The sequence below is a fragment of the Modestobacter sp. VKM Ac-2986 genome, assembly GCF_026967795.1.
Lineage (GTDB): Bacteria > Actinomycetota > Actinomycetes > Mycobacteriales > Geodermatophilaceae > Modestobacter.
In genome coordinates this window covers 57672-114706 of record NZ_JAPVBH010000005.1, presented here as the reverse complement: position 1 = coordinate 114706, position 57035 = coordinate 57672, and the positions used below count along the sequence as shown (strand labels likewise).

49 protein-coding genes, 2 tRNA genes and 1 other RNA gene (2 of these 52 cut by a window edge) are annotated in these 57035 nt (G+C 74.4%); 21 read left to right on the top strand and 31 right to left on the bottom strand.

All coding sequences use genetic code 11. The features are described from left to right. On the top strand, nt 1–656 hold the final stretch of the coding sequence (locus O2W14_RS13955) for a hemolysin family protein (RefSeq protein WP_269176708.1). 715 nt of this gene lie to the left of the window's left edge; the window shows 656 of its 1371 coding nt (coding positions 716–1371); its start codon lies beyond the left edge, outside the window; its stop codon occupies nt 654–656. Further along, a complete protein-coding gene (locus O2W14_RS13950; protein ID WP_269176707.1) occupies nt 653–1762 on the top strand; it encodes a hemolysin family protein in 1110 nt (369 codons plus the stop codon). The genes O2W14_RS13955 and O2W14_RS13950 overlap by 4 nt, the downstream gene beginning before the upstream one ends. An 18-nt stretch (nt 1763–1780) precedes the next feature. Here O2W14_RS13950 and O2W14_RS13945 read toward each other — a convergent pair whose 3' ends face one another. Beyond that, nucleotides 1781–1948: a hypothetical protein gene (locus O2W14_RS13945; RefSeq protein WP_269176706.1), complete on the bottom strand. Its 168-nt coding sequence runs from the start codon at nt 1946–1948 to the stop codon at nt 1781–1783. 158 nt (nt 1949–2106) lie between these two features. Here O2W14_RS13945 and O2W14_RS13940 point away from each other — a divergent pair, with 158 nt between their 5' ends. Beyond that, a complete protein-coding gene (locus O2W14_RS13940) occupies nt 2107–3912 on the top strand; it encodes a S9 family peptidase (RefSeq protein ID WP_269176705.1) in 1806 nt (601 codons plus the stop codon). A gap of 65 nt (nt 3913–3977) precedes the next feature. Here the strand turns inward: O2W14_RS13940 and O2W14_RS13935 are convergent, their stop codons facing one another. The 3 genes from O2W14_RS13935 to O2W14_RS13925 are packed head-to-tail and all read right to left on the bottom strand — an operon-like array spanning nt 3978 to nt 7650. After that, on the bottom strand, nt 3978–5285 hold the full coding sequence (locus O2W14_RS13935) for a glycosyltransferase family 87 protein (protein WP_269176704.1): 1308 nt from the start codon (nt 5283–5285) through the stop codon (nt 3978–3980). 53 nt (nt 5286–5338) lie between these two features. Continuing rightward, the gene (locus tag O2W14_RS13930) at nt 5339–6391 is read right to left on the bottom strand and encodes an aspartate-semialdehyde dehydrogenase (RefSeq protein ID WP_269176703.1); all 1053 of its coding nucleotides are present in this window, start codon (nt 6389–6391) and stop codon (nt 5339–5341) included. Then, nucleotides 6388–7650 (bottom strand): aspartate kinase, encoded by a 1263-nt coding sequence (locus tag O2W14_RS13925; protein ID WP_269176702.1) that lies wholly within the window; start codon nt 7648–7650, stop codon nt 6388–6390. Before O2W14_RS13925 ends, O2W14_RS13930 begins: the two co-directional genes overlap by 4 nt. Nucleotides 7651–7783: 133 nt before the next feature. On the opposite strand from O2W14_RS13925, the gene O2W14_RS13920 reads away from it, so the two are divergent. The 3 genes from O2W14_RS13920 to leuA all read left to right on the top strand — a co-directional run bounded on the left by O2W14_RS13920 (nt 7784) and on the right by leuA (nt 12283). Continuing rightward, nucleotides 7784–9388, top strand: a complete 1605-nt coding sequence (locus O2W14_RS13920) for a phospholipase D family protein (protein WP_269176701.1) — start codon at nt 7784–7786, stop codon at nt 9386–9388. A 289-nt stretch (nt 9389–9677) separates the two neighbouring features. Then, entirely contained in the window at nt 9678–10301 is a 624-nt protein-coding gene (locus tag O2W14_RS13915) for a helix-turn-helix domain-containing protein (RefSeq protein ID WP_269176700.1), read from the top strand. A 248-nt stretch (nt 10302–10549) separates the two neighbouring features. After that, nucleotides 10550–12283, top strand: coding sequence for a 2-isopropylmalate synthase (leuA, locus tag O2W14_RS13910; protein ID WP_269176699.1), 1734 nt, complete (start codon nt 10550–10552; stop codon nt 12281–12283). 18 nt (nt 12284–12301) lie between these two features. On the opposite strand, the gene O2W14_RS13905 is transcribed toward leuA, so the two are convergent. Further along, nucleotides 12302–13240 (bottom strand): hypothetical protein, encoded by a 939-nt coding sequence (locus O2W14_RS13905; RefSeq protein ID WP_269176698.1) that lies wholly within the window; start codon nt 13238–13240, stop codon nt 12302–12304. 41 nt (nt 13241–13281) lie between these two features. Further along, nucleotides 13282–15135, bottom strand: a complete 1854-nt coding sequence (locus O2W14_RS13900) for an ABC-F family ATP-binding cassette domain-containing protein (RefSeq protein WP_269176697.1) — start codon at nt 15133–15135, stop codon at nt 13282–13284. Nucleotides 15136–15345: 210 nt separating this feature from the next. Between O2W14_RS13900 and O2W14_RS13895 the strand changes: the two genes are divergently transcribed. Next, nucleotides 15346–16770 (top strand): hypothetical protein, encoded by a 1425-nt coding sequence (locus tag O2W14_RS13895; protein ID WP_269176696.1) that lies wholly within the window; start codon nt 15346–15348, stop codon nt 16768–16770. After that, nucleotides 16767–17450: a hypothetical protein gene (locus O2W14_RS13890; RefSeq protein ID WP_269176695.1), complete on the top strand. Its 684-nt coding sequence runs from the start codon at nt 16767–16769 to the stop codon at nt 17448–17450. Before O2W14_RS13895 ends, O2W14_RS13890 begins: the two co-directional genes overlap by 4 nt. 6 nt (nt 17451–17456) lie before the next feature. On the opposite strand, the gene O2W14_RS13885 is transcribed toward O2W14_RS13890, so the two are convergent. The 4 genes from O2W14_RS13885 to O2W14_RS13870 all read right to left on the bottom strand — a co-directional run bounded on the left by O2W14_RS13885 (nt 17457) and on the right by O2W14_RS13870 (nt 22169). Next, a complete protein-coding gene (locus tag O2W14_RS13885) occupies nt 17457–18335 on the bottom strand; it encodes a transglutaminase family protein (RefSeq protein ID WP_269176694.1) in 879 nt (292 codons plus the stop codon). A gap of 104 nt (nt 18336–18439) precedes the next feature. After that, nucleotides 18440–19390 carry an alpha-E domain-containing protein gene (locus O2W14_RS13880; RefSeq protein WP_269176693.1) on the bottom strand — a complete coding sequence of 317 codons (951 nt, stop codon included), beginning with the start codon at nt 19388–19390 and terminating at the stop codon, nt 18440–18442. Then, complete coding sequence (locus O2W14_RS13875) at nt 19384–21024, bottom strand: circularly permuted type 2 ATP-grasp protein (RefSeq protein ID WP_269176692.1); 1641 nt, start codon at nt 21022–21024, stop codon at nt 19384–19386. Before O2W14_RS13875 ends, O2W14_RS13880 begins: the two co-directional genes overlap by 7 nt. A 116-nt stretch (nt 21025–21140) precedes the next feature. Then, nucleotides 21141–22169 carry a LacI family DNA-binding transcriptional regulator gene (locus O2W14_RS13870; RefSeq protein WP_269176691.1) on the bottom strand — a complete coding sequence of 343 codons (1029 nt, stop codon included), beginning with the start codon at nt 22167–22169 and terminating at the stop codon, nt 21141–21143. 200 nt (nt 22170–22369) lie between these two features. Here O2W14_RS13870 and O2W14_RS13865 point away from each other — a divergent pair, with 200 nt between their 5' ends. From O2W14_RS13865 to O2W14_RS13840, 6 genes are all read left to right on the top strand, one after another. After that, nucleotides 22370–23695 (top strand): ABC transporter substrate-binding protein, encoded by a 1326-nt coding sequence (locus tag O2W14_RS13865; protein ID WP_269176690.1) that lies wholly within the window; start codon nt 22370–22372, stop codon nt 23693–23695. Between the two features lie 146 nt (nt 23696–23841). Continuing rightward, complete coding sequence (locus O2W14_RS13860; RefSeq protein ID WP_269176689.1) at nt 23842–24828, top strand: carbohydrate ABC transporter permease; 987 nt, start codon at nt 23842–23844, stop codon at nt 24826–24828. Between the two features lie 9 nt (nt 24829–24837). Further along, complete coding sequence (locus O2W14_RS13855; protein WP_269176688.1) at nt 24838–25740, top strand: carbohydrate ABC transporter permease; 903 nt, start codon at nt 24838–24840, stop codon at nt 25738–25740. 154 nt (nt 25741–25894) lie between these two features. Then, the gene (locus O2W14_RS13850; protein ID WP_269176687.1) at nt 25895–27286 is read left to right on the top strand and encodes a GH1 family beta-glucosidase; all 1392 of its coding nucleotides are present in this window, start codon (nt 25895–25897) and stop codon (nt 27284–27286) included. Beyond that, complete coding sequence (locus tag O2W14_RS13845) at nt 27283–27993, top strand: SDR family NAD(P)-dependent oxidoreductase (protein WP_269176686.1); 711 nt, start codon at nt 27283–27285, stop codon at nt 27991–27993. Before O2W14_RS13850 ends, O2W14_RS13845 begins: the two co-directional genes overlap by 4 nt. Before the next feature lie 2 nt (nt 27994–27995). Next, on the top strand, nt 27996–28991 hold the full coding sequence (locus tag O2W14_RS13840) for a glycoside hydrolase family 88 protein (RefSeq protein ID WP_269176685.1): 996 nt from the start codon (nt 27996–27998) through the stop codon (nt 28989–28991). Between the two features lie 37 nt (nt 28992–29028). On the opposite strand, the gene O2W14_RS13835 is transcribed toward O2W14_RS13840, so the two are convergent. Together O2W14_RS13835 and O2W14_RS13830 are read right to left on the bottom strand one after the other, a co-directional pair. Further along, nucleotides 29029–30378: a glycoside hydrolase family 6 protein gene (locus tag O2W14_RS13835; RefSeq protein ID WP_269176684.1), complete on the bottom strand. Its 1350-nt coding sequence runs from the start codon at nt 30376–30378 to the stop codon at nt 29029–29031. A gap of 240 nt (nt 30379–30618) precedes the next feature. Beyond that, nucleotides 30619–32733 (bottom strand): TPM domain-containing protein, encoded by a 2115-nt coding sequence (locus tag O2W14_RS13830; protein WP_269176683.1) that lies wholly within the window; start codon nt 32731–32733, stop codon nt 30619–30621. 148 nt (nt 32734–32881) lie between these two features. Between O2W14_RS13830 and O2W14_RS13825 the strand changes: the two genes are divergently transcribed. Continuing rightward, nucleotides 32882–33238 (top strand): Rieske (2Fe-2S) protein, encoded by a 357-nt coding sequence (locus O2W14_RS13825; RefSeq protein ID WP_269176682.1) that lies wholly within the window; start codon nt 32882–32884, stop codon nt 33236–33238. 73 nt (nt 33239–33311) lie between these two features. On the opposite strand, the gene O2W14_RS13820 is transcribed toward O2W14_RS13825, so the two are convergent. The 11 genes from O2W14_RS13820 to O2W14_RS13770 all read right to left on the bottom strand — a co-directional run bounded on the left by O2W14_RS13820 (nt 33312) and on the right by O2W14_RS13770 (nt 44232). Beyond that, nucleotides 33312–34457, bottom strand: coding sequence for an ABC transporter ATP-binding protein (locus O2W14_RS13820; protein WP_269176681.1), 1146 nt, complete (start codon nt 34455–34457; stop codon nt 33312–33314). Next, nucleotides 34454–35530: an ABC transporter ATP-binding protein gene (locus O2W14_RS13815; protein WP_269176680.1), complete on the bottom strand. Its 1077-nt coding sequence runs from the start codon at nt 35528–35530 to the stop codon at nt 34454–34456. The genes O2W14_RS13820 and O2W14_RS13815 overlap by 4 nt, the downstream gene beginning before the upstream one ends. 2 nt (nt 35531–35532) lie before the next feature. Continuing rightward, nucleotides 35533–36477, bottom strand: coding sequence for an ABC transporter permease (locus O2W14_RS13810; RefSeq protein ID WP_269176679.1), 945 nt, complete (start codon nt 36475–36477; stop codon nt 35533–35535). Continuing rightward, nucleotides 36474–37478, bottom strand: coding sequence for an ABC transporter permease (locus tag O2W14_RS13805; RefSeq protein WP_269176678.1), 1005 nt, complete (start codon nt 37476–37478; stop codon nt 36474–36476). The genes O2W14_RS13810 and O2W14_RS13805 overlap by 4 nt, the downstream gene beginning before the upstream one ends. Before the next feature lie 86 nt (nt 37479–37564). After that, the gene (locus O2W14_RS13800) at nt 37565–39280 is read right to left on the bottom strand and encodes an ABC transporter substrate-binding protein (protein ID WP_269176677.1); all 1716 of its coding nucleotides are present in this window, start codon (nt 39278–39280) and stop codon (nt 37565–37567) included. Between the two features lie 296 nt (nt 39281–39576). Further along, nucleotides 39577–40176: a recombination mediator RecR gene (recR, locus tag O2W14_RS13795; RefSeq protein ID WP_269176676.1), complete on the bottom strand. Its 600-nt coding sequence runs from the start codon at nt 40174–40176 to the stop codon at nt 39577–39579. A gap of 61 nt (nt 40177–40237) precedes the next feature. Next, on the bottom strand, nt 40238–40573 hold the full coding sequence (locus O2W14_RS13790; RefSeq protein ID WP_269176675.1) for a YbaB/EbfC family nucleoid-associated protein: 336 nt from the start codon (nt 40571–40573) through the stop codon (nt 40238–40240). Nucleotides 40574–40820: 247 nt separating this feature from the next. Then, nucleotides 40821–43100: a DNA polymerase III subunit gamma and tau gene (locus tag O2W14_RS13785; protein WP_269176674.1), complete on the bottom strand. Its 2280-nt coding sequence runs from the start codon at nt 43098–43100 to the stop codon at nt 40821–40823. Between the two features lie 91 nt (nt 43101–43191). Continuing rightward, nucleotides 43192–43914, bottom strand: a complete 723-nt coding sequence (locus tag O2W14_RS13780) for a YceI family protein (RefSeq protein WP_269176673.1) — start codon at nt 43912–43914, stop codon at nt 43192–43194. A gap of 70 nt (nt 43915–43984) precedes the next feature. Then, an RNA gene (gene ffs / locus O2W14_RS13775) (signal recognition particle sRNA small type) lies at nt 43985–44080 on the bottom strand. Between the two features lie 67 nt (nt 44081–44147). Further along, nucleotides 44148–44232: transfer RNA gene (locus O2W14_RS13770), tRNA-Ser, on the bottom strand. Nucleotides 44233–44375: 143 nt separating this feature from the next. Here O2W14_RS13770 and O2W14_RS13765 point away from each other — a divergent pair. Further along, nucleotides 44376–44723 (top strand): hypothetical protein, encoded by a 348-nt coding sequence (locus O2W14_RS13765; protein ID WP_269176672.1) that lies wholly within the window; start codon nt 44376–44378, stop codon nt 44721–44723. Between the two features lie 34 nt (nt 44724–44757). Beyond that, nucleotides 44758–46482, top strand: coding sequence for a serine/threonine-protein kinase (locus tag O2W14_RS13760; protein WP_269176671.1), 1725 nt, complete (start codon nt 44758–44760; stop codon nt 46480–46482). 72 nt (nt 46483–46554) lie between these two features. Here O2W14_RS13760 and O2W14_RS13755 read toward each other — a convergent pair. From O2W14_RS13755 to O2W14_RS13745, 3 genes are all read right to left on the bottom strand, one after another. Next, nucleotides 46555–46640: transfer RNA gene (locus O2W14_RS13755), tRNA-Ser, on the bottom strand. A 10-nt stretch (nt 46641–46650) separates the two neighbouring features. Further along, the gene (locus tag O2W14_RS13750) at nt 46651–47109 is read right to left on the bottom strand and encodes a nucleoside deaminase (protein ID WP_269176670.1); all 459 of its coding nucleotides are present in this window, start codon (nt 47107–47109) and stop codon (nt 46651–46653) included. 69 nt (nt 47110–47178) lie between these two features. Then, nucleotides 47179–47703, bottom strand: a complete 525-nt coding sequence (locus tag O2W14_RS13745) for a tRNA adenosine deaminase-associated protein (protein WP_269176669.1) — start codon at nt 47701–47703, stop codon at nt 47179–47181. A 12-nt stretch (nt 47704–47715) separates the two neighbouring features. On the opposite strand from O2W14_RS13745, the gene O2W14_RS13740 reads away from it, so the two are divergent. The 4 genes from O2W14_RS13740 (at nt 47716) to O2W14_RS13725 (ending at nt 51963) form a co-directional block, all read left to right on the top strand. Further along, nucleotides 47716–48687: a prephenate dehydrogenase gene (locus O2W14_RS13740; protein WP_269176668.1), complete on the top strand. Its 972-nt coding sequence runs from the start codon at nt 47716–47718 to the stop codon at nt 48685–48687. Between the two features lie 29 nt (nt 48688–48716). Next, nucleotides 48717–48959 carry a DUF2630 family protein gene (locus tag O2W14_RS13735; RefSeq protein WP_269176667.1) on the top strand — a complete coding sequence of 81 codons (243 nt, stop codon included), beginning with the start codon at nt 48717–48719 and terminating at the stop codon, nt 48957–48959. 168 nt (nt 48960–49127) lie between these two features. Continuing rightward, nucleotides 49128–50117, top strand: a complete 990-nt coding sequence (locus tag O2W14_RS13730; RefSeq protein WP_269176666.1) for a UDP-glucuronic acid decarboxylase family protein — start codon at nt 49128–49130, stop codon at nt 50115–50117. Nucleotides 50118–50289: 172 nt separating this feature from the next. After that, nucleotides 50290–51963 (top strand): VWA domain-containing protein, encoded by a 1674-nt coding sequence (locus O2W14_RS13725; RefSeq protein ID WP_269176665.1) that lies wholly within the window; start codon nt 50290–50292, stop codon nt 51961–51963. A 46-nt stretch (nt 51964–52009) separates the two neighbouring features. Here the strand turns inward: O2W14_RS13725 and O2W14_RS13720 are convergent, their stop codons facing one another. The 5 genes from O2W14_RS13720 to O2W14_RS13700 form a co-directional block, all read right to left on the bottom strand. Further along, entirely contained in the window at nt 52010–52909 is a 900-nt protein-coding gene (locus O2W14_RS13720) for a glycosyltransferase family 9 protein (RefSeq protein WP_269176664.1), read from the bottom strand. Between the two features lie 68 nt (nt 52910–52977). Next, nucleotides 52978–54384 carry a D-glycero-beta-D-manno-heptose 1-phosphate adenylyltransferase gene (gene rfaE2, locus O2W14_RS13715; RefSeq protein ID WP_269176663.1) on the bottom strand — a complete coding sequence of 469 codons (1407 nt, stop codon included), beginning with the start codon at nt 54382–54384 and terminating at the stop codon, nt 52978–52980. Beyond that, a complete protein-coding gene (locus tag O2W14_RS13710) occupies nt 54381–55049 on the bottom strand; it encodes a D-sedoheptulose-7-phosphate isomerase (RefSeq protein WP_269176662.1) in 669 nt (222 codons plus the stop codon). The genes rfaE2 and O2W14_RS13710 overlap by 4 nt, the downstream gene beginning before the upstream one ends. After that, complete coding sequence (locus tag O2W14_RS13705; RefSeq protein WP_269176661.1) at nt 55046–56284, bottom strand: glycosyltransferase; 1239 nt, start codon at nt 56282–56284, stop codon at nt 55046–55048. Before O2W14_RS13705 ends, O2W14_RS13710 begins: the two co-directional genes overlap by 4 nt. Further along, a protein-coding gene (locus O2W14_RS13700) for a glycosyltransferase (RefSeq protein WP_269176660.1) crosses the window boundary here: on the bottom strand, nt 56281–57035 show its 3' portion. It continues 211 nt past the right edge of the window; only the last 755 of its 966 coding nucleotides appear in the window; its start codon lies off the right edge, out of view; its stop codon occupies nt 56281–56283. Before O2W14_RS13700 ends, O2W14_RS13705 begins: the two co-directional genes overlap by 4 nt.

Genomic DNA, 57035 nt, shown 5'->3' with positions numbered 1-57035 from the left:
TCATCGACGCCGCGATCCGCTCGGGCAACTCCCGGTTCCCCGTCTACGGCGCCGACCTCGACGAGGTCACCGGCGTCGTGCACGTGAAGAACGCCGTCGCCGTCCCCGAGGAGGAGCGGCTGCAGCGCACCGCCGGGGAGCTGGCGGCACCGGTGCTGGCCGTCCCGTCGTCGCTGCGGCTGGACCCGCTGCTGGACCTGCTGCGCGAGCAGGGCCTGCAACTGGCCCTCGTCGTCGACGAGTGGGGCGCCACCCACGGCATCGTGACGCTGGAGGACATCGTCGAGGAGCTGGTCGGTGAGATCACCGACGAGACCGACCGCCCGCTGCGCCAGCTGCGCCGGGACGGCGAGGACTGGGTGCTGTCGGGCCTGCTGCGACCCGACGAGGTGCGCGACCGCACCGGCATCACCGTCCCCGAGGGCCGCTACGAGACCGTCGCCGGGTTCGTGGTGGAGCGGTTGCGCCGACTGCCCGAGGTGGGTGAGCAGGTGGCGATCGAGGGCTGGATGCTGACCGTCGCCGAGGTCGACGGGCGCCGGCTGTCCCGGCTGCGCGCCACCCCGGTGCCGGTCGAGGAGGACCCCGACCTCACCGACGAGTCGCGCCACTCCGGCGCGACCGCCAGCCGTGAGCGGGAGGTGGCGCAGGCATGAGCGACATCGTGAGCCTCCTGATCCTGGTGGCGCTGCTGCTGGGCAACGCGTTCTTCGTCGCCGCGGAGTTCGCCCTGGTGTCGGCGCGGGCCGACCAGATCGAGCCGCGCGCCGAGGCCGGGTCCGTCCGGGCCCAGAAGACGCTGGCCGCGATGCGCAACGTGTCGCAGATGATGGCCGGCGCCCAGCTGGGCATCACGCTGTGCTCGCTGGGGCTGGGCGCGATCGGCGAGCCGGCCGTCGCGCACCTGATCGAACCGGTGCTGCACGCCGTCCACGTGCCCGACGCCCTGCTGCACCCCATCGCGCTGGTGATCGCGCTGTCGCTGGTCACCGTGCTGCACATGGTGCTCGGCGAGATGGTGCCCAAGAACATCACCATCGCCGGCCCGACCAACGCCGCGATCGTGCTGGGCCCGCCCCTGGCGTTCATGGTGCGGCTGCTCAAGCCGTTCATCTGGTTCTTCAACACGGTGGCCAACGCGTTCGTGCGGCTGTTCGGCGTCACGCCGACCGACGAGGTGGCGGCCAGCTTCGACCGGACGGAGATCCAGTCGATGATCACCCAGTCCCGGAAGGAGGGGCTGCTGGGCACCGAGGTCAGCGAGCTGGCCGCGGGTGCCCTCACGTTCGAGCAGCACGACGTCGGGTCGGTGCTCATGCGCGTCGAGTCGCTGGTCACCGTGCCCCGCGACTCCACGCCCCGGCAGCTGGAGGCCGTCGTCGCCGAGCACGGCTACAGCCGCTACCCGGTGCGCGGCGCGGACGGCGAGCTGACCGGCTACGTGCACGTCAAGGACATCCTGGGCTCCGGGCCGAGCATGCGGGACCACGTGGTGCCCGACCAGTCCGTGAAGGCCTTCGTCGAGCTCACCCCGGCCGAGCCGCTGCCCGAGGTGCTGCAGGAGATGCGCCGCTCCGGCTCGCACCTGGGCCGGGTCGTCGAGGACGGCCGCACCATCGGCCTGGTGGCCCTGGAGGACGTGCTCGAGCAGCTGATCGGCGACGTCCGCAGCGCCGACGTCGTCCCGCCGAAGCCGACGCCGAGGCCGAAGGCCCGCGGGCGGACGTCGGCTCCGGCCGGGGCGGGTGCCGGCGGGAGGTGACCTCCCGCCGGCCCCGGCTCACCGGCGGGCGAGCCGGGGCGGGAGCACCATCCGCCGGACGTCGACCAGGGCGAGCGCGGCCAGCCCCAGGACCGGCAGCAGGGTGACCTGCAGCAGCCCGGCGCCGGCCCAGTCGAAGGCGGTCTTCCCCGGCTCGGTCGTCCGAGGGGTGGTGGCAGAGGACATGGGGCACTCCTGACGGCGTCGACACTGACGTTGTCCGCGAGACGGACGAGTGTCCGTTGACCTAAGATGGTGAGGCAGGTCACCGTCCCCGGTCAAGACGTGCCGTCGTGCCGGGGCACCGCGAGCCGGCGCACGGGGCCGAGGGGGAGGATGCAGCGGTGACCGCCGAGCCGACCGTGCCCACCCCTGCCCCGGCCCTGCCCGCCGACGTCACCGCGCGCTGGCAGGCCCGCTTCCGCGCCCCGCGGGTCAGCCTCCCGGACTGGGCGGAGGACGCCCCTCACCGCAACGTCTACTCCTCCGACGTCAGCGGCGTGGTCGAGCAGTACGTCTGGGACCGCGACACCGACGTCCACCGGCAGGTCACCGACCGCGCCAACGGGACGCTGTCGGCCACCCTGAGCCCGGACGGCGAGACCATCTGGTGGTTCGCCGACACCGACGGCGACGAGTTCGGTGTCTGGATGACCCAGCCCTTCACCGGTGGCCCGGACACCGTCGCGCTGCCCGAGGTGGGCCCCGCCTACCCGGCCGGGCTGGAGCTGGGGCGCCGGTACCTGGCCGTGGGGCGCTCCACCGACGACGGCAGCGAGCTGTGGCTCGGCCCGGTGGGCGGCAGCCCCGCGGTCTTCTACACGACCCCCGACACCGCCGGTGTCGACGCGCTGTCGCGCGACGACGAGCTGCTGGTCTTCTCCCACTCCGAGCACGGCGACCCCCGCTACCCCGCACTCCGGGTCCTGCGCACCGAGGACCTGTCGCTGGTGGCCGACAAGTGGGACGGCGAGGGCCGCGGCCTGCACGCGCTGAGCTTCTCCCCCGTCCCCGGCGACCAGCGGCTGCTCGTGGGCCACGAGCGCCGCGGCCGCGAGGAGCTGCTGATCTGGGACGTCGTCAGCGGCGAGGAGACCGAGCTGGTGCTCGACCTGCCCGGGGACGTGACCGCCGGCTGGTACCCCGACGGCTCCGCGCTGCTGGTCGGCCACGACCACGCCGCCCGCAGCGAGCTGTACCGCTACGACCTCACCGCCGGGACCCTGGAGCAGCTGGAAACCCCGCGCGGCGTGGTCCGGGGCGCCACCGCCCGCCCCGACGGCAGCGTCGAGCTGGCCTGGTCGAACGCCCAGGAACCGCCGGTGATCCGTCGCGCCGACGGCCCGGTGGTGCTGGCCGCCCCCGGCGAGGAGCCGCCGGCGGCCTACCCGGTCGAGGACCGCTGGGTCCCCGGCCCGGGCGGTGACGTGCACGCGCTGCTGGTGCGCCCGGCCGGTGAGGGCCCGCACGCGACGGCCTTCCTGGTGCACGGCGGCCCCGAGTCCCAGGACGACGACTCCTACCGCGCCCGGCGCGCGGCCTACGTCGACGCCGGCTACGCGGTGGTGCACGTGAACTACCGCGGCTCGACCGGCTACGGCAGCGAGTGGCGCGACGCGCTCACCGGCCGGCCCGGGCTCACCGAGCTCGAGGACGTCGCCGCGGTGTACGACGCGCTGGTCGCCGAGGGCGTGGTCGACCCGCAGCGCACCATCCTCACCGGCGGCTCGTGGGGCGGCTTCCTCACCCTGCTCGGCCTGGGCACCCAGCCGGACCGCTGGACGGCGGGCATCGCCGAGGTCCCGGTGGCCGACTACCTGGCCGCCTACGAGGACGAGATGGAGGGGCTGCGGGCCTACGACCGGGCGCTGTTCGGCGGCTCACCGGACGAGGTGCGCGACGTCTACGTGCGCAGCTCACCGCTGACCTACGTCGACGCCGTGGCCGCGCCGGTGCTCGTGGTGGCCGGCGCGAACGACCCGCGGTGCCCGATCCGGCAGATCGACAACTACCTGGCCGCGCTCGAGCAGCGGGGCAAGGCGCACGAGGTGTACCGCTTCGACGCCGGCCACGGCTCGCTGGTGATCGAGGAGACGATCCGCCAGGTCGAGGTGGCGCTCTCCTTCGCCCTCCGCCACGTCACCCCCTGACCGGGGCGCCCCGGAGGGCCGTGTTCGCGGACATGGCCCTCCCGGGGCGTCGGCGCCCCCGGTGGTCAGTGGACGGCGAGGACGTCCGCTGAGGCGGGGGGCGCGGCCGGCGTGCGGACGGCCGCCCGCACCGGCAGGCAGACCAGCAGGACGAGCATGAACAGCACGTAGGTCTCCTCGCCCAGCCCGCCGAGCAGACCCGGCTGGTGCGGCTGGTCCTTGCCCGGGTCGCCGTAGTACCAGAGCGTCCCGACGCAGAGCGAGGCCGTGACCACCGCGGCGGTCGCACCGGCCAGCCGGGCCACGACCCGCGGCCGGCCGCCCAGCGGGGACCCGACCACCGGCGCCCCGGCGGCCACGTCGACCAGGACCGCGACGGCGGGCACCAGCCAGTAGAGGTGGTGGGTCCACGACACCGGGCTGACCAGGCAGCTCACCAGCCCGACCAGGGTGACCGCGGTCAGCAGGTCACCGGCGTGGTGCGCCCGCACGGCCCGGCGCATGCCGACGACCCCCACGACCAGCACCAGCACCGCCCACAGCAGCCGACCGGGGTCGGCCGGGTGCGCCAGCCGGGCCACGGCACCCATCAGCGACTGGTTGGAGATCTGGTCCAGCTCGCCGACCCGGCCGGTCTCCCACAGCGTCGTCCCCCAGAACTGCACCGACAGCTGCGGGGAGACCAGGAAAGCCAGCAGGGCGGTGAGGACGGCGGTGCCGGCGGCCACCCCGGCCGCCCGCCACTGCCGGGTGAGCGCCAGGTACAGCACGAACACCGCGGGGGTCAGCTTGACCGCGATCGCCAGCCCGGTGCCCACGCCGGCCCACCGCCAGCCGCGCCGCAGGGCCAGCACGTCGGCGGCGACCAGCCCGCCGAGCAGCAGGTTCACCTGACCGAAGCCGATCGTCTCCCGCACCGGCTCCATGAGCAGCACCACCGGGACGGCCAGGGCGACGGCGAACCACGGCGCCCACCCCCGCCGGCGGGCCAGCGGCACGACGAACCAGGCGGTGAGCAGCACGACCAGCGCGACGTTGACCGTCGTGTAGACCGCCGCTGCCTGGGCGTACGTCAGCGCCGCCAGCGGGGTCATCAGCAGGGCGGCGAACGGCGGGTAGGTGAAGCCGTAGCCGGTGCCGTCCAGGTCGAAGGCGTAGAGCGGCTGCCCGTCGAGCCACCAGGTGACCGCGCCCTGGTAGACCCGCAGGTCGAACCAGTCCTTGTAGGACGGGTAGGGGACCTGGTGGGACACCACCCAGACCGCGAGGCCGACCGTGGCGGCCAGCGCCAGCCGGACGACGGTGTCCCGCGGTCGGGCCGGCGGGCCCAGGAGCTCCCGCACCGCCCTCCCCACCTGCCCTCCCCCGCGCACGCGGAGGAGGGTAGCGGTGGGACGGCGGCCGGCCCGGCCGCCGGGCGGACCGGTCAGCGTCGGGCGAGCAGCAGTTCGGCGATCTGCACGGTGTTGAGCGCCGCGCCCTTGCGCAGGTTGTCGTTGCTGACGAACAGCGCCAGGCCGCGCCCACCGTCGACGCCCTCGTCCTGCCGGATCCGGCCGACGAAGCTCGGGTCGGCACCGGCCGCCTGCAGCGGGGTGGGCACGCCGGTGAGCTGGACGCCGGGCGCCTGCTCGAGCAGCTCGGTCGCCCGCTCAGGCGACAGCGGCCGGGCGAACTCGACGTTCAGCGACAGCGAGTGCCCGGTGAAGACCGGCACGCGGACGCAGGTGCCGGACACCCGCAGCTCCGGGATGCCGAGGATCTTGCGGCTCTCGTTGCGGAGCTTCTGCTCCTCGTCGGTCTCGAAGCTGCCGTCGTCGACGATCGACCCGGCCAGCGGGATCACGTTGTAGGCGATCGGGCGGACGAACTTCACCGGCTCGGGGCCGGTGACCGCCGACCCGTCGTGGGTGTACTCCGCGGCCTTGTCGACCACGGCCTTGACCTGGCCGTCCAGCTCCTCGACGCCGGCCAGCCCGGCACCGGAGACGGCCTGGTAGGTGCTGGCGACGATGCGGACCAGGCCGGCCTCGTCGTGCAGCGGGCGCAGCACCGGCATCGCGGCCATGGTGGTGCAGTTCGGGTTGGCGATGATGCCCTTGGGGACCGAGTCCAGCGCGTGCGGGTTGACCTCGCTGACCACCAACGGGACGTCGGGGTCGCGGCGCCAGGCCGAGCTGTTGTCGATGACGGTGACCCCGGCGGCGGCGAACCGCGGCGCCTGCTCCTTGGAGGTCGCGCCACCGGCGGAGAAGATCGCGATGTCCAGCCCGGTGGGGTCGGCGGTGGCGGCGTCCTCAACGGTGATCTCGCCACCGGCCCACGGCAGCGTGCTGCCGGCGGACCGGGCCGAGGCGAAGAAGCGCAGCTCGGCGAGGGGGAAGTCACGCTCGGCGAGCAGCCGGCGCACCACGGCGCCGACCTGACCGGTGGCGCCGACCACGCCGACCCGCAGGCCGTCGGTGGAGAAGGCGGTCATCGTCCGGTACCCCCGTAGACCACGGCCTCGACGTCCGAGCCGAGGTCGAACGCGTCGTGCACCGCGCGGACGGCGACGTCCACCTCAGTGTCCCGGCAGACCACCGAGATGCGGATCTCGGAGGTGCTGATCAGCTCCAGGTTGACCCCGGCGTCGGCGAGCGCGCCGAAGAACTTGGCCGAGACGCCCGGGTGGGAGCGCATCCCCGCACCGACCAGCGACACCTTGCCGATGTGCTGGTCGAAGCCGACCCCGGTGTAGCCGACCGTGTGCTTGACCCGCTCGAGTGCGGCGATGGCCGCCGGGCCGTCGCTCTTGGGCAGGGTGAAGGAGATGTCGGTCAGCTTCGCCTCGGTGGAGACGTTCTGCACGATCATGTCGATGTTGATCTCGGCGTCGGCCAGCACGCGGAAGATCTGGGCCGCCTCGCCCGGCCGGTCGGGGACGCCGGAGACGGTGATCTTGCCCTCACTCCGGTCGTGCGCAACGCCGGTGATGATCGCCTGTTCCACGGTGAGGTCCTCCATCGAGCCGGCCACGATCGTGCCGGGGAGCTGTGAGTAGGAGCTGCGGACGTGCACCGGGATGCCGTACCGGCGGGCGTACTCGACGCAGCGGAGCATGAGGACCTTGGCGCCCGAGGCCGCCATCTCCAGCATCTCCTCGTAGGTGATGGTGTCCAGCCGCCGCGCGTTGGGGACGATCCGCGGGTCGGCGGTGAAGACGCCGTCCACGTCGGTGTAGATCTCGCAGACGTCGGCGTGCAGCGCCGCGGCCACCGCGACGGCGGTGGTGTCCGAGCCGCCGCGGCCGAGGGTGGTGACGTCCTTGGTGTCCTGGCTGACGCCCTGGAAGCCGGCGACGATGACGATCGAGCCCTCGTCCAGCGCGCTGCGCAGCCGGCCGGGCGTGACGTCGATGATCCGCGCCTTGCCGTGGCTGGACGTGGTGATCACGCCCGCCTGCGAGCCGGTGAAGGACCGCGCCTCGTAGCCGTGGGTCGAGATCGCGATGGCCAGCAGCGCCATCGAGATCCGCTCGCCCGCGGTGAGCAGCATGTCCAGCTCGCGGCCCGGCGGGTCGGCGGTGATCTGGCTGGCCTGGTCGAGGAGCTCGTCGGTGGTGTCGCCCATGGCGGAGACGACGACGACCACGTCGTCGCCGTTCTTCTTCGCCTCGACGATCCGCTCCGCCACGCGCTTGACACGCTCGGGGTTGGCGACGGAGGAACCGCCGTACTTCTGCACGACCAGGGCCACGGCCCCAGGCTACCGGCGCGGACCGACCGGTCCCACCAGCGCCGTTCCCGCGCTCACCTGGTGGGACGCCGTCCGGGGCCCGTGCGGGTGAGGGGACGTTCCCCTGCGGGCCCGGACGCGGTTGGATCACCGCGTGACCGACCCCGAGGACTGGCTGCTGACCGGCGCCGAGCGCGACAACCCGGACACCGCCATCCCCGCGTGGACGGCGGGGAACCTCGCCGAGCCGCTGGTGCACGGCGTGGCCTACTTCGACCGCCTGGTCACCGCGGTGCAGGGCCTCGAGCCCGGCGACCACCTGTTCTTCACCGACTGGCGGGGCGACCCCGACGAGCGGCTGCGCGACGACGGCCCGACCGTGGGCGAGCTCTTCGCCGACGCCGCCCGGCGCGGGGTGGTCGTGCGCGGGCTCATCTGGCGGTCGCACTGGGACGCGCTCAGCTTCAGCAAGGCGGAGAACGCCTCGTTGGACGCGGCCATCGAGGAGGCCGGCGGCGTCGTGGTGCTCGACCAGCGCGTGCGCCGGATGGGCAGCCACCACCAGAAGTTCGTCGTCCTGCGGCACGTCGGCCGGCCCGAGCGCGACGTCGCCTTCGCCGGCGGCATCGACCTGGGCCACTCCCGCCGGGACGACGGCGACCACCTCGGCGACCCGCAGCCGCAGTCGATGTCCTCGGCCTACGGGGAGCGGCCGCCGTGGCACGACGTCCAGCTGCAACTGCGCGGGCCGGTCGTGGGCGTGCTGGACACCGTGTTCCGCGAGCGCTGGGACGACCCCACCAGCCCGGACTCGGAGAACCCGGTCGCCTGGGTGCACGACAAGCTGCTCGCCCTGCGCGGGAAGTCGCACATGGACCCCACCCCGCTGCCCGACCAGCCCCCGCCCCCGCCGGAGTGCGGGCCGCACGCGGTACAGACGCTGCGCACCTACCCCAAGGTCTGGCCGGCCTTCGACTTCGCCAAGCAGGGCGAGCGGTCGGTGGCCCGGGGGTACTCGAAGGCGATCCGCCGGGCCCGCCGGCTGGTCTACCTGGAAGACCAGTACCTGTGGTCCAAGGAGGTCGCCGAGCTGTTCGCCACCGCGCTGCAGGACAACCCGGCCCTGCACCTGGTGGTCGTGGTGCCCCGGGTGCCCGACCAGGAGGGCGCGGTCTCCGAGCGGCCGCAGTACGTGGGCCGGCAGCAGGCCCTGGACACCGTGCTCCGCGCCGGGCCGGGGCGGGTGCACGTGTTCGACCCGGAGAACCGCGAGGGCACCCCGGTCTACGTCCACGCCAAGGTCTGCGTGGTCGACGACGTGTGGGTCAGCGTGGGCAGCGACAACTTCAACCGGCGCTCCTGGACCCACGACAGCGAGCTGTCCAGCGGCGTCCTGGACACCACGCTCGACGAGCGGGAGCCCCGCGACCCGGCCGGGCAGGGCGACGGCGCCCGGGTGCTGGCCCGCGACCTGCGGCTGGAGCTGGCCCGCGAGCACCTGGACCGGGCCCCCGACGGGTCCCAGGACGCCGACCTGCTCGACCCCGACGACTTCGTCGCCGCCGTCGAGGCCTCGGCCGCCGCGCTGCAGGCCTGGTACGACGGCGGGCAGGTGGGCCCCCGGCCGCCTGGCCGGCTGCTGCCACACCGCAACGCGGAGCTCTCCTTCGCCACCAAGCTCTGGGCCACCCCGCTGTACCGGCTGGTCGACGACCCCGACGGCCGCCCGATCCGCCTCCGCCGTTCCGGCGAGTTCTGACCCCGCACGTCGACCACCCACCCGGTCGGTCCGGCGCGGACCGGCGCCCGGGAGGTGTCTCGCTGACAGTCGAGCCCTGCCCCCGATCGGGGGCAGGGCTCGACCGTGCCGCGACCACCCTCGGCCGGGCCCAGCCCGGCCCGGGACCGAGGGTCGGGCAGCCGGAGCCGGACCGACGGACCTGCACGACCGGGAGCCGGATCGACGGTCCGGGACCGCAGCCGGGTGGGTCGTCCACAGATCGTCCTGCCGGTCACTCCGCGGGTGCTCCCCACCCGAAGGTGGGCGGGTGGAGACCTCCTCACTCCCCGGCCTGCTGAGGCGCATCCGCCGGGTCGCCGACTGCTCGCAGCGTGAGCTGGCCGAACGCATCGGCGTCTCGAAGACGGCGGTGGCCGCGGCCGAGAGCGGCACGCGTGACCTCGCCGTCTCGGTCCTGGCCAGGGCCGCGGCGGTCGCGGGGTGTCGGCTGGCGGTCCTCGACGCGTCGGGCGCCGAGCTGACCCCGATGAGCGAGGACACCGTCCGGGACGGTGCCGGGCGCTCGATGCCGGCCCACCTGGACACCCGGCACGGTGACGAGGACTGGTGGGGCGGGGAGCACCGCCCGCGGCTGCGCACCCCCCGGTACACCTTCGACCTGGACCGCCGGGCACGCGACAGCCGGCGAGCCGTCAGGGAGACGCCGCCGGACCACCACCGACCCGAGGCAGGCGACTCCCTCGCCGAGCGCGCCTCCGCACGGCGCTCGGCTCACGCCACGGAACTTCGGCGCCGCTCCCTCGAGTCCGGCCGACCAGCCTCCCCGCCCGACCCGTCGTGCACCTGTCCTGCCGGCTGTGACGACCTGCTGGACACCGCGCTGCGGGTACCGCACGTCGAGCAGTGCGGCTGCCGGTGCGACGTCGGCTGAGCGCACCGACCCGACGCCGGGAGAGCACCTGTGGTCCGGACGCACCGCACCGGTGCCACCGACGGCCTGCCGGGGAGCCACCCCGCTGCTACGGTGACCGTGTGCGCGGCCTCCTCCTGCTTACCCGCCGCGGCGAGGCCCTCTCCTAGGTCGGCTCCCTCGTCGCGGGGTTCGCGCGTCCCCTGCGCCCGCTGACCGCTTCCCGGAGCCGTGCGCACCACGGCGACCGCAGCACCTGGAGCCCCCTCATGAACGAGTCCCACCCGCACGCCCGCAACCCCCAGCGCGCCTCGGCGATGCCGATCGGCAAGTACGCGCCGTTCACCCCGGTGCCGCTGCCCGACCGCACCTGGCCGGAGAAGACCACCACCGTGGCCCCGCGCTGGTGCGCCGTCGACCTGCGCGACGGCAACCAGGCGCTGATCGACCCGATGACCCCCGACCGCAAGCGCCGCATGTTCGAGCTGCTGGTGCGGATGGGCTACAAGGAGATCGAGGTCGGCTTCCCCGCCGCCAGCCAGACCGACTTCGACTTCATCCGGTTGCTGATCGACGAGGACCTGATCCCCGACGACGTCACCGTGCAGGTGCTGACCCAGGCCCGCGACGAGCTGATCGAGCGCACCTTCGAGTCCCTGCGGGGCGCGAAGCAGGCGATCGTCCACCTGTACAACTCGACGTCCACGCTGCAGCGCCGCGTCGTCTTCGGCCAGGACCGCGCCGGCATCACCGACATCGCCGTCCACGGTGCCCGGCTGGTGCGCAAGCTGGCCGAGCAGATGGGCGACACCGAGATCCGCTACGAGTACTCCCCCGAGTCCTTCACCGGCACGGAGCTCGAGTACGCCGTCGAGGTCTGCAACGCCGTCACCGACGTGTGGGAGCCGACGCCGGAGAAGCCGGTCATCCTGAACCTGCCGGCGACGGTGGAGATGGCCGAGCCGACCGTCTACGCCGACCAGATCGAGTACATGCACCGCCACCTGGGCCGCCGGGACTCCGTCGTGCTGTCCCTGCACCCGCACAACGACCGCGGCACCGCCGTCGCCGCGGCCGAGCTGGGCTACCGCGCGGGTGCCGACCGCATCGAGGGCTGCCTGTTCGGCAACGGCGAGCGCACCGGCAACGTCGACCTGGTGACGCTGGGCCTGAACCTGTTCAGCCAGGGCATCGACCCGCAGATCGACTTCTCCGACATCGACGAGATCCGCCGCACCGTCGAGCACTGCAACCAGCTGGGCGTGCACGAGCGGCACCCCTACGGCGGCGACCTGGTCTACACCGCGTTCTCCGGCAGCCACCAGGACGCGATCAACAAGGGCTTCGCGGCCATGAAGGCCGACGCCGCGGCCGCCGGGGTCGGGGTGGACGACATCCCGTGGGCCGTGCCGTACCTGCCGATCGACCCCAAGGACGTCGGCCGCAGCTACGAGGCCGTGATCCGGGTGAACAGCCAGTCCGGCAAGGGCGGCGTCGCCTACATCATGAAGACCGAGAACTCCCTGGACCTCCCGCGCCGGCTGCAGATCGAGTTCAGCGCCGTCGTGCAGCGGCACACGGAGAACGAGGGCGGCGAGGTGACCGCGGCCCAGATGTGGGCGGCGTTCTCCTCCGAGTACCTGCCCGACCCCGCCGCCCCGTGGGGCCGGTTCGCCCTGGCCGGGCACGAGCACACCGCCTCGGGCAACGGCCCGGACCAGATCAGCGTCGAGCTGGTCGACCGCGGGGTGCCGGTGACCGTGGCCGGCCGAGGCAACGGGCCGATCGCGGCCTTCGTCGACGCGCTGCGCAGCGTCGACGTCGACGTCCGGGTCCTCGACTACGCCGAGCACGCCCTCGCCGCCGGTGGTGACGCCCGCGCGGCGTCCTACGTGGAGTGCGCCGTGGGCGAGCGGGTGCTGTGGGGCGTCGGGATCGACGAGAACATCCTCACCGCCTCGCTGCGCGCCATCATCTCGGCGGTCAACCGCGCCGAGCGCTGATCGTCGGCCGGCACGGCCTCAGGCCGTGCCGGCCACCAGCGCCGCGGCGGTCTCGTCGACCGACCGGGTCAGCACCGACCAGGACGTCCAGGCCGGTGCCTCGGCCACGACGACGACCACCCGCCCGTCGGGCAGGACGCCCACCGAGTGCAGGTGGCGCAGGTCGTCGACGCAGCACATCCAGCCCTGCTTGACCGCCGCCCCCGGCGCCACCCCGTCGGCGAGCAGCCCGAAGCGCTGGTCGAAGCCGTCGTCGGCGACCGGCTCCGCTGCGCGCATCCAGCCGAGGAGCGCCTCGGCGCCGGGGACCTGCCGGTCCCGGGAGAGCGTGCCGAGGAAGCGGGCCAGGTCGGTCGCCGAGGTCGTCGACTCGCCCCACTGCCCGGTGGACGACGCCCCGGAGCCGTCCAGCTCGAACTGCGTCACTGCGAGCGAGACCAGCGCGTCCCCCGAGTAGCGGTCCCACAGGATGCTCATCGCCTCGTCGTCGGACACGGTGATCGCGCGCTCCATCCGGAGACGGTCCCCGGGGTCGAAGGCGGACGGCCCGGCGGCCTCGCGGACCAGCAGCTGCTGGACCAGGAACAGCTTCACCAGGGAGGCCGTGTAGACCTCACGGTCCGCCGTCGGCGTCTCCAGCAGGGTCCGCCCGGCGGCGTCGACCACCACGGCGTTCACGGTGGCCCCCGCCTCTGCGGCTGCGGCGCCGACCTCGGCCAGCAGGGCGGGGACGTCGACGTCCACCGGCGGGGTCCACGAGCCCAGCGACTCCCGCAGCTCACGCGGGACCGGGGCCGGGACGGTGGCCGAGGCCGCCATGGCCGGGGCGCTCGAGCGCCCCCAGCAGACGGCCGGACCGACGAGCAACGTCGCCACCAGCAGGCTGCAGGCCGCCACACCCGCCGGGCGCAGCCACCGCCTCCCGCGCCGACGGTCCGCGGCGCGCGACCCGGTCATGCCCCTCATGGTCCGCCGGTCACGGGGCTGCCGCCACGCGCTCACCCCTCGGCGACCTCCGTCGCGGCCAGCCAGTCGTTCTCGACCTGCTCCTTCTCCGCCTGCACCGCGCGCAGCTGGGCGTCCAGCTCCGCGGCCCGGGCGAAGTCGGTGGCCGCATCGGCCAGCTGCTGGTGCAACTTCTTCTCGTCGCCGTCCAGCTTGAGCATCCGTCGCTCCAGCCGGGACACCTCCTTGCGCGCCGCCCGCGCGTCGGCGGCGCTGACCGCCGGCGCCGACGAGCTGCCGACCGCCGCGGTGGAGGCACCGGGCAGCGTCGCCTCGCCGGCCGCGCGACGCCGCAGGTACTCCTCGACGCCACCGGGCAGCGCGGCCAGCGCGCCGTTGCCCATCAGCGCCACGACCGAGTCGCACACCCGGTCGACGAAGTACCGGTCGTGGCTGACCACGAGCACCGTGCCGGGGAACCCGTCGAGCAGGTCCTCCAGCGCGGTGAGGGTGTCGATGTCCAGGTCGTTGGTCGGCTCGTCGAGGATCAGCACGTTCGGCTCGCCCATCAGCAGCCGGAGCAGCTGCAGGCGCCGCCGCTCGCCGCCGGAGAGGTCGCCGACCGGCGTCCACTGGCGGTTGGCGGCGAAGCCGAAGCGCTCGGCCAGCGTCGAGGCCGAGATCTCCTGGTTGCCGATCCGCGCGATCCGGGCGACGTCCTGCACGGCCTCGAGCACCCGCTGCTTCGGGTTCAACTCGGTGACGTGCTGGGAAAGGTAGGCCACCGACACCGTCTGGCCGACGACGATCTCGCCGGAGTCCGGCTTCGTCTCCCCGACCAGCATCTTCAGCAGCGAGGTCTTGCCCGCGCCGTTGACGCCGACGATGCCGATCCGGTCGCCCGGGCCCACGTGCCAGGTCAGGTCGCGGAACAGCGTGCGCTCGGCGGGGGCGTCGGCCTGGGCGGGACCGGCCGGGTCGTCGGCGTCGTCCACCGCGCCGCGGCCGCGGACGGTGAAGGTGACGCCCTCGACGTCGTAGACGGTCTTGCCCAGCCGCTTGGCCGCGAAGTTGGCCAGCGACATCTTGTCCCGGGCCGGCGGCTCGTCGGCGATCAGCGCCTGCGCGGCCTCGATGCGGAACTTCGGCTTGCTCGTGCGGGCCGGCGGGCCACGGCGCAGCCAGGCCAGCTCCTTGCGGACGAGGTTCATCCGACGGTCCTCGGTGACCGAGGCGATCCGGGACCGCTCGGCGCGGGCCAGCGTGTAGGCGGAGTAGCCGCCCTCGTAGGCGTGCACCTGGCCGTCGGCGACCTCCCACGTGGTGGTGGAGACCTCGTCGAGGAACCACCGGTCGTGGGTGACGACCACCAGCCCACCGGCCCGGGCGCGCACGTAGCCGGCCAGCCACGCGACGCCCTCGACGTCGAGGTGGTTGGTGGGCTCGTCGAGCACCAGCAGGTCCAGCGGGCGGATCAGCTGCGCGGCCAGCGCCACGCGGCGCCGCTCGCCACCGGACATCGGGGCCACGGGTGAGTCCAGGCCCATCCGGTCCAGCTCGAGGCCGGTGAGCACCGACCGGACGGCGGGGTCGGCGGCCCACTCGTGCTCGTGGGCGAACCGGGACGTGGGGAGGACGACGTCACGCACCGTGGTGCCGGCGGGCAGGGTGCCGGTCTGGTCCAGCACGCCCATCGCCAGGTCGCCGCGGCGGGTGACCCGGCCGGAGTCGGGCTCCTGGGTGCCGGTGAGCACCCCCAGCAGCGTGGACTTCCCGCCACCGTTGCGACCGACCACACCGATCCGCTCACCGGCGGCGATGCCCAGGGAGACGTCGTCGAGGATGACGGTCGTGCCGTGTGCCTTGTGCACCCGCTCGATGTTGACCAGGTTCAGCGGAGCGCTCATCGCCCTCCATCCTCCCTCATGGTGCGGGCGCCCGGCACGGCGACCCGTGGGCCCCGCCCGTCTCGCACGCACCACCCGGCCCACCGGTCGCGTACTTCTTCGTTCCGCGGTGCGACGCGCCCGGGAACCACGGTCGGACCAGCGAGTCCGGGAGCAACATCTCGCCTCGATCCCGCCGACCGACGGCGGAAGACGACATGAGGTGTCGCCATGCCCCGCTCTTCGTTGGCTGATCTCACCAAGCCGACCGTCTCCCGGACCACAGCCCTGACCATGGGGCTGCTGACGCTGTCCGCCGGGTTCGCGCCCGCCGCCCTGGCCGAGGAGACGCTCGCCCCCGAGTCCCCCGCCGCGCCCGCCAGCACCACGCCCGCCGAGGCCACCGTGGTCGCGCCGGAGGTCCTCCCCCCGGTCCCGCCGACCACCGCCGCAGCTGCCGAGGGTCCGCACTACGGGTACGGGAAGCTGCACGTGGCGCTCACCGCGAGTGACGACCGGGGGCCGTCCTACGTCGACCCGATCGGCGCCCGGATCCGTGTCGAGCTGCCGGCCACCGGATCTGCTCCCGCGGAGGACTTCACCTGCGTGCTGGACCACTGGCAGGGCTGCTACCCCGACGAGACCGCCCAGGACCTGTCCGGCTACGTGGACCTGGACCCCGACAGGCCGTTCACGGTCTCACTCGTGTCCCCGCCCCTCAGCGGGGACGTGGTCATGCCCGACGTGATCCCCAGTGTCTCCGGCCGCACGGGCCCGATCGCCGGAGACTCGTACGGGGTCGACGTCGAGCTGAGCGCCCCCGGCGGCCACCGCACGCTCGGCGTCGCCCTCACCGGCAGCGGCTCCCTGGAGGGGGCGACCTTCGAACTGCACGGCCAGCCCGAGCCGGAGCTCCCGACCGGTCCGCTCCTCGCCGACCTCGAGGACCCGGACGCGGAGCCAGTGGTGCCGGACGAGCTCCTGGCGACCTCCTCGGCCACCGACGCCCGGGGCATCGCGACCTTCCCGGGCCACTTCGCGGCCGGTGACTACCGCGTCGTGCAGACCGGCGGCCCGGGTGGCACGGACTTCGACCCGACGCCCGTCGACCTCGAGGTCCCGATCGTGACGACCCTCGCCGAGCGGGACACCCCCGTCCTCGCCGAGGTGGACGGCGCGGTGGGCCCGGCCCTGCCGACGCAGACCACGCCCGCCCCCGCCCCGGCGCCCGCGCCGACCACCAGCGCGCCGGCCAGCACCCCGGCGCCGGTCACCCGGGTCGTGGAGAAGGCGACCCTGGCCCAGGGCGCCACGCAGACCATCTCCCTCGGTGGCTTCCAGCCGTTCGAGATGGTGCACGGCGTCCTGTACTCGACCCCCGTCGACCTGGGCACCGTCCAGGCGGACGCCGCCGGCGTCGCCACCTTCACCTTCGCCGTGCCGGCGGGGCTGGAGACCGGTGAGCACTCGGTGACCATGACCGGCCTGACCAGTGGGTTCGAGGCCGAGGCCACCTTCACGGTGACGGTCGCGGCGGCCGGCTCGGGCCTGGCCTACACCGGCACCGAGGTCCTGCCGCTGGCCGCGACCGGCGGGGCGCTGCTCCTGGCCGGCGCCGCCGCGCTCGGGCTGGTCCGCCGGCGTCGCACCGCATGACCGGCTCCGGCGCCGGGGCAGCCCGGGCGGCGATCTGGTTCGCCCGGTACCCGGCGCCGGACGGCGGTGCCGTGCTCGTGGGCACCGTCGGCCCCGACTTCCCCGACGGGACGGTGGTCGAGCTCCCCGGCCCGGCCACCCGCCCGGCGGGCTGGCAGCTGGAGGCGCACAGCCCCGTGCCCGGCCGGCTGCCGTCCCGGGTGCTGGTGTCGCCGGCCGCCGCGCCGGGCGCACCGCACCTGTGGGCGGTCGTCCTCCCCGCCGGGGAAGGCGACCAGGTCGACCTGGTCGCCTTCTCCAGCACCGCCTTCCCCGACGGCGCCGTCGTCGACCGCACCATGCTGGACCCGGCCACCACCGGCTGGGGCGACCAGGTGGGGGCCCTGCGCTGGACGCAGCGCAGCGGCGTGATCGGGCAGGTCTACGTCCACCCCGCGCACCGGCGCCGCCGCGTGGCCACCAAGGTCGCGGTGATGGCGCTGGGCGTGCAGACCGCACTGGGCTGGCCGGCACTGCACAGCGACGGCCGGCTCACCGACCTCGGCGACGCGTGGCTGCAGCGGTCGGCCGGCTGGTGGCACGAACGCCTGACCGACCGCACCGAGCACCTGCCGGCGATGACCCCCTCCGCCGACACCTCCGGCGTCCCCCGCCGCAACCTCGAGCCGGACGCCCCGTAGGACCCGCTAGGCCAGCCGGGTGACCTCGACGGTGACCTTCGACCCCTCGCTCTTCGGGCCGGAGAAGATGCCCTTGAGGGGCGGGACGTCGGAGTAGTCGCGGCCGCGGGCCAGCGTGACGTGCCGCGGGCCGATCTCCACGGAGTTCGTCGGGTCGTAACCGGACCACCCGCCGTCCCACCACTCCACCCAGGCGTGGCTCTCCCCGGTGACCGCCTGCCCGATCGCCGCGTCCCGCCGCGGGTGCAGGTAGCCGGAGACGTACCGGGCCGGCAGACCGAGGGCCCGCAGCAGCCCGACCGACACGTGCGAGATGTCCTGGCAGACGCCGGCACCGGTCGTCCAGGCCTGCATGGCGGTGGACTTCACGTTCGTCGCGCCGGTCAGGTACTCCAGGTGGTCGTGCACGAACGCGCACACCCGGTGGGCGGCCTCCCGCGGCCCGGCGTCCCCGAGGACCTCGCGGACGGCCTGCACGACGGGGGCGTCCATCGCGGTCAGCGGCGTCGGGCGCAGGAACTCGCCGTAGGAGTCCAGCACGTCCGGGACGGCGAGCCCGGCCCAGTCGAGCGGGTCGGGCACGTGCGCCTCGGGACCGGCCTCGACCACCGACGTCGCCTGCACCACCAGCTCGGTGTGCGGCCCGTGGGTGTCGAAGGCGGTGACCGTGGAGCCCCAGTAGTCGCGGTAGGCGTGCACGCTGGCCGTCGGCTCGATCTCCACCCGCGAGCGCAGCGTCGTCTGCCGGGCGCTGTTCTCCGGCGTCATACGCGCCTCGTTGTAGGACGAGCGCACCGGCCCGCCGTAGCGGAAGGCGCTGCGGTGCACGATCTGCAGCCGCCAGCGGTCCCCCGGCGCGCGCACCGGGGATGCCTGCGACTGCATGTGGGACTGGACGGTGCGGGTCTGGGACTGGCCCTGCCCGGACTGGCCCAACGACCGGCCCTGCGACTGGCCCTGCCCGGACTGGCCTGGCGACTGGTGCACGGTCACACCGCGCCTTCCGGCACCCAGATCTGGGGCGCCTGCTCGGTGAAGAAGCGGTTGGTGACCGCCTCGCTGGCCGCCGAGCAGGTGCGCTGCAGCTCGTCGAGGCGGGTGGGCAGGCCGGCGAGGATCTCGTCGGTCTGCATGAACTCCAGCATCGTGCGGGCCCGGCCCACGATCCGGTGCGCCTCGCCGGCCACCCCGATCCGGTGGCCCTCGCGGACGTTGGCCCGCTCGAGCTCGGCCAGGCAGCCCTCGGCCTGCTCCAGGGCGGCGAACACCGACCGCGGGAAGAGCCGGTCCAGCAGCAGGAACTCCGCGGCGCGGCTGGAGTTCACCGCCCCGCGGTAGGTGCGCAGGTAGGGCTCGTAGGCGCCGGTCGAGCGCAGCACCAGCGTCCAGGACGGCGCGGCGTCCCCGGCCAGCACCCGGGTGGACAGCATCCGGGAGGTCATGTCGACCCGCTCCAGCGAGCGGCCCAGGATGAGGAACAGCCAGCTCTCGTCGCGGCTCATCGTGGCGTCGGCCAGCCCGAAGACCATCGCCGAGCGCTCGCGCACGAACCGGAACAGCGAGTGCGGCCCGTAGCGGCGGGCCATGGTGCGCTGCTGCGGCAGCGCGTTGTGGGTGACGTTCAGCGACTCCCAGATCTCGGCCGACAGCACCTCGCGGGCACCGCGGGCGTTCTCCCGGGCCGCCGACAGCGCGCCGGTGATCGAGCTGGGGCTGGTCCGGTCGAAGGCCAGGGTGGCCAGCACCCGCTCGGTGTCGGCCTCGGCGGGCTCGCACGGCGCGCCCATCAGCGCGAGCAGGTTGGCGCACGCCCGCTGCTCGTCGATCCACGGGTCCTCGACCAGCCGCTGGGTGTGCACGTCGAGGATGCGCGCGGTGTCGTCGGCCCGCTCCACGTAGCGGCCGATCCAGAACAGCGACTCGGCGATCCGGCTCAGCACTGGGAGGACCCCCTGCCCCCCGCCACTCGCCGGCTCGCGGCGGGCCCCTGCAGGGGGCCGGCTTGCTGCTGCTGCTGGGACTGCGCGAGGGCGTTGTCGTTGGGCGGGCCGGGGTCCTGCGCGGGGGGCTCGGCGGGCAGGTCGGCGGTGGTGAACTCGATCCGGGTCACGTCGTGCTCGGGGACGGGCTCGAGGGACGGCCGCGGCGGGGAGATGACCCAGGTGTCCTTGGAGCCACCGCCCTGGCTGGAGTTGACCACCAGCTCCCCCTCCGGCAGCGCCACCCGGGTCAGGCCGCCGGGCAGCACCCACACGTCGGTGCCGTCGTTGACCGCGAAGGGCCGCAGGTCGACGTGCCGCGGGGCGATCCGGCCGTTGATCAGCGTCGGGGACGTCGACAGCCCGATCGGCTTCTGGGCGATCCAGTCCCGCGGCGAGGCCCGGACCTTCACCGCGAGCTCCTCCAGGGTGCGCTGGTCGGCGCGCGGGCCGATCACGATGCCCTTGCCGCCGGACCCGTCGACCGGCTTGAGGACCAGCTGGTCGAGGGAGGCCAGCACCCACTCGACGGTGTCGGGCTCGTCGAGCCGGTAGGTGTCGGCGTTCTTCAAGATGGGCTCCTCACCCAGGTGGTAGCGGATGAGGTCGGGCACCCAGGTGTAGAGCAGCTTGTCGTCGGCGACGCCGTTGCCCACGGCGTTGGCGATGGTGACCCGGCCGGCGCGGGCGGCGTTGACCACCCCGGCACAGCCGATCACCGAGTCCGACCGGAAGTGCACCGGGTCGAGGAACTCGTCGTCGATGCGGCGGTAGATGACGTCGACGCGCTGCTGGCCGTCCGTCGTCCGCATGCTGACCTGGCCACCGGAGCAGACCAGGTCGCGCCCCTCGACCAGCTCCACGCCCATCTGCCGCGCGAGCAGGGCGTGCTCGAAGTAGGCGGAGTTGTAGACGCCCGGGGTGAGCAGGACGACGGTCGGGTCGACGACGCCCGTGGGCGCGGAGGCCTTCAGCGCGGCCAGCAGCCGGCCCGGGTACTCCGCGACCGGCTGCACCCGGTGGTCGCCGAACAGCTCCGGGAGCACCGAGCTCATCGCCGCGCGGTTGGTGATGACGTAGCTGACGCCCGACGGTGAGCGGAGGTTGTCCTCCAGCACCCGGAAGTCGCCGGCCTCGTCGCGCACCAGGTCGATGCCCGAGACGTGCACCCGGACGCCGTTGGGCGGCACCAGCCCGTGCGCGGCCCGGTGGAAGTGCGCACTGGTGGTGACGACGCTGCGCGGCACGACCCGGTCGGCGAACACCTCGCCCGCGCCGTAGACGTCGGCCAGGAACGCCTCGAGCGCCCGCACCCGCTGGGCGACGCCGCGCTCGATGACCGCCCACTCCTCGTGGCCGATCACCCGCGGCACGATGTCCAGCGGGAAGGGCTGCTCCTCCCCCGCGTGGGCGAAGGTGACCCCGGCGTCGCGGTAGGTCTGGGACAGCACGTCGGCGCGAGCGGCCAGCTCCTCACCCGACATCGGCTGCAGTGAGCTGAACAGCCCGGTGTACGGCGACCGCGGCTGCCCGGGGGCCGAGAACATCTCGTCCCACTGCTGCCCCAACGAGTAGCCGTCGAAGAGGTCCGCCATGCGACGAACCTAGACAGGACGTGTGTCCCCCGCGTTTCGGCGACACGGCCGCGCCCGGCCCCCTCGCAGGGGCCCGCCGCGAGCTTGCTCGTGGTGGGGGGCGAGGGGGTCCTTCCTCAGGCGGAGGCGCGCCGGACCAGCCGGGTCGGGCAGACCCGGGTCTGGACGCCGTCGGCCGTCCGGTCGACCTGGGCGAGCAGCAGCTCGATCATGACCTGGGTCATCTCCTCGAGCGGCTGGGTCACCGTGGTCAGCGGCGGGTCGCTGCGCAGGGCCACCGGCGCGTCGTCGAAGCCGACCACCGCCACGTCGCCGGGGACGCTGCGGCCGGCCGCGTGCAGCACCCGCAGCGCGCCGACGGCCATCGGGTCGGAGGCGACGAAGACCGCGTCGAGCTCGGGCGCCCGGTCCAGCAGCTCCTCCATCGCCCGCGCGCCGCCGCCCTCGGTGAAGTCGCCCTCCACGACCAGTCGCGGGTCGGCCTCGTGCCCGGCGTCGGACAGCGCGGCCCGGTACCCGGCGAGCCGGTCCAGACCGGCGACCATGTCGCGCGGGCCGGAGATGCTGGCGATCGTCCGGCGGCCGTCGGCCAGCAGGTGCTCGGTGGCCAGCCGGGCTCCACCGCAGTTGTCGGCGTCGACCCAGGCGACCGGGCGGTCGTCCAGCGGGCGCCCGCACAGCACCAGCGGCATGCCGGCCGCGATGAGCTCGTCGGGCAGCACGTCGTGGCTGTGCAGCGACATCAGGATGACGCCGTCCACGTGCCCCTGGCGCACGAACCGGCCGGCCTTCTCCTGCTCCCGCTCGTCGCGCGCGGTGAGCAGCACCAGGTTGATGTCCGTGCTGGCCAGGGCGCCGTTGAGACCGCGCACGATGCTGGCGAAGAAGGGGTCGGAGAAGATCCGCGCGTCGGGTTCGGAGAGCACCAGCGCGATCGTGTCGGTGCGCCGGGTGACCAGGCTGCGGGCCATCCGGTTGGGGACGTAGCTCAGCGCCGCGACCGCCGCCCGGACCGCCTCGCGCGCCTCGGGGCTCACTCGTGGGGAGTCGTTGACGACCCGGGAGACCGTCGCGCGGGACACGCCGGCGAGCACGGCGACCTCGTCCAGGGTCGGCGAGGAGACGCGGGTGCTGGTTCCGGTCACGGGACTCCTGGGTCGGGCGGTGGCGCCTCATTGTGAGCACACGACCCGCCCGGCACCAGGTACCGGCACGTTGCCGAACTGTTACTTGACACCCGGTTGTGGCACAGACCACTCTCTCCGTCACGGCCGTGAGAGCGTTCTCACGCCCCCGGCGGACGGTGCATCGGAGCGTCGTCCCGGGGCCATTCAGGAGGTCACTGTTGATCCACTCCACGAAGGGCAGGGCGACGCTGGGAGCGGCCCTCGCCGCTGTCCTGCTCACCGCCGGCTGCGGCGGCTCGGACGGCGACGCCGCCGCCGACGCGGCTCCCTACGACCCGAACGCCCCCGTCACGCTGACGGTCGGCACCTTCGGGACGATGGACCTCGACAACGCGGGGCTCTACGACGAGTACATGAAGCTCCACCCGAACGTCACGATCAAGCAGAACAACATCACCGAGTCGGCCGAGTACTACAAGTCGCTGCAGACCCGCCTCGCCGCCGGTTCCGGCCTCGACGACATCCAGGGCCTGGAGATCGGCTTCATCGCCGACGTCGTACGCAACCACGGTGACGCCTTCGTCGACTTCGCCGCCGAGGAGAACGCCGAGGAGCTCAAGGGCAACTTCTACGACTGGAAGTGGGGCCAGGCCTCCACCGAGGACGGCAAGACCATCGGCCTCGGCACCGACACCGGCCCGCAGGCCATGTGCTACCGCAAGGACCTCTTCCAGCAGGCCGGCCTGCCCACCGAGCGCGACCAGGTCAGCGAGCTGTGGCCGACGTGGGAGGCCTACCTCGACGTCGCCCGCCAGTACCAGGGCAAGTCCAGCAACAAGTTCCTCGACAGCCCGGCCAGCATCTTCTCCTCCTCCGTCTACCAGGGCGAGACCGCCTACAACGACGCCGAGGGCAACCCCATCCCGGAGGAGAGCGAGGGCGTCAAGACCGCCTGGGGCTACGCCAGCACGGCTGCCTCCGAGGGGCTGACCGCCAACCTGGAGCAGTTCGGCAAGGAGTGGAACGCGGCGTTCAGCAACGGCGCGTTCGCCACGATCGCCTGCCCCGCCTGGATGCTGGGCTACATCAAGTCCCAGCTGGGTGACGCCGGCACGGGCCTGTGGGACGTCGCGTCGCTGCCGGGCACCGAGAGCTCGGGCGCCAGCAACTGGGGCGGTTCCTTCCTCGGGGTTCCCAAGGACGGCAAGAACGTCGAGGCCGCCAAGGACCTCGCCGAGTGGCTGACCGCCCCCGAGCAGCAGGTGAAGACCTTCACCGAGGCGGCGCACTTCCCCTCGAGCCCGCAGGCCGCCGCTGACCCGGCCGTCGTCGACGCCACCAACGAGTACTTCAACAACGCCCCGACCGGCAAGATCTTCGGCGAGTCCGCCGAGGCCATCAAGCGGACGCCGATCGGCCCGTACGACACGCAGATCCAGGAGGCGTTCACCACCGCGCTGACGGACGTCGCCTCGAACGGGACGGCGCCGGACGCCGGGTTCGCCAACGCGGTCAAGGCCGCACAGCAGGCCATCGGCGGCTGACAGAGCCGACTGAGCACCAGGACAGCGGTGCCCGGGAGCCCCTGCGCTCCCGGGCACCGCGCCGGTTCCCACTCCAGCCGCCCCCGGCCGCCCCGGCCCCGGGCCGGCCCCAGGTCCGCCCGTCACCGACGACCCCGAGGTCCTGCATGACCATCGCCAGCCAGGCTCCAGCTGAGCTCCACGGAGCCTCCGCCGCCTCCACGACGACCGCCCCCGGCTCCGCGCCGCGCAGACGCCGGAAGAGCCTCACCGAGAACCGCTGGGGCTACGCCTACGTCGCCCCGTTCTTCCTGGTCTTCGCGGCCTTCAGCCTCTACCCGTTCATGTACACCGCGTGGGTGTCCCTGCACCGGACCAGCCTGTCCAACATCGACGGCGGCACCTGGGTCGGCCTGGACAACTACCGGAACCTGCTGCAGAGCGAGTTCTTCTGGAACGCCCTCCGGAACACCTTCACGATCGGCATCCTGGCCACCGTCCCGCAGCTGTGCATGGCCATCGGCCTGGCGCACCTGCTGAACTACAAGCTCCGCGGCCGCACCTTCTTCCGCACCGTGATGCTGATGCCCTACGCGACCAGCATCGCCGCCGCCACCCTCGTCTTCTCCCAGCTGTTCGGCCGGGACTACGGCCTGATCAACACGATGCTCGAGGCCGTCGGACTCGAGCGGATCGACTGGCAGAGCGGCACCGTCAGCAGCCAGGTCGCCATCGCGGTGATCGTCACCTGGCGCTGGACCGGTTACAACGCGCTGATCTACCTGGCCGCGATGCAGGCGATCCCCGGCGAGCTGTACGAGGCCGCCGAGATCGACGGCGCGAACAAGTGGAAGCAGTTCCTGCACGTGACCGTGCCGTCGCTGCGACCCACGATCCTGTTCACCGTCGTCGTGTCCACCATCGGCGCCGTCCAGCTGTTCGGTGAGCCGCTGCTGTTCGGGGCCACCAACTCGACCTCCGGTGGCTCCTCGGGGCAGTACCAGACGCTGGGCCTGCTGATGTACCAGCAGGGCTGGAGCAACTTCCACATCGGCCAGGCGGCCACCACCGCCTGGATGATGTTCATGATCATCCTGCTCATCGTGGGGATCAACGCGGCCATCAGCCGTCTCCGCAACCGGGCCGAGCGGTAGGAGCCGGACATGACCATCGCCCTCCCTGGCACCCAGACGACCTCCGTCCAGCCGGTCGACCGGCCGGTCACCCGCAAGGGCGGCAGGGGCGCCCGCTCCGGCAAGCCCGGACCGGTGGCCTACACGCTGCTGACCCTGGTCGCGCTCATCTCGATCTTCCCGCTCTACTGGACGCTGGTGGCCGGCTCGCACACCAACGCCGACATCGCGGCCACCCCGCCGCCGTTCCTGCCCAACGCCAGCCTGTTCGAGAACTTCAGGGCAGCGCTGGACCAGGCGCCCATCGGCAAGGCGATCCTGAACTCGGTCATCGTGTCCTCGTCGATCACCATCGGCACCGTGCTGTTCTGCACGCTGGCCGGGTTCGCCTTCGCCAAGCTGAAGTTCAAGGGCCAGGGCGTGCTGCTGGCGTTGGTGATCGGCACGATGATGGTGCCCACCCAGCTGTCGGTGATCCCGCTGTTCATGATGGTCGCGGACCTGCAGTGGGTGAACCAGCTGCAGGCGGTCATCTTCCCGACCCTGGTCAGCGCGTTCGGCGTCTTCTTCATGCGCCAGTACCTGATCTCCTCGCTGCCCAACGAGCTGCTGGAGGCCGGCAAGGTCGACGGCGCCTCGACCTTCCGGATCTTCTGGTCGATCGTCATCCCGATCGCCCGTCCGGCCATGGCCGTGCTGGCGATGCTCACGTTCCTCACCGCCTGGAACGAGTTCTTCTGGCCGCTGATCGCCCTGACCACCGCCAACCCGACCGTGCAGGTCGCGCTGGCCGGACTCGGCTCGGGCTACATCCCGCAGCAGTCGGTGATCATGGCCGGCACGCTGCTGGGCACCCTCCCGGTGCTCATCGTCTTCACGATCCTGGGCAAGCAGATCGTCGGCGGCATCATGCAGGGCGCGGTCAAGGGCTGACCGCGCCCTGCGCCAGGAACTGCTGATCGACGTTCGACAGGGCAATCTGCAGGGGTCGGCCCGCGCGCCGACCCCTGCCCCCGCCCCCCACGACTCCGGCACGGCCACCCACGGCGTGCCGCTCCACCGACCCACCAGCGAGGAGCTCCACCACATGACCTCCACCGACGTGCGCTCCGCGCCCTCCGGCCTCGTCCTCCCGCCCGGCTTCGCCTTCGGCGCGGCCACCGCGGCGTACCAGATCGAGGGCGCCCACGACGTCGACGGCCGCGGCCCGTCGATCTGGGACACCTACAGCCACACCCCCGGCAAGACCTTCAACGGCGACACCGGTGACGTCGCCGTCGAGCACTACACGCGCTACCCCCAGGACGTCGCCCTGATGAAGGACCTGGGCCTGGACGCCTACCGGTTCTCCGTCTCCTGGCCGCGCGTCCTCCCCGCCGGCAAGGGCGCGATCGAGCAGCGCGGGCTGGACTTCTACCGGCGGCTGGTCGACGAGGTGCTGGAGGCCGGGATCGCGCCGTGGCTGACGCTGTACCACTGGGACCTGCCGCAGGCCCTGGAGGACGAGGGCGGCTGGACCAACCGCGACACCGCGCACCGCTTCGCCGACTACGCGGGGATCGTCTACGACGCCCTCGGTGACCGGGTGCCGCACTGGTCGACGCTGAACGAGCCGATGTGCAGCTCGCTGCTGGGCTACCAGGCCGGCGCGCACGCCCCCGGCCACACGAACTCCGCCGAGGCCGCCAAGGCCGTGCACCACCTGCTGCTCGGCCACGGCCTGGCCACCCAGGTGATGCGCGACAAGGGCGCCGACCACCTGGGCATCACGCTGAACTTCACGCCGATGTCCCCGGCCAGCGACTCCGCCGTCGACGTCGACGCCGCCCGCCGCCAGGACGGGCAGCAGAACCGCATGTTCATCACCCCGATCGTCACCGGCGAGTACCCGGCCGACGTCGTCGAGGACCTGGTTGCAGCCGGCGCCCCCCTCCCCGTCCAGGACGGCGACCTCGAGATCATCTCCACCCCGGTCGACTGGCTGGGCGTGAACTACTACTACGCCGCCGTCGTCAGCGGTGGCCACGAGCCGAAGAGCCCCTCGACGTTCATCGGCTGCGAGGACGTGCGGGAGGAGAAGCAGGACGGCCCGACCACGACCATGGGCTGGAGCGTCAACCCCGACAGCTTCACCGAGCTGCTCAACCGACTGAGCGCGATCGCGCCGGGACTGCCCATGTTCATCACCGAGAACGGCTCGGCGTGGCCGGACGAGGTCGCCGAGGACGGTCAGGTCCACGACCAGCAGCGGGTCGACTACCTGCACGACCACCTGGCGGCCATGGCCACCGCGATCGAGGCCGGCGCCGACGTCCGCGGCTACTTCGCCTGGTCGCTGCTGGACAACTACGAGTGGGCCCGCGGCTACGCGCAGCGCTTCGGCATCGTGCACGTGGACTACGAGACCCAGGTCCGCACCCCCAAGGACAGCGCCCACGCCTACGCCGAGGTCATCCGGCAGCACAAGGCCGGCGCGTGACGGAGGCCGACCTGACCGGCCGCCGGGTCCTGCTCACCGGCGCCTCCCGGGGCGTCGGTCGGGCGGTGGCCCGGCGGCTGGTCGCCGCCGGCGCCGACGTCCTGGGCACCGCCCGGGACGCCGCACTGCTGGACGAGGTGGCCGCCGAGGTCAGCGGCCGGGGCACCTTCGTCCCGGTGGTGGCCGACCTGACCGACCCGGGCACCCCGGCGCGGCTGGCGGCCGAGGTGGCGCAGCGGTGGGGCGCCCTCGACGTCCTGTTCAGCAACGCCGGGGTGATGCTGTCCCACGCCGACCGGTTCGAGGACGAGCCGGCCGGCACGCTCGAGGCCACGCTCGAGGTCAACCTGCTGGCACCGCACCGGCTGGTGATCGCCCTGCTGCCCGCGCTGCGGGCGGGCAGCGAGCCGCGGGTCGTGCACGTGGGCTCCGGCGCCGGCACGATCGACGGGGCGTCCGAGCCGGGCATCGCCAGCTACCGGGTGAGCAAGTACGCGCTCAACGGGCTGATCCTCGTGCAGGCCGCGCAGCTGCGCGGCGAGGTCGCCGTCAACGGGCTCGACCCGGGCTGGGTGAAGACCGACCTGGGCGGCGACGAGGCGCCGGGCACGGTCGAGGAGAGCGCGGACGGCGCGATGGCGCTGCTGGCCGAGCCCGCCTCGGTGACCGGCCGGTTCTTCAAGGACGGCGCCGAGATCCCGTTCTGAGCATGTCCCGAGGCACACCGCACCTGCTGCTGGACGACCACGTCCGGCAGCGGGTGCTGTCCTGTCTGCTGCTGGTGCAGCGGCACTCCTGGGACCAGGGGGTGACCGCCGCCGCGCTCGAGGACGCCGGCGCGGCCGACCAGCTGCGCGTGCTGGCCGACGACGCCGTGGCCCGGCAGCTGCCCGACGGGCGGCTGGCCGAGCTGGACCCGGCGTGCGCGGTGAACAGCGGTGCCGTCGGCGAGCTGGTCGCGGTGCTCGCCGGGCGCACCGGCGACGCCGGCCTGACCGCCGCCAGCGGACGCCAGCGCGACTGGCTGCTCACCGGGGCGCCGCGCGCCGCCGACGGCACGCTGTTCCACCTGACCGTCTCCCGCCAGGTGTGGGCCGACAGCGTCTACATGGTGGTGCCCTTCCTGGCCGCGGTCGGCGAGCCGGCCGCTGCGCTGGCCCAGTTCCGCGGACACCGGTCCCGGCTCCGCGACCCGGCCACCGGGCTGTGGGCCGCACGCTGGGACGAGGACGCCGGCGCCCTCGCCGACCCGCGCGCCTGGGGCACCGGCAACGGCTGGGTGGCGGCGGGCGCGGCCCGGGCGGTGCGTCACCTGCCGGGTGCGCCCGGCGCCGAGCTGGCCGCCGAGGTGCGGGCGCTGCTGGCAGCCTGCCGCCCGCTGCGCCGTCCCGACGGGCTGTTCGGGGACGTGCTCGACGACGCCGGTGGCCCGGCGGACACGAACGTGGCCGCGATGCTCGGTTACGCCGCGCTCACCGGCGCCGCCGACGGGTGGCTGCCCCCGGCGGACGGCGCGCTCGGCGAGTCGCTGCTGGGCTCCGTGGTCGACCGCCTCGACGAGCTCGGTCGGGTGCAGGGCGCCAGCGCGGCCCCGCACTTCGACCGCCCCGGGCACTCCCCCGAGGCCCAGGCCTTCCTCCTGCTGGCGCACTCCGCCGCGCTCCGGTGGCGGGCCTCGACGCACCGGGGCGCCGCGTCGTCGTGACGCGGCGCCCCGGGCCGTTCGATGGTGGTGCCGGCGGTCAGCGCAGGGCAGGCACCGCCAGCCGGGCCAGCTCGAGGGCCTGCTGGGGGAACCAGGCACCGGCGGCGGGGTCGGTGATGCCGCCCCACTCCGGGTCGGTGGTGCTGCCGGCGATCCCGCGGTTGCACTCACCGTCGGACTGCCCCGGGGTCTTCACCCAGAGGTAGGCGTCCAGCAGCGGGGCGTCGGCGTCGGGCTGGGCCTGCGGGGTGGCACCCAGGCCGCGGCCGGGCGGGTTGCACCAGGTCTGCGGGTCCGGGTAGGTCACGCCCTCGGCCGGGACCCACGGGCCCTGACCGTTGCGGCTGGTGTCGATCACGAAGTGCTCGGTCGGCACGGTGTCACCCAGCAGGGCGTCGAACCGCTGGTTGATGCCCAGGGTGTTGGCCGCCGGGTCGGTGGCGGTGTCGCTCCACTCCAGCATCGGGTCGAGTGCCACGCCCCTGTAGCCGTTGGCCGGGCCGCCGTTCCAGTACTGGTTGGGGCAGGGGTCGGTGTCCACCCCGTGCGTGTAGTCGTCGGGCAGGATCGCGAGGCACTGGGAGATCCAGGTGCCGTACTGGGTCAGGTTGGCCGTGTACTGGTAGTTCGAGGTGTTGAGCGAGAAGCCCTGGAACTGCTCGACGCCGGCGTCCTGCAGCCGGTCGGAGATGCTGGCGACGTTGTGCCAGCCGGTGTGCCCGGCGTCCAGGTAGACCAGCGCGGCGGGGTTCGCCCGCTCGATGGCCTCCCCGATGTACCTGATGTCCGCCAGGCGGCCCTCGTCGGTCGGCACGAACTGCCCGTCGTAGGTGCCGTCCGGGCAGTCGCCGGGCATGAGCGGCAGCCCGTCCGGCTCGATGATCACGGTGACGGTGCCGGCCTTCGTCAGCCCGGCGGCGAAGCCGTCGGCCCAGGCGCGGTAGGCCGCATCGTCTGCAGCTCCACCCGAGGAGTACTGCGAGCAGTCCCGGCCGGGGACGTTGTAGGCGACCAGCGTGGGCACGGTCTTGTGCGCCCGCGCCTGGGTCACCGTGCGGTGCACCTCCTTCTGGACCTCCTTGGGGGTCCCGCTGGTGAACCAGACCGCCTGCGGGGTGTCGATCACCCCCTGGATCAGGGCGGCGTCAGCGGTCCGGCCCTGGCGCTCGAGGTCGGCGATCTGCTGCTCCGCACCCGGGTCGGGCCGCGGGGTGTAGAAGCGCGTGTCGGCCGGGAGGACGGCCGCCTCCGGTGCGGTGAGCGAGGGCGCCGGGACCGGGGCCGGCTTGGCCGAGGCCGGCGAGCTCATCGCCAGCTGGCCGACCGCCACGGCGGCCGAGACGGCCAGGACCGCAGCGCGCCTGCGCGGAAGGGGGTTCGAGAACATCGTCGTCCTGTCGTCAGGGGACCCACAGAGCCGCGTTGCCCTGTGGGAGCGCTCCCACGCCGCTGCGCGACAACCCAGCGAAGAAGAAGTGTGGGAGCCGTCACAGCTTCTCCCGAGAGCTCGCCGATGGCAAGACCCCGTTCCGGAACTCTCCGGTCACGACCGCCCCCGGACGGCGGCCGGCACGAGCCCGACCGGCGCGAGCCCGACCCGGCCGTCCCGCGACGGGCGCCGTCCGGGTCAGAAGCCCCCGCCGGCGCCACGCCGGCCGCGGCTGCCCGAGCCACCGAAGCTGCCGCTGGAACCCCGGCGCCCGCCACCGCCGCCGAAGCCGCCGCCACCGAAGCCACCGCCCAAGCCACCACCACCGAAGCCACCACCCAGGCCGCCACCGCCGAAGCCGCCGCCGCGCCGGGAGCCCCCGCCCCCGAGCAGGATGCCGCCGAGCACCAGGCTGCCCAGGTCGACGCCGGGACGACCGCCGTAACCGGGCTGCACCGGACCCGGGCCGTACCCCGGCCCACCGCCGTAGCCGCCGCCGGCCCACTGGTCGACGTCGGCACGGGCCAGGTCGAGGGCGTGCTGGGCGAGGCTCGCCGCCTGCTGGGCCTCCGCGAGCGCGGCGACCGGGTCGGCCGGGCCCGTGCTGACGGCGGCGTCCAGCCGACGCTGCGCCTCGGCGAGCCGGGTGCGCGCCTCCGGCCCGACGGCACCCCGCCGGGTGCTGATGAAGTCACCGGCAGCGGCGACCGCCGACCGGGCGGTGAGCAGCGTCTGGTCCAGGGCGGAGGCGGCCCGGCGGAACCGGGTGGCTGCGTCCCGGGCGGCGCCGAGCGACCGGTCCAGGGCGATGTCGGCCTCCTCCAGCTGCCGGAGCGTGGCCAGCGGGTCGGGGCGCTGGCCGGTCGTCGCCCCGTCGGCCGCGGCCAGGGCCGCCTCGGCGCGGGCGACGAGTCCGGGGAGATCGCCGCTCCCCGCACCGCTCCCGGACAGCAGGCTGCGCGCCTCGGCGAGGTCCTGCTGGACCTCCGCCCGCACCTGGGCCAGCCGGCCGGGCGCCGCGTCGAGGTCGGCGGCCAGTCGGCCGATGGCGTCGAGCAGCGTGCGGGTCTGCGCGACCGCGTCCTCGGCGGTGCGCACCGAGGCCACCGCCTTGCCGGCCGTGCCGGCGGCGAGCAGGTCGCGGGCGTCGGCGATCTCGGCACCGGCAGCGGCCAGCAGCGCCCGCGCCTGGGCGGGGTTGCCGGCCACCGGTGCCACGGCGCTGTCGGCGTACCGGCCGCGCAGGTCGGCCAGCCGCCGCTCCTCGGCGGGGAGCCGCTGCTCCAGCTCGGCGATCTGCGGGGTGAGCCGCTCCAGCGCCTGCGGTGCGTTCCGCTCCAGGTCGCGCAGCCGGTCGAACGCCTCGGCCTGGGCGTCCAGCCGCTCGTCGGCCGCGCCGGTCAGCCGGAGGATCTCGGCCAGCATGCGGCGCTTCGTCGGCTCGTCCTCGGGGACCTCGTCGTCCAGCTGCTGGCGCAGCGTGAACGCCTGCTGCAGCTCCGTCTGCGACCGGGCCAGCGCCTCGGCGAACCCGGCCACCGACTCGTCGCCGTACTGGGCGCGGGCGAAGTCCAGCTCCAAGGAGGACGTGCGGGCCGCCTCGTCCAGCTCCAGCAGCGCGCCGCTGGCCCGGAAGGTGAGCTGCTCGGTCGTCTCGTCCGGGAAGGGGTCGGCTGCCCGGGCGGCCGCCACCTCCTGCTCCTGCACCTGACTGCGGCGGCGCCGGTTGCGGACGAGGAGGTAGCCACCGCCACCGACCACCGCGACGCCCGCGACCACGGCCAGAGCGCCTCCCCCGCCGCCACCGCCACTGCTGCTGCCTGCCGACCCGGTGCCCGCGGCGGAGCCGTCACCGGCCAGCCCGTCGGCCAGCGCGACCACGGCGCCGGACCAGTCGCTGGCCGACAACGCCGGCTGGACGTCGGAGCTGAGCACGTCGCGCAGCCGGGCATCGGAGACCGGGGAGCGCTGGTCGACCGACACCGCGTAGGACCGGACCGAGGGGTCGACGGCCACCGCGAACACGATGCCGTCGGCGCCCAGGCCGGAGCGCTCGGCGGTGCTGTCGGCCCAGTCCTGCCGGTCGAGGCCGTCGAAGGTGTCGACGAACACGGCGTAGAGCCGGATGCCCTCCTGGGTGCGCAGCCGCTCGATGGCGTCCTCCGCCGCGGCGGCGCCGTCACCCAGGACCCCGGCGGTGTCGGTCACCGGCTGGGCGAGCCGTCCGGGCTGCTCGGCGTGGGCGGTACCGGTCATCACCAGGGTGGCGGCCAGCGCGAGCAGGACGGCGAGCAGTCGGGCGAGGCGGGGCATGGGTCCATCGTCGCCGATCCGGCGTCCGCGGGCGCGATCATGCCGGTCAGGCCGGCATCGGGGCCATCTTGTTGTCCACCACCGATCTGCGTCTGACCGCGTCCCGGCGGGGGTAGGCCCGGGTCCCCACCCCGACCTGGAGGCACCCGTGCCGAAGTCCCACCGCGTCCCCGCCGCCGACCTGCCGCCCGGCGCCGTCCGTCAGGCCGGCCCGTGGGCCGTCACCAACGCCGACGGCCGGCTGTCCGCCGTGTCCCGCCGCTGCCGGCACCAGCTCGCCGACCTGTCCCAGGGCAGCCTGGACGCCGACGGCTGCCTCGTCTGCCCCTGGCACCAGGCCCGCTACGACCTGCACACCGGCGAGATGGTGTCCGGGCCGCGCGGGTTCCTCGGCTACCACGGCCCGACGCCGGGCTACACCGGCCTGGTCAAGCGCCTGGGTCAGGTGGTGCGCCTGCGCGTGCGCCGCGCCCACCGCCAGGGCACCGACGTCGTCGTCGACTAGCGGACCCCTCTGCTCCCACCACTCGCGAGCTCGCGGCGGGACCCCGCAGAGGGCCGGGCGGAGGGGTCCTCCGTCAGCGGAACTCGACGGGCTCGTCGACGCCGCCGATCATGCTGTCCACGGGCTGGTCGGCGCCGGTCGGGCCGACCGACACCCCCTGGATGGCGGCGACCTCGTCGGCCGACTTCGGCAGCAGCCGGCCGTCGCGGATGTCCTCGGCCCAGTGGCAGCTGACCAGGTGCAACGGCGCGAGCTCGCGCAGCACCGGCACCTCGTCGTCGCAGCGGGTCTCCTGCCGCCAGGGGCAGCGGGTGTGGAACCGGCAGCCCGACGGCGGGTTGGCCGGCGAGGGCAGGTCGCCCGACAGCAGGATCCGCTCGCGGGAGTCCTCGAGCACCGGGTCCGGTACCGGGACGGCGCTCATCAGGGCCCGCGTGTACGGGTGCAGCGGCGCCTCGTAGAGCGCGTCGGCAGGTGCCTGCTCCACCAGCGAGCCGAGGTACATGACCCCGACGACGTCGCTGATGTGCCGGACGACGGCCAGGTCGTGGGCGATGACCAGGTAGGTGAGCCCGAGCCGCTCCTGCAGCTCCTCGAGCAGGTTGAGCACCTGCGCCTGCACCGAGACGTCGAGGGCCGACACCGGCTCGTCGGCGATGAGCAGGTCGGGCTCGACGGTGATCGCCCGGGCGATGCCGATGCGCTGCCGCTGGCCACCGGAGAACTCGTGCGGGTAGCGGCGCAGCGCGGCCTCGGGCAGGCCCACGGCGTCCAGCAGCTCGCGCAGCCGCCGGGCGATGGCGGGCTTGTCGCCGCCCAGGCCGTGGGCGTGCAGCGGCTCGGCCAGCAGCGACTCGACGTCCTGGCGGGGGTCGAGGGAGCCCAGCGGGTCCTGGAAGACCATCTGCATGCGGCGGCGCATGTGCCGCATCGGCTCGGGCTTGAGCGAGGCGACGTCGGTGCCGTCGAAGAGCACCTTGCCCGCGGTGGGCTCGGTGAGCCGCAGGATGGCCCGGCCCAGCGTGGACTTGCCGCAGCCGGACTCCCCGACCAGGCCGTACGTCGTCCCGCGGTCGATGGACAGGTCGACGCCGTCGACGGCACGCACGTGCCCGACGGTGCGGTCGACGAACAGGCCGCGGCGGATCGGGAAGTGCACCTGCAGGCCCTGGACCTGCAGCAGCGGTCCGGACGCGGGGCTCGTGGGCTCGGTGGTCATCGGTCGGCTCCCGGGGTGGTCGGCGACCCGGCGACGGGCGGGACGGTCAGCGGGTGGCGGCAGCGCAGCTCGCGGCCGGCGCCGTCGGACTCCAGCGGCACGGTGCTGCCGGCCACCTCGGTGAGGCAGTCGTCGCGGCCGGAGTCGCAGCGCGGGGCGAAGGCGCAGCCCTGGGCCCACGGGATGGCGTCGCGGGCGGACCCGCGGATCGGGGTCAGCGGGGTGCCCCGGGTGGTGTCCAGCCGCGGTACCGAAGCCAGCAGGCCGCCGGTGTAGGGGTGCCGCGGGCGGGCGAACAGGTCGCCACGGTCGGCGGTCTCGATGATCCGGCCGGCGTACATGACGTGGACGCGGTCGCAGAGCCCGGCGACGACGCCCAGGTCGTGGGTGATCATCACCAGCGCCGTCCCGGAGCCCTGCACGAGCTCGCGCAGCAGCTCCAGGATCTGCGCCTGGATGGTGACGTCGAGGGCGGTGGTGGGCTCGTCGGCGATGAGCAGCCGCGGCGAGCAGGCCAGCGCCATGGCGATGAGCGCGCGCTGGCGCATGCCGCCGGAGAGCTGGTGCGGGTACTCCCCCAGCCGCCGGCGCGGGTCGGGGATGCCTACCCGGTCCAGCAGGTCGGCGGCCTCCTCGGTGGCCTCCTTGCCGCTCATCCCGCGGTGCTCCTTGAGCACCTCGGTCACCTGGACGCCGATGGTGACCGTCGGGTTCAGCGAGGACAGCGGGTCCTGGAAGACCATCGCCATGTCGGCGCCGCGGAGCTTGCGCAGCGCGCGGTCACCGGCACCGAGCAGCTCCTGGCCGTCGAGCCGCACCGAGCCGGCGACCTGCACGCCGCGCTTGGGCAGCAGGCCCATCACCGCCAGCGAGGTCACCGACTTGCCACAGCCGGACTCCCCGACCAGGCCGATGGTCTCCCCGGGGGCGACGGAGAAGCTGACCCCGTCGACGGCCTGGGTGCCGGCCTCGCCGCGGCGGGTGAAGCGGACCGAGAGGTCCTCGACCTCGAGGACCGGGGTCGTGGAGGCGGCGTGCCGAGGCGCCGCCGAGAACGCGGTCGAGCCGTTCATGGTCACCTCCGGAACTTCGGGTCGAGGGCCTCGCGCAGCGACTCCCCGAGCAGGGTGAAGCCGAGCGCGACCACGATGATGCACAGCGCCGGGTAGACGGCCAGCATGGGTGCGAAGGACAGCACGGCCTGGGCACTGGAGAGCATCGCGCCCCACTCCGGCCGGCTGATGTCGGGGTCGCCGAGACCCAGGAAGCTCAGCGCCGCGGCCTCGATGATCGCCGTGGCCAGCGAGAGGGTGGCCTGGACGATCACCGGCGACAGCGAGTTGGGCAGCACGTGCCCGAGCACGATCCTGCTGCGCTTGACCCCCAGCGCCTTCGCGGCGAGGGCGTAGTCGCTGTCCCGCTGGGACAGCATCGACCCGCGCAGCAGCCGGGCGAAGACCGGCACCTGGGTGACCGCGATGGCGATCATCAGCGCGTACTGGTTCTGGCCCAGCAGCACCGAGATGCTGATGGCCATCAGCAGGCCGGGGATGGACAGCAGGATGTCCACGAAGCGCATCACCACGGTGTCGACCCAGCCGCCGAACGCGCCGGCGAGCACGCCCAGCGCCATGCCGGCCACGGCGCCGAGGACGGTGGAGACCACCCCGATCAGCAGCGACTGGCGCGAGCCGTAGATCAGCCGGGACAGCACGTCCCGGCCCAGCTGGTCGACCCCGAGCGGGAAGCCCTCCCGGGAGCCGGGGATGGAGCCCTGCCGGACCTCCGACAGCAGCGCCTGCTCCAGCGGGTCCCGCGGGGCCAGCCACGGCGCCAGCGCGGCGACGAGGAGGAAGGCGACGACGATGACCGCGCCGATGATCGCCACCGGGTCGCGGCGCAGCCGGCGGAAGGCGCTGCGGGCCAGCGAGACCCCGCCCCCGCCCGCGGGCACCTGACCGGCGCGGGCGGCCAGCTCGTCGATCTTGTCGCGGCGGGTCGAGCCCAGGGCGGCGGTCATCGGACGCGCACCCGGGGGTCGAGCAGCCCGTAGGAGATGTCCACCAACAGGTTCACGAGCACGTAGACCACCGCCAGGATGAGGATGAAGCCCTGCAGCAGTGCGTAGTCCCGGTTCGCGATGGCGTCGCGCAGCGCGGAGCCGACACCGCCGAAGGCGAACACGGTCTCGGTCAGCACCGCGCCGGACAGCAGCAGACCGGTCTGCAGGCCGATCGTGGTGGACACCGGGAGCAGGGCGTTGCGGATGATGTGCCGTCGCCGCACGGTCGCGGTGGCCAGGCCCTTGGCGTTCGCCGTCCGGACGTAGTCCTCGTTCACCACGTCCAGGACCGAGGCGCGGGTGATCCGCACGATGATGGCCAGCGGGATCGTGCCGAGCGCGATGCCGGGCAGCACCAGGTGCAGGACGGCGTCCCAGGCGGCGTCGAACTCCCGGGTCATCAGCCCGTCGAGGACGAAGAAGTTGGTGATGTGCGTGGCGTCGATGCGCACGTCCTGCCGGCCCGAGCCGGGCAGCCAGCCGAGCTGGACGGCGAACAGCAGCCGCAGCAGGTAGGCCAGGAAGAAGACCGGGATGGCCACGCCCAGCAGTGAGCCGATGACCGAGCTGGAGTCGATCCAGCTGCCGTGCCGGCGGGCGGCGAGGTAGCCGAGCGGGATGCCGATGCCGATGGCGAACACCATCGCGAAGATCGTCAGCTCGAGGGTGCCGGGGAAGCGCTCGAGGAACTCGGTCGTGACCGCCTGGCCGGTGCGGGACGAGGTCCCGAAGTCCAGCTGGAGGGCACGGCCGAGGAACTTGCCGTACTGGACGAGCACCGGCTGGTCGAGACCGAACGTCTCGTTGTACCGGGCGATGTCCTCGGGGGTGGCGCGCTCACCGAGCGCAGCCTGGGCCGGTCCGCCGGGCAAGGCACGCAGCCAGGCGAACAGCAGGACCGAGAGGCCCAGGAGGATCGGGATCAGCTGCAGGAGCCGTCGGACGATGAAGCGGAGCACGCTGGCTGGTCAGCCTTCCTGGATCGACGACCGGGGGTGGACACACCACCGGGGCGACCCGTCAGGGCCGCCCCGGTGGTGTGTGTTCACTCGCTGATCGTGACCGTGGAGAAGTCCTCGGCCGACAGCGGGCTCGGGACCAGGCCCGAGACGTTCTCGGCGACGACGATCGCGTTCGGGGCGTGGGAGATCGGGACCGCCGGGAGGAAGTCCATGATCGCCTTGTTGGCCGCCTCGTAGAGCGGACCGCGGGCCTCGACGTCGGGCTCGCTGTCACCGGCGGCCAGGGAGGAGAAGACCTCCGGGGCGCTCCAGCCACCGAACTCGGCCTTCATCTTGCCGCCACCGGCGTCGGCGAAGAACGTGCCGATGAAGTTGTAGGCGTCGTTGTAGTCACCGGTCCAGCCGAGCAGGTGGACGTCGGCCTGGCCGGCCTGCACGGCGTCGAGGTAGTCCGGGTTCCACGGGAGGGAGGTCGGCTCGACGGTGAACCCGGCGTCGGTCAGGTTCTTGCTGATGACCTCGTACATGGCGGCCGGGTCCGGCAGGTAGGGCCGGCTGACGTCCGTCGGGTAGTAGAAGCGCAGCGTCGTGCCGGTCGCGCCGGCCTCGGCCAGCAGCGACTTGGACCGCTCCGGGTCGTAGGCGTACTGCGTGACGTCCTGGGTCCAGCCGTCGACGGCCGGGGGCACGAACTCGATCGCGGCCTCGGCGCCCTCGGGGAGCAGCGAGCGCACGATGGTGTCGCGGTCGATGGCGTGGGCGATGGCCTGGCGGACGCGGACGTCCTGCAGGGCCGGGTTCGCGCTGGTGCCCTCGATGCCGCCGCCGTTCATGCCCAGGTAGAGGACGTTGAACGGGTCGCGGGGCAGGACCTGGAAGCCGCCCTGCTCCAGCGCCTGGTAGTCGGCCGGGGCGACGAGGTCGTAGCCGTCGATGGAGCCGGCCTGCAGCTCCTGGCGGCGGGTGTTGCCGTCGGCGATGGAGCGGAAGACGATCTCGTCGACGCCGGCGGCCTCGCCCCAGTAGTCGGCGTTCTTGACGATGCTGACCGTCTTGTTGCCCCGGTCCCAGCTGCCGAACTTGAAGGGGCCGGTGCCGGTCGGGTGCGCGGTGGCGTACTCGGAGTAGGTCAGCGCGTCGCCGTTGCCGCCCAGCTCGTCGGCCTTGTACTGCTCCAGCGCGGCCGGGCTCTGGATGGCGAAGCTCGGCAGGGCCAGCACGGCCGGGAAGCGGCTGGTGGTCTCGGTGAGGGTGATGACGGCGGTCGCGGCGTCGGTGGCCTCGCACCCGGCGTACAGGCTGGGGACGTCCGGGGTGCTGGCGAACCCGCCGAAGTTGTTCTGCCAGTACTCGGAGGCCGCGGGGCTGGCGGCCAGGCCGGTGAAGTTGTACTGACGGTCGAAGTTGAAGCAGACGGCCTCGGCGTTGAAGTCGGTGCCGTCGTGGAACTTGACGCCCTCGCGCAGCGCGAAGGTGTAGGTCAGGCCGTCCTCGGAGACGTCGTAGCTCTCCGCGAGCGCCGGCTCCAGGTCCGCGGTGCCGGGCGCGTTGGTCAGCAGGCCCTCGTAGATCTGGCGGGTGACGCGGAAGGACTCACCGTCGGTGGCCAGGGCCGGGTCGAACATGGTCGGGTCGCCGGCGGCACCGAAGACGAACGTGCCGCCTCCGCCACCGCTGGCGCTGCTCTCGCCTGCGGCGGTCCCGGACTCGTCCCGGTCGCTGGAGGCACAACCGGCCAGCGCGAGGGCGGACAGCGCGGCCGCGGAGGCGGCCAGTGCGCGGGTGGGGCGACGATGCATCGCGGAGGACCTGCCTTCTCGGCCGTACACGGCCGGATGATCTGGAGCCTGACCGCCCGCAGACCGGAAGGTCTGGGGCACGGCCAGGGACATTAAGTGCGCTTTGTGACGCACATGTGTCTGTCCACCTCATCGTCACCGGATCGAGACCTCCCGTGCACCGGCTCCTCACCCGGCCGCGCCGACACCTCACGCACCGTCCCCGGCCGCGCCGGCGGCCGGCTCACGGGACCCCCGGCCCCGTCGCAGGGTCCCGCCCTGAGCCTGCGACGGGCGGGGGCGACGGGGGCCTTCGTCTAGGCGTCGATGCGGCGGCGGCCCTCGAAGGCACGGCCCAGGGTGACCTCGTCGGCGTACTCGAGGTCACCGCCGACGGGCAGACCGCTGGCCAGCCGGGACACCGCGAGCCCGAGCGGGCCGACCAGCCGCGCCAGGTAGGCGGCGGTGGCCTCGCCCTCCAGGTTGGGGTCGGTGGCGATGATCAGCTCGGTGACCTGGCCGTCCATCAGCCGGGTCATCAGCTCCTTGACCCGCAGGTCGTCCGGGCCGATGCCCTCGATCGGGCTGATCGCCCCGCCGAGCACGTGGTAGCGGCCCTTGAACTCGCGGGTGCGCTCGATCGCCACGACGTCCTTGGGCTCCTCGACGACGCAGATGACGTCGAGGGTGCGGCGGGGGTCGCGGCAGATGCGGCACTGCTCGCCCTCGGCGACGTTGAAGCAGGTCACGCAGAAGCGGACCTCGGCCTGCACCCGCTGCAGTGCCGCGACCAACCGGACGACGTCGGCGGACTCGGCGGCCAGCAGGTGGAAGGCGATGCGCTGCGCGCTCTTGGGACCGACCCCGGGCAGCCGCCCGAGCTCGTCGATCAGGTCCTGGACAGCGCCTTCGTACACGGTTCTCCTCGTCTGGGTGGGGTGCGCGGGCAGCGGTGCCGCGCCGGCGCACCCCGGTGGGTCAGAAGCCGGGCAGACCCAGGCCGCCGCCAAGACCGCCGGTCAGCGGGCCCATCGTGCTGGCGGCGAGCTCGTTGACGGCGCGCTGCGCGTCGCGGACGGCGGCGATCACCAGGTCCTGCAGCGTCTCGACGTCGTCGGGGTCGACGGCCGCCGGGGCGATGGTCAGCGCGGTGATGTCGCCGTCGCCGGTCATGGTGACCGTGACCAGCTCACCACCGGCCGAGCCGGTCACCTCCGTGGCGGCCAGCTCCTGCTGCGCGGCGGCGAGCGCCTGCTGCATCTGCTGCGCCTGCGCGAGCAGGGCCGACATGTCGGGCTGTCCTCCGGGTCCCATGGCACCGAGAGTAGGTGCTGCCACCGACACCGCGCGGCGACCCGGCGCGCAGGTCGTCCTGGACCCCCGCGGTACGTGAGACCCGGCCCCGTCGCAGGGTCCCGCCGCGCGCGGGACGTCCCGTGGCGCGGGTCAGGCCCCCTCGCAGGGTCCCACCGCGCGCGGAACGTCCCGTGGCGAGGGTCAGGCCCCGTCGCAGGGGCCCGCCGCGCGCGGAGCGTGCGGTGGGGGGCGGGGGGGTCCTTCCTCAGTCCTCGATCGGGCGGGCGCCGAGCTGGGTGCGCAGCAGGAGCAGGGCCGCGGCGTGCGGGTCCTGCTCGGGGGTGTCCGCGCTGCCGGGGGCGGGCTCGGCGGCCCGCTCGGCCATCAGCTCGTCGGCCTCGGCGGTCTCGGCCGCCTGCACGGCGGCCCGGACGTCCTCGGGGGTGGCCGCCGGGCCGGCCGGGGCCTGCCCGGGGACGTCGACGATCGTCTGGACCTTCCAGCGGACGCCCAGCAGCTCCTCGACCGACTGCCGCAGGACCTCCCGGTTGAGGTCCTCGCCCATCATCTTGGCCAGCGCCGGCGAGGTGAAGGACAGCGTGAGCGTGCCGTTGGCCAGGTCGTGCACCTGCGCGCTCTTCATCAGGCCCTCGGTGGTGCGCTTGTGCCGCTTCACCACCGCCTGCAGCTCGGGCCAGATCCGCCGGACGTCGACGGTGGTCAGCTCGGTGTCGCCGCCGGCCGGCTCGGGCGGGAGGGCCGAGACCAGCGGCGTGGGCTCCCCACCACGCGGTGAGGGTGCGGACTCCGCGGCGGCCCGTGGCGCCGGGGCCGTGGTGACGGCCGGACGGGCGGGCTCGCTGCTGGCCGGGGCGGACTGCGTCGCGGGGGCGGACGGCGCGGGCGCGGTGACCCGCGCAGGCTGCGGCCAGTCCTCGTCGTCGGTGGGCTCCGGCGGCAGCGGAACATCGGGCTCGGAGTCCGCCACCGCCGGGCGGGGACGCGGCTCGGGCGCGGCCGGCGGGGTCGGCGGGGCAGCCGGCGGCGGGGTGGGCGCGGACGCCGCCATCGCCCCGGGGCGCGCGGTGACCGGCCAGCCGTCGTCCCCCTCGGGCGCGGGTGCCGACGGGCCGGCCGCCGGTGCGGCCGGGGCCTGCGCGGCTCGGGCCTGCGACGGCCGGACGTAGGCCGGCCGGGCGGGCGCTGCTGCAGCGGCCGGAGCCGGCGCGGCGGGCGCCGGTGCGGCTGGCGCCGGCTCGGCGACGCGGGCGGCCACCGGTGCCGGCCGGGCCGCTTCACGAACGGGCTCACGAACGGGCTCACGGGCGGGCTCGCGGACCGGGGCGGCGGCGGCCGGCTCGGGGCGGCCGGCGTGCTCACCGGCGATCGACATCCGACGCTCGAGCCGCTCCAGGCGCTGCAGGGTCGCCGCACCCGAGCCGTCGGTGGCCGGCAGCAGCATGCGGGCGCAGACGAGCTCCAGCAGCAGCCGGGGCGCCGTCGTCCCGCGCATCTCCGACAGGCCCTCGTGCACCGTGTCGGCCAGCCGGGACAGCGTCGCCGCACCCAGCGCCTGGGCCTGGCGGCTCATCAGGTCCAGCCGGTCGGGCGGGCAGTCCAGCAGGCCGTTGCCGCCGGCCTCGGGCACGGCCTCGAGCACGATCAGGTCGCGCAGCCGGTCGAGCAGGTCGGTGGCGAAACGGCGCGGGTCGTGGCCGGCCTCGACCACCCGTTCGACGGCCTGGAAGACACCGGGCGCGTCGGAGGCGGCGAGCGCGTCGACGGCCTCGTCGAGCAGCGCCTCGTCGGTGACGCCGAGCAGGCCGACCGCCGAGCGGTAGGTGACGCCCTCGGGCCCGGCGCCGGCCAGCAGCTGGTCCAGGATCGACAGCGAGTCGCGCACCGAGCCGCCACCGGCGCGCACCACCAACGGGAACACGGTCGGCTCGACCGTGACGCCCTCGGCGGTGCAGGTGCGCTCCAGCAGGCCGCGCAGCGTGCTGGGCGGCACCAGCCGGAACGGGTAGTGGTGGGTGCGCGAGCGGATGGTCGGGAGGACCTTCTCCGGCTCGGTGGTGGCGAAGACGAAGACGAGGAACTCCGGCGGCTCCTCGACCACCTTCAGCAGGGCGTTGAAGCCCTGCGAGGAGACCATGTGCGCCTCGTCGACGATGTAGATCTTGTACCGGCTGTGCACGGGGGCGAAGAACGCCTTCTCGCGCAGGTCGCGGGCGTCGTCGACACCGCCGTGGCTGGCCGCGTCGATCTCCATCACGTCGATCGACCCGGGGCCGTCGGGGGCCAGCGCGACGCACGAGCCGCAGACGCCGCACGGAGTCGACGTCGGGCCCTGCTCGCAGTTCAGCGAGCGGGCCAGGATCCGCGCCGACGACGTCTTGCCGCAGCCGCGTGGGCCGCTGAACAGGTAGGCGTGGTTGATCCGGCCGTTGTCGATGGCGTTCATCAGCGGCGCGGTGACGTGATCCTGACCGACCACCTCGGCGAAGGTCGCCGGGCGGTACTTGCGGTAGAGCGCCAGAGCCACGACCCGAATCTACGTGGCCGCACCGACGGTCCGGGCGCACCTCGCCCGTCGGTGCCCGTGCGTCACCGCCCCGGCACGGACGGGCGCAGCGCTACTTCGTCAGGTTGAGGAAGAACTCGACCTGGCCCCGGTCCTCGACCCGCACGAACCCCAGGTCGGGCGGGTCGATGCCGTAGTCGCTGAAGACGACCGGCACCGCGCCGGAGACGTCGACCCCGTCGGCGGTGCGCACGACGGAGATCTCGGTCTGCACCGGCTGCGTCACGCCGGCCACGGTCAGCTCGCCCGTCACCGGCACGGTCACCGGGGTGCCGGTGAGCTCGGGCAGGTCGGCGGTCTCGGTCACCGAGAAGGTGGCCGTCGGGTGGGTCGCCACGTCCATCACGTTGTCGCGGAAGTAGCCGTCCCGCCGGGAGGAGTCGGTTGTGATCGAGGCGACGTCGACGGTCACGTCGGCGTCGGCGAGGTCGCCGCCGGCGATGACCACGGAGCCGGTGACCTGGTCGGTCGTGCCGGCGACGGTGACGTCGGCGCCGTTGAGCACCTCGTCCACGCGGTAGCCCGCCGAGGAGTCGGCCGCGATCGCCCACGTCCCGTCGAGGGCCGCCGTGTCGGGCGGAGGCGCGACGGAGCTGGTGGGTGCCCCGGAGGGTGCGCTGCTGGTGGCCGCTGCGACGTCCGGCTGGGCCTGGACGGTCCGCGCGGGGGCGGCGTCCTCCTCGAGTGCGGCGTAGACGAGCGGGCCACCGATCGCCCCGGCGGCGACGACGGCCACCACCCCACCCGTGATCCACCAGACGCGACGACCGGCCATGTCCACTCCCGAGGTTGACGGTTCATGGATCGAACCGCACGAACCTGGGAGGAGCCTGTGGGTCAGGAGACGAAGGGACCCCTCGCACACCCGTCAGAGCCCGCTTATCCTTGCTGCCTTCCGGCCCTGGGGAGGTTCACAGGGTGACGCCGCACGAGGGGTCGACGACCACTGTAGAGGACGCCCGGCCCGCACGGGGAGCCAGGGGGCGGCCGCCGCGAGGCGGCCTGTTGCGGAGGATGGGAGATTCGAACTCCCGAGGGCTTGCACCCAACCCGCTTTCCAAGCGAGCGCCATAGGCCACTAGGCGAATCCTCCAACTGCGTGGGCAACTGTACCGGTCAGCTCTCCGGCCGTGCGCCACTCCCCCTCGTCCGGAGCGCCCGCGACCCTCGGGGGTGGTTGAGTGATCGCCGACAGCCGGCGACCGCCGCGCAGCGCGACAACCGGAGGGACTGGACATGAGCAGTACCGAGCAGGTGCGGCCCGAGGTGGTCGCCGCCATCGTCACCGCACTCCAGAACACCGACCCCAGCGACCTCCCGACCGACGCCACCCGCGCGGAGAAGGACGCCGCCAAGGACCGGTACCTGTCGGGCATGGTCGCCGAGCGGGCGCAGCGCGACCGGCAGACCCGGGCGTGGGAGCTCCTGCTCACCCGCGGGCACGACGAGCCGCCGAGCTGGGAGTCGCTGTTCGACGAGCTGCCGGAGAGCTCGCTGGGCGAGCTGGCCGAGCTCTACGACGCCCTGCCCGAGGGGGCGCAGGCGGAGTACGCACGCCGTTACGGCGCCCCGGCCGCCACCTGACCGGCGGACCGGCGGGCGTGCGGGCAGGGCAGCGGTGACGGCGCCGGGTTCCCGGGTGGCCGGGCGCTACCTCGTGCGCTCCCGGCTCGGTGGCGGGGCGATGGGGGCGGTCTGGCTCGCCCGGGACGAGCTGCTGGGCCGCGACGTCGCGGTCAAGCAGGTGCTCATCCCGGTCGGCAGCGACCCCGAGGCCACCGCGGGGCACCGCGAGGCGGCCATGCGCGAGGGCCGGATCGCCGCCCGGCTGACCCACCCGCACGCGGTCTCCGTCTACGACATGGTCGACGACGGCGGGACGCCGTGGCTGGTCATGGAGTACCTGCCCTCCCGCAGCCTGGCCCAGGTGCTGGCCGCGCAGGGCACGCTGCCGGTGCAGCAGGTCGCGCAGATCGGCGCGCAGGTGGCCGACGCGCTGGTGGCCACGCACGCCGCCGGCGTCGTCCACCGGGACGTGAAGCCGGGCAACATCCTGATCGGCGAGGGCGGCCGCGCCGAGGGCCTGGTGAAGATCACCGACTTCGGCATCTCCCGGGCACGGGGCGACGTCTCGCTCACCCAGACCGGCGTGGTCAAGGGGACGCCGGCCTACCTCGCCCCTGAGGTCGCCCGCGGCCAGGAGCCCGACGAGGCCAGCGACGTCTACTCCCTGGGCGCGACGTTGTTCGCCTGCCTGGAGGGGACGCCGCCCTTCGGCATGACCGAGAACCCGCTGGAGATGCTCTACCGGGTCGCCGGCGGCGACTTCGACCGGCCGCGCAACGCCGGTGCGCTGACCCGGCCGCTGATGCGGATGCTGAACTCCGAGCCGGGCAAGCGGCCGTCGATGACCCAGGTCCGGGACCAGCTGGCCGGCCTCGCCGCCGGCCGGGACCGCGACGTCACCGACGTCCTCACCGCGCGCACCCCGATCCCCACCACGCTGACCGACATCCGCCCGGTGGACGGCCGGGCGGTGCCGCCGGTACCGCCGGCCGAGCGGTCGGTCACCGCGCCGGTCCCGGACCCCGCTCCCCCGCTGGTCCCGACGCCGGACGACCCGCCCGTGGCGGCTCCGGCGGACGCCGGCCGGGTCGCGCCTCCTGCCCGCACCACCGTGGGCGCGCCCCCGGCCCGCCCGCAGGGTCGCCGCCGGGGAGCGGTGCTGCTCGGCGCGCTGGCCGCCGCCCTGGTCGGGGTCGGCGTCCTGCTGTTCCTGCTCGGTCAGGACGGCGACCAGACCCGGGCCGCGGCCCGGACCGGCACCGCCTCCCCCTCGTCCACCCCGCCGGCGCCCTCCACGTCCAGCTCCTCCACGCCGTCGGGCACCACCGCGCCGAGCACGTCGGCCGCCCCGACGCCGACCACGACCGCCCCGACCACCACCGCGCCCACCACCACCGCGCCCACCTCGACCGCCCCGGCAGAGACGACCCCGGCACCGCCGCCGCCGACGCCCGCCGGCCCCGCGCCCGGTTCGGCGGCGGAGGTGCAGCAGACGCTGACCAGCTACTACGCGCTGCTGCCCGGCGACCCCGAGGCCGCGTGGGAGCGGACCGGGCCGACCCTGCGCTCGGCGATCTCGCGGGCGAACTACGTCCGCTTCTGGAACCGGTTCAGCGCGGTGACGCTGGGGCCGGTCTCGGCCTCCGACGGCTCGCTGACCGCCACCGCGCCGGTCACCTTCGTGGAGGACGGCGGCCGCGAGCCCGAGCAGCACACGTTCACCTTCGTCCGCGGGGCCGACGGCCGGCTGCTCGTGGACTCCGACCGGGCGCAGTGAGGCCCGCGCCGGACCCCGGACGCGAGAACGGCGGCGCCTGATCCGGTGTGGATCGGGCGCCGCCGTCAGCTGCGGTGGCGGTGGGATTTGAACCCACGGAGGCTGTGAACCTCACACGCTTTCGAGGCGTGCTCCTTCGGCCGCTCGGACACGCCACCGCCGGAGAGACTACAGGCCCCGCTTCGCGCGGAAGAACGCACGTAGCAGCGTGGCGGACTCCGCGGCCCGGATCCCGGTCACGACCTCGGGGCGGTGGTTGAGCCGGCGGTCCCGGACGACGTCCCACAGCGAGCCGGCCGCACCCGCCTTCGGGTCGTCGGCGGCGTAGACGACCCGGGCCACGCGGGCCAGCACGCTCGCCCCGGCGCACATGGTGCAGGGCTCGAGGGTGACCACCAGCGTCGCGCCGGTCAGCCGCCAGCCGTCGCCGTGCAGCCGGGCGGCCTCGCGCAGGGCCAGGACCTCGGCGTGCGCGGTCGGGTCCCCCCGCTTCTCCCGCTCGTTGGCGGCCTCGGCGAGCACCGCGCCGTCGGGCCCCAGGACGAGCGCGCCGATGGGCGTGTCGCCCCACTCCTGCGCCGCGGCGGCCAGCTCGAGCGCCCGCAGCATCGCCTCGTCGTCGGTCACGGGGACATCCTGCGCACAGTCGAGCCCTGCCCCCAGGTGGGGGCAGGGCTCGACTGTCCGCGGGACCCCTCAGGCGGTGGCCGCGGCCCGCAGCTCGTCGGCGAAGCCGATCCGCCCGGCGATGGCGAGCACCAGCTCGTCGGCCCACATCTCGTCGGAGTCCAGCAGCGCGGTGAGCTCCTCGGCGGGGAGCCCGGCGTCGGCGAGAACGGCGAGGTCCCCGCCGGGCCAGCCCTGCTCGTCGTCGTCGAAGGCGTCCTCGATGGTGGTACCGGCCTCGACCGGGATGCCGTAGCGCTCGACCACCTCGGCGGCCAGCAGCCACTCCTGGAAGGTCGCGTCGGAGATCAGCGCGCGCACCATGCCGCCGGGCCCGTGCCGGAGGACGACGAAGTACAGCCGGCTGTCGACGACGATCACGAGCGGCCCGGGCCAGCCCGGCGACCCCGGCTCCCCCAGTGCCTGCTCGAGCACCGGGAGCTCGCTGTCGGCGTCGGCGGCCAGCAGGTCGCAGTGCCAGCGCCCGTCGAGGTGGGCGACCCGGACGGCGAAGCTGGGCCGCAGCGCGGTGCCGGGGTCCGGCGGGGTGGTCATAGCCTGTAGATCATGGCCGACCCCGCTCCCGACGACAGCAGGACGCCGGGTGCCGCGAGCGCCTTCCCCGTGCCGACGATGCCCGTGCCGCCGGTGTCGGTGGTCGGACTGGGGCAGCTCGGCGGGTCGCTCGCCGCGGCGCTGGTCGCCGGCGGCCGCCCCGTGTCGGGCTGGGACGTCGACCCGCGGGCCCGCGCCGCCGCCGAGGACACCGGCGTGCAGGTCACCCGGGAGCTCACCGGGGTCGTCGTCCTCGCCGTCCCGCTGCCGGTGATGGCCACCGCGCTCGACGGGCTGCGGGTCGACCCGGGCGCGACGGTCACCGACCTGGGCTCGGTCAAGGTCCCGGTGCTCGACGCGCTGGGCGCCGCGCACGGCGGGCGGTTCGTCGGCGGGCACCCGATGTGCGGGACGGAACGGTCCGGCCCGGACGCCGTCGACCCCGCGCTGTTCAACGGCGCCCGGTGGGCCCTGTGCCTGGAGCCGGACACCGACCTGCGCCGCTGGCTGCGGGTGGCGGAGATCGCGCTGGCCGTCGGGGCGGAGGTGGTGCCGGTGACCGCCGCCGAGCACGACGACGCGGTGGCCGCGATCAGCGCCGTCCCGCACCTGCTCGCCGCCGCGCTGGCCGCCGCCGCGGGGCAGGCCGGGCCGCTCGCGCTGAGCCTGGCGGCCGGCAGCTACCGGGACGCCACCCGCGTCATCGCCAGCGACCCGGCGTTCGTCACCGCCCTGGTCGAGGGCAACGCCGCCCCCGCGGCCGCCGCCCTGGCCCGGGTGCGCGCCCAGCTGGACCGCCCCTGGCCCGAGCTGGTCGCCGACGGCCACGCGGTGCGCACCGCGGCCGCCGGGCGCCGTCCGGTGCGGGTGCCCCTGGAGCGCTCGGCACTGCTGACGCTGGGCCGGTCCGGGGGCGCGGTGACCCGGCGGCTGGCCGCCTTCGTCGAGGGCTGGGTGCCCGAGCCTGCTGAGCCGCAGGCATGACCTCGTCGCCGAGGGGGCAAGCTGGGCGCATGGCAGACGACCACGACAAGGACATCCACGCCCAGATCGAGGCGCTGGTCGAGGAGGAGCACGCGCTCCGCAACGCGACCGAGCACACCGACGAGCAGCGCGCCCGGCTGCGCTCGATCGAGGAGGAGCGGGACCAGCTGTGGGACCTGGTCCGTCAGCGTGACGCCAAGCGCCAGTACGGCGAGGACCCCGACGAGGCGCAGGCCCGCCCCGAGCCGCAGGTCGAGAACTACCTGCAGTAGCCGGTCGGACGGCGGCCGCCCCGGTGGCCGCCGTCACCCGATCGGTCGTCCCCGCCGACCCCAGGACACTTCGGCGTCGAAGTGTGTGCGAAGTTGATCTCCCGGGTACGCAGCGCGGTGCACGCCGTGCGGTCCGGTTGCGCGGGTGCGGCAGACAGGAGCTCGTCGATGGCAGTCCAGGGTGCAGTGCAGGCGCGCGAGATCCGCCGGGCGGTGGTGACCGGCGGGGCCGGCTTCCTGGGCTCGCACCTGTGCGAGCAGCTGCTCGAGCGCGGCGTCGAGGTGGTCTGCCTGGACAACTTCCTCACCGGCGCCCCGGAGAACGTGCAGCACCTCATGGAGCACCCCGGCTTCCGCCTGGTGCGCTGCGACATCACCGACTACGTGCACGTCCCCGGACCGGTCGACCTGGTGCTGCACTTCGCGTCCCCGGCCAGCCCGATCGACTACCTGAAGATGCCGATCGAGACCCTCAAGGTCGGCAGCCTCGGCACCCTGCACGCGCTGGGCCTGGCCAAGGACAAGGGTGCCCGCTTCCTGCTGGCCTCGACGTCGGAGGTCTACGGCGACCCGCTGCAGCACCCGCAGCGCGAGGACTACTGGGGCAACGTCAACCCGGTCGGCCCGCGGGGGGTCTACGACGAGGCCAAGCGCTTCAGCGAGGCGCTGACCACCGCCTACCGCACCTCGCAGGGCATCGACACCGCGATCGTGCGCATCTTCAACACCTACGGCCCGCGGATGCGCGCCGACGACGGCCGCGCCATCCCGGCCTTCGTGGGACAGGCGCTGGCCGGCCGGCCGCTGACCGTGGCCGGCGACGGGTCCCAGACCCGGTCGATCTGCTACGTCGACGACACCGTGCGCGGCATCCTCGCCCTCGCCTTCTCCACCGAGACCGGCCCGATGAACATCGGCAACCCCGACGAGCTGTCGATGCTGGAGCTGGCCCGCTGGATCGTGGAGCTCACCGGTTCGGACTCCGAGATCGGCTTCATCGACCTGCCGGTCGACGACCCCAAGGTGCGCCGGCCGGACACCACGCTGGCCACCGAGGCCCTCGGCTGGGCGCCGGCGGTCACCTCCGAGGTCGGCCTCCGCCGCACGGTCGAGTGGTTCGCCACCCAGCGCGAGGCGAGCCTCAGCCAGGTCGGCTGACCACCCGGTCGCCGTCCTGCCGGACGGCGTCCGGGAGGCCCGGACGATCGGCGTCCGCGAGCCCGGCCGGGGGCCGCCCGGATGGGTACAGTGGCGCACCGACCGATGGCCGCTCGCCCACTGGGCGCCGGGCACCCCCAGGGCGCCTGCGAACACGACCGGAGAACAGCAGATGGGGCGCCACGCCCACACCCGCGCCCGTACCGACCGCCGCCGCCCCGCCCTGCTGGCCGGCCTGGCCGCGCTCGTCGTGGCCGTGGTCGTGGCCGGGCTGGTCTGGTGGACCACCGGCGACGACGAGACCGCCCCGACCGCCGCCGGTGGCGGCGGGTGCACCGACCGCCGCACCGTGCCGGTGACCGTCGCCCCCGAGCTCGGCGCACTGGCCGGGCAGCTGCTCGCCCAGCCCCTCGACCTGGGCGGCGGTTCCTGTGCCGTGGCCGAGGTGACCGCCACCGAGCCGCTGCAGACGCTGGCCGACCTCGGCTCGCTGGCCCCCGACGCCCTGCCGCAGGTCTGGGTGCCCGACTCCTCGCTGTGGGCCGCCCGCGCGGGCGGCAGCGGACTGGAGGCGGCCGGCTCGGTCGCCACCTCGCCGCTCGTGCTGGCCACCAGCCGCGCCGCCGCCGACCAGCTGGGCTGGACGACGACCCCGCCCACCTGGGGCGAGGCGCTGACCACCGACCGCCCGCTCGCCGTGCCCGACCTGGCCGCGAGCGCCGAGGGCGTCTCGGTCCTGGCCGCCGTGCGGCAGTCCCTCGGTGGCGGTGAGGCCGCCGACAACGCCGTCGTCGAGGCCGTGCTGGCCGCCGGCCGCGGGGACGTCCCGACCGTGGCCGACGGCCTGGCCGCCGGCACCGCGGGCGGCGCCGACGCCCCGCTGGTCCCGGTCAGCGAGCAGGAGGTGCTCGCCGCCAACCAGGCCGCCGGCTCCGACGCCCTGGTCGCGGTCTACCCCCGCGAGGGCTCCCCGTCGCTGGACTACCCGGTGCTGCGGCTGCCGGTGGGTGACGACGGCCAGCGGCGCGCGGTCGACGCCGTCGTCCAGGCGCTGACCGCGGGCACGGCCGGCGAGCAGGCGCGCGCCGCCGGGTTCCGGGACCAGCAGGGCGGCTCCCCGGCCGGTGCCGGCACCGGCACCGGCGTGCAGGAGGCGGCCCCCCAGCAGGTGGCGCTCGACCCGGCCGCCGTCCAGGCGCTGCTGGGCCGGCTCGCCAGCCTGGCCACGCCGTCCCGGCTGCTGACCGTCATGGACGTCTCCACCTCGATGGAGGCCGCCGCCGGGGACGGCACGCGGGCCACGCTCGCCCGCGACGCCGGCAAGAGCGCGCTGACCCTGCTGCCGGACTCCCACTCGGGTGGCGTCTGGGCCTTCGCCCACCGGCTGGACGGTGACCGCGACTGGGTCGAGCTGGCCCCGCTGCGCACCTTCGCCACCGACGTCGGGGGCGGGAAGACCCACCGTCAGCTGATCGACGAGCAGTTCGACACCCTGCCCTCGATCCTCGACCCCGGTGGCACCGGCCTGTACGACACGACGCTGGCCGCGGTGCGGGCCGCCCGCGAGGCCTACGACCCGGGGTCGGTCAACACGGTCGTGCTGATCACCGACGGCGAGGACGACGACGACGAGGCCGGCATCGACCTCGGTCCGCTGCTGGACACGCTGCGCGCCGAGGCGGACCCGGCGCGCCCGGTCAAGGTCGTCGGGATCGCGCTGGGCCCGGACGCCGACCTCAGCGCGCTGGAGCAGATCGGCCAGGCGACCGGGGGCGCGGCCTACCCGTGCCTGGACCCCGAGGACCTGCAGGGCGTGCTCTTCGACGCGATCCGCCGCCGGGGCTGAGGCTCGTGGAGTCCCCAGGGTGCACTTCTGGCGCCCTGGGACTCCACTACAGCAGCGCGTCGAGGGCGGTGGTGACCTCGGCGACGGTGACCTCCGCGAGGGCCGGGTCCAGCTCGGTGCCCCACGGGTCGCCGGCGCCGTCGCCGTGCCACAGGACGACGTGCTGCGGGCGCGGCGGCGGGCCCCACAGCGCGGGTGACACCGGGCCGAACAGCACCACCGAGGGACGCCGGTAGGCCGTGGCCAGGTGGGCCACCCCGGTGTCGCCGCAGACGACGACGGACGCCGCGGCGACCACTGCGGCCAGCTCGAGGGAGGTGGTGCGCCCGGCGAGCACCGCGTCGTCGCCCAGTCCGGCCCCGGCGGCGACCGCCCGGGCGAGCTCGACCTCGGCCGGGCCGCCGGTGACCCGCACGTCGTGCCCCTGCGCGCGCAGGTGCCGGGCCACGGCGGCGAACCGCTCGACCGGCCAGCGCCGCCCGGGGAACGCCGCCCCGGGGTGGACGACCGCGGCGCCGCGCACGGGCGGATCGACGTCGGGGACGCGCAGGTCCAGGGCGTCGGGGTCGCAGGTGACGCCCAGCCCCTCGTCGACCAGCCGGCACCAACGCCGCACCTCGTGCTCGTCGGCGTACCAGGTGGGCCCGGGGTAGCCGGGGCTGTCGAAGGTGAGCAACCGCTGCGGGTGCAGGCCGGCGACGACCACGTGCGAGGCGGGGCCCTTGCCGTGCAGGTCGACGGCGAGCTCGGGCGGCGGACCGGACCAGTCCAGCGGCTCGAGCTCGACGGCGGGCAGCACCTCGTCGACGGCGTCGATCAGCGCGGCCAGCGGCTCCAGCGCCCGCGTCGTCGCGAGCACCAGCCGGTGGCCGGGCACCGCAGCCCGGATCCCCCGGATCGCCGGCACCCCGGTGAGCAGGTCCCCCAGCCCCAGCGGCCGCAGCACGACCGCAGTGCGGCCCCGCTGCAGGGGCCCGCGGCGAGCGTGCGAGTCGTGGGGGGCAGCGGGGTCCTTCAGCACGGCCCCGTTCCGGGGCCCGCGGCGAGCCTGCGAGTCGTGGGGGGAACGGGGTCCTTCGTCCGGGAGCGCTCGACCAGGGCGGTGGTCGAGTGGCCGTCCAGGTAGGGCAGGACGACGGCCTGGCCTCCCCAGGTGCGCAGGACGGCGGACTCGGGCAGGTCGGCGCCGGCGTAGTCGCCGCCCTTGGCCCACACGTCCGGGCGCAGCTGCTCCAGGACAGCCGAGGGGGTGTCCTCGCCGAAGACGACGACGGCGTCGACGAACTCCAGCGCCTCCAGCACCCGGGCCCGGTCGGGGGCGCTCACCAGCGGGCGGGTCGGGCCCTTGAGCCGGCGCACCGAGTCGTCGGAGTTGATGCAGACGACCAGGCAGTCGCCCAGCCCGCGGGCGGCCCGCAGCGTGGCGACGTGCCCGGCGTGCAGCAGGTCGAAGCAGCCGCCGGTGGCCACGACGGTGCCACCCGCGGCGCGCACCCGGGCCAGCAGCGCGTCGACGTCGGGGGCGGTGGGCTCGGCGGTGGCCGGCGCGGCGTCCCAGGCGGTGGCGCCACCGCGGCCGACGAAGGCGCCGGCGGCCGCGACGGCGGCGGTGACGGCCTCACCGGTGACGGCACCCCCGGCGAGGGCGACGGTGACCGCGGCGGCGAAGGAGTCGCCGGCGCCGCACGGGTCGCCGCCGGTGACCGGGGTGGCCGGCACGACCATCGGCGCGCCCTCCCCGTAGGACAGCAGCGCGCCGCGGGCGCCGAGGGTGACCGCGACCGCGCCGACGCCCCAGGCCCGGATGAGCGCCTCGGCCCGCGCGCCGACCGCGGCCAGGCCGCTGCCGGTGACCTCGGGGGTGACGCGGGCGGCCTCCGACCCGTTGGGGGTGACCAGCCGGGTCGAGGGCACCGGGTCGGCACCGCGCGGGTGCGGGTCCCAGACCACCGGGCCGCGGGCGGCGGCCAGGGCGGCACGCACGTCGGGGGCCGACGTCGTCCCGCGGCCGTAGTCGGCGACGAGCACGGCGGACGCAGTCGCGATCGCCTCGACCGCGGCGGCGGGCAGCGCGCCGAAGGTCGTCGTCGCTCCCCCGGTGTCGAGCCGGGCCACGGAGTGGTCACCGACCCGGATGCGCTGCTTGACCGCGGTCGGGCTGCTGGCCGGGATCTCGATCAGCTGCACCCGGCCGGCGAGCAGCGCCCGCAGCCGGTCGGCGCCCTCGTCGTCGCCGAACGGGGCCACCAGCGTGACCTCCTCGCCGGAGGAGGCGGCCAGGACGGCGGCGAGCGCGGCACCACCGGGGCGCTCGTGGATAACCGCGTCGTCGATCACCGGCACCGGCGCGTCGGGGGTGAGCCGCGAGGCGGTGCCGACCAGGTCGACGTCGAGCAGGGCGTCACCGACGACGACGATCACGGGACGACCTCCACGTGGTGGGTGGTGGACACCCGCGGCGACTCGGCCAGCACCGCGGCGTCGAAGGCGGCGCAGAGCAGGTGCAGGGCGACCAGGTGGCACTCCTGCACCGTCGCCGTCCACTCGGAGTCGATGCAGACGGCGTCGTCGGCGGCCGCGGCCAGCGGGTTCGGGCCCGGCCCGGTCATGGCCAGCACGGTGACGCCGCAGTCGCGGGCCCGGCGGGCTGCGGCGACGGCGTTGGGGCTGCGGCCCGACGTCGACAGGAGCACCAGCACGTCCCCCGGGCGGCCGTGCGCCTCGACCTGGCGGGCGAACAGCTCGTCGGCCGCGTAGTCGTTGGCGATCGCGGTCAGCGAGGACGTCTCGGCGGTCAGGCAGATCGCGGAGAACGGCGGGCGGTCGGCGCGGTACCGGCCGACCAGCTCGGCGGTGAGGTGCTGGGCCTGGGCGGCGCTGCCGCCGTTGCCGGCCGCGAGCAGCCGGCCGCGGCCCTCGCCGGTGAGCACGTCGGCCAGCATCCGGCCCCAGCGGTCGAGGACCTCGACCTGGGCGGTGAGGCTGCCCAGCGCGGCGGTCAGCGAGGTGACGTGGTCGTGCCCGGTGAGGTGCGTGCAGGTGTCCGGCGACACCACCTCGCTGGAGCGGGACGGGGTGACGGTCATCGAGCGACCTCCAGAGGGGAGCGGACTGCCAGGACCTGGCGGTAGACGGCGTCGGTGTCGGCCACGACGCGGGACCAGCGGTAACGGGTGCGGGCGCGCTGCACGCCGGCGGCGCCGTAGCCGGCCCGGCGCTGGTCGTCGGCGAGCAGCGCCGCCAGCGCAGCACCGAGGGCGGCGGGGTCGCGCGGGGGCACCAGGTCGCCGGTGACGCCGTCGGCGACGGAGTCGGCCAGCCCGCCGACGGCGGTGGCGACCACGGGGCGGCCGCAGGCCATCGCCTCCAGCGGGGTGATGCCGAACGGCTCGTACCAGGGCACGGCGAGCACGACGTCGGCGGAGCGGATCCAGCCCGGGACGTCGGCCCGGGACACCGCGCCGGTGAACACCAGCCGGTCACCGACCCCCAGCTCGTCGGCGATCGCGCGCAGGCGCTGCACCTCCGGGTCACTGTCGAGCAGGTGGCTCTGCGGCCCGCCGACGACGACCAGCTCGGCGCCGGGGACCGCGGGCAGCGCCCGGACGGCGTCCTCCTGGCCCTTGCGCTCGACCAGCCGGCCCAACACGAGCAGCCGCGGCCGGCCGGAGCGCTCGGCGACCGGCCCGCGTGGGGTGAACTCCGCGGTGTCGACGCCGCAGGGCACGATCGAGACCCGGTCGTCGGTCAGGCCCAGCAGGCCGAGCTCGAGGACCTCGTCGGTGCAGGTGGCCACGACGTGGTCGACGTCGGCGCACAGCCCGCGCTCGAGCTCGATGCGCTGCTCCGGCGAGGTGTCGGCGTCGCCCTGGTGCCGGCGCTTGACCGAGCCGAGGGCGTGGAAGGTCTGCAGCACCGGGATGCCCAGGCCCGCGGCGGCCTGCACCGAGGCCAGTCCGCTCATCCAGAAATGCGCGTGCACCAGGTCCGGCGGCTGGTGCACCCAGGCGGCCCGGAGCACGTCGGCGAAGGTGCCCATGTGCTGGAGCAGGTCGTCCTTGGGCAGCACGGTGGGAGGCCCCGCGGTCACGTGGACGACGTCGTAGCCGTCGGCGGTGCGCACCCGCTCGGGCAGCGCGGCGTCGTCCCGGCGGGTGTACACGGTGACCTCGTGGCCGCGGGTGGCCAGGCCCGCGGCCAGCGCCGCGACGTGCACGTTCTGCCCACCGGCGTCGACCCCGCCGATCGCGGCGAGCGGGCTGGCGTGCTCGCTGACCAGGCTGATCCGGAGCCGGTAGGCCTCCACCAGGTCGGCGGTCACCGGGTCACCTCGGCGAGCAGAGCGTCCCAGTCGGTGAGGAAGCGGTCCAGCCCGTAGCGGCCCAGCGCGGCGGCGCGGGCGGCCTTGCCGGCCAGCCGGGCGGCGTCCGGCTCGTGCACGAACCGCTCCAGCGCCCGGGCCAGCACCTCGGGGTTGGTCGACAGCACGCCGGCCTCGGCCGGGACCGCCTCGACGGCCTCGGTGGTGGCCAGCCCGACGACCGGCATGCCCAGGTGCATGGCCTCCAGCAGCGACAGGCCCAGCGACGTCCAGCGCACCGGGTGCACGTAGACCCGGCGGCGGGCCAGCTCGTCGTGCATCGCCGCCTGCGGCGGGTCGTCGTACAGCCCGACCCGCGCGGGGTCGAGGTCGTAGCGCTCGTGCAGGCCGGTCAGGCCCATGCCGAAGACGTCGAGCGGGGCGGCCCGGCTCAGCAGCGGCAGCAGGTCGCCGCCGGTGTACCGGCCGCGGCGGACCGGCTCGTTGACCACCACGCCGGCCCGGGCGAGCTCACCGGTGTAGCGCTCGCCGGGGTCGACGATGCCGTGCTCGATCACCGTGGTCGGCGCGACCCCGTTGTCGTAGAAGAGCTGGTTGAAGTAGGTGACGTGCGCGATCGGGATCTCGCGCTGGTCGGCCAGCGGGTGCGCCGTGTTCGGCACCGACCCGTCGGGGGCGTTGTGCTCCAGGAACACCGCGGGCAGGTCGCGGCCGGGCTCGCGGCCCAGCCACTCCCGCACGAGCTCCAGGT

Bases quoted from the DNA above. Each gene is read 5' to 3' on its own strand.
- O2W14_RS13860 (WP_269176689.1), top strand. From the start codon at position 23,842: ATGACCATCGCCAGCCAGGCTCCAGCTGAGCTCCACGGAGCCTCCGCC.
- O2W14_RS13855 (WP_269176688.1), top strand. From the start codon at position 24,838: ATGACCATCGCCCTCCCTGGCACCCAGACGACCTCCGTCCAGCCGGTC.
- O2W14_RS13850 (WP_269176687.1), top strand. From the start codon at position 25,895: ATGACCTCCACCGACGTGCGCTCCGCGCCCTCCGGCCTCGTCCTCCCG.
- O2W14_RS13810 (WP_269176679.1), bottom strand. From the start codon at position 36,477: ATGACCGCCGCCCTGGGCTCGACCCGCCGCGACAAGATCGACGAGCTG.
- O2W14_RS13740 (WP_269176668.1), top strand. From the start codon at position 47,716: ATGGCCGACCCCGCTCCCGACGACAGCAGGACGCCGGGTGCCGCGAGC.
- O2W14_RS13830 (WP_269176683.1), bottom strand. From the start codon at position 32,733: ATGCCCCGCCTCGCCCGACTGCTCGCCGTCCTGCTCGCGCTGGCCGCC.
- O2W14_RS13710 (WP_269176662.1), bottom strand. From the start codon at position 55,049: ATGACCGTCACCCCGTCCCGCTCCAGCGAGGTGGTGTCGCCGGACACC.
- O2W14_RS13765 (WP_269176672.1), top strand. From the start codon at position 44,376: ATGAGCAGTACCGAGCAGGTGCGGCCCGAGGTGGTCGCCGCCATCGTC.
- O2W14_RS13930 (WP_269176703.1), bottom strand. From the start codon at position 6,391: ATGACCGCCTTCTCCACCGACGGCCTGCGGGTCGGCGTGGTCGGCGCC.
- O2W14_RS13875 (WP_269176692.1), bottom strand. From the start codon at position 21,024: ATGGCGGACCTCTTCGACGGCTACTCGTTGGGGCAGCAGTGGGACGAG.
- O2W14_RS13800 (WP_269176677.1), bottom strand. From the start codon at position 39,280: ATGCATCGTCGCCCCACCCGCGCACTGGCCGCCTCCGCGGCCGCGCTG.
- O2W14_RS13780 (WP_269176673.1), bottom strand. From the start codon at position 43,914: ATGGCCGGTCGTCGCGTCTGGTGGATCACGGGTGGGGTGGTGGCCGTC.
- O2W14_RS13890 (WP_269176695.1), top strand. From the start codon at position 16,767: ATGACCGGCTCCGGCGCCGGGGCAGCCCGGGCGGCGATCTGGTTCGCC.
- O2W14_RS13820 (WP_269176681.1), bottom strand. From the start codon at position 34,457: ATGACCACCGAGCCCACGAGCCCCGCGTCCGGACCGCTGCTGCAGGTC.
- O2W14_RS13725 (WP_269176665.1), top strand. From the start codon at position 50,290: ATGGGGCGCCACGCCCACACCCGCGCCCGTACCGACCGCCGCCGCCCC.
- O2W14_RS13840 (WP_269176685.1), top strand. From the start codon at position 27,996: ATGTCCCGAGGCACACCGCACCTGCTGCTGGACGACCACGTCCGGCAG.
- O2W14_RS13790 (WP_269176675.1), bottom strand. From the start codon at position 40,573: ATGGGACCCGGAGGACAGCCCGACATGTCGGCCCTGCTCGCGCAGGCG.
- O2W14_RS13815 (WP_269176680.1), bottom strand. From the start codon at position 35,530: ATGAACGGCTCGACCGCGTTCTCGGCGGCGCCTCGGCACGCCGCCTCC.
- O2W14_RS13950 (WP_269176707.1), top strand. From the start codon at position 653: ATGAGCGACATCGTGAGCCTCCTGATCCTGGTGGCGCTGCTGCTGGGC.
- O2W14_RS13835 (WP_269176684.1), bottom strand. From the start codon at position 30,378: ATGTTCTCGAACCCCCTTCCGCGCAGGCGCGCTGCGGTCCTGGCCGTC.
- O2W14_RS13945 (WP_269176706.1), bottom strand. From the start codon at position 1,948: ATGTCCTCTGCCACCACCCCTCGGACGACCGAGCCGGGGAAGACCGCC.
- leuA (WP_269176699.1), top strand. From the start codon at position 10,550: ATGAACGAGTCCCACCCGCACGCCCGCAACCCCCAGCGCGCCTCGGCG.
- O2W14_RS13905 (WP_269176698.1), bottom strand. From the start codon at position 13,240: ATGACCGGGTCGCGCGCCGCGGACCGTCGGCGCGGGAGGCGGTGGCTG.
- O2W14_RS13745 (WP_269176669.1), bottom strand. From the start codon at position 47,703: ATGACCACCCCGCCGGACCCCGGCACCGCGCTGCGGCCCAGCTTCGCC.
- O2W14_RS13900 (WP_269176697.1), bottom strand. From the start codon at position 15,135: ATGAGCGCTCCGCTGAACCTGGTCAACATCGAGCGGGTGCACAAGGCA.
- O2W14_RS13885 (WP_269176694.1), bottom strand. From the start codon at position 18,335: ATGCAGTCGCAGGCATCCCCGGTGCGCGCGCCGGGGGACCGCTGGCGG.
- O2W14_RS13735 (WP_269176667.1), top strand. From the start codon at position 48,717: ATGGCAGACGACCACGACAAGGACATCCACGCCCAGATCGAGGCGCTG.
- O2W14_RS13895 (WP_269176696.1), top strand. From the start codon at position 15,346: ATGCCCCGCTCTTCGTTGGCTGATCTCACCAAGCCGACCGTCTCCCGG.
- O2W14_RS13730 (WP_269176666.1), top strand. From the start codon at position 49,128: ATGGCAGTCCAGGGTGCAGTGCAGGCGCGCGAGATCCGCCGGGCGGTG.